This window comes from Paenibacillus sp. LPE1-1-1.1 (genome assembly GCF_040676435.1).
In the GTDB taxonomy this organism is placed as follows: Bacteria; Bacillota; Bacilli; order Paenibacillales; family Paenibacillaceae; genus Pristimantibacillus.
On record NZ_JBEGHY010000044.1, the window covers coordinates 1 to 57,671 of the forward strand.

Consider the following 57,671-nt stretch of genomic DNA (forward strand, 5'->3'; position numbering starts at 1 on the left):
CACGTGTTACTCACCCGTCCGCCGCTAACCTTGTCCCGAAGGACAAGATCCGCTCGACTTGCATGTATTAGGCACGCCGCCAGCGTTCGTCCTGAGCCAGGATCAAACTCTCCAAATTGGTGTTTGACTTGCTCATAACTTAACTAGCTATTTTAAAACATTATCGGATCGACGTGATCCATTTGTTCAGTTTTCAAAGAACTTGTTTGTCACATTTTGTCGTGACAAGAAATCATATTATCATCTTCATTCAGCGTTGTCAACCGTTTGTTTCACAAATGTTTGTGTCTCATTCAGTTGTTTTCGTGTGCCTCAGAAGCGACAAGAAATAATATATCATTTGCGTAAACGGATTACAAGTAGAAAAATTTTACAAATATTATTTGCAAATTACGAGTGACGTTGAAGTCTAATGGTCATGATTTTTTATTGCAAGATAATACCGTTGCTGCGCCAATTCATCGATTCAAGTTCAGCAAGCTAATAAAAAGAGGCTGCCCCGGGATATATGATCCTGGAACAACCTCTTTCTACTCCTGATTAATGAAGGAGAATTATTGGATAACCGTTTCTCCCAACAGACGAAGCAGCTCAGCTTCTTCTTCAATTACGGTAATGCCCAGCTCACGCGCCTTTGTCAGCTTGCTTCCGGCGCTTTCGCCAGCCACTACGAAATCTGTTTTTTTCGATACGCTTCCTGAAATTTTGGCGCCGCATGCTTCGAGAAGCTTTGCCGCCTCATCTCTGGACATGGTAGACAGCGTTCCCGTCAGGACGACGGTTTTGCCGCTAAATACGCTGTCATTCCTAGCAATCAGCTGCTGCTCGGCCTCAGCCTTCACGCCAAGCTCGCGCATTCTTGCTATGCTGGCCATGATAATCGGGTCTTGGAAAAAGCCCACGATGCTTTCTGCCACAATACCGCCGACATCAGGGAGGGTAATCAACTCCGTCGCCTCCGCTTGCATGATGGCATCTAAATTTCCGTAGTGCTCGGCAAGCATTTTTGTCGTAGCTTTACCGGTGTTCGGAATACCCAAAGCGAATAAGAAAGACGCGAGCTCCCGGTCCTTGGACTTTTCGAAGGCTGCAAGCAGCTTAAGGGCCTTTTTCTCACCGAAGCGCTCAAGCTTGATGAGATCGTCATAGGTCAGCGCATATAGATCGGCAGGATCGCGCACACCGCAATCTTTGTAAAGCTGATCTGCCGTCATGACACTGAACGTATCGATATCCATCGCATCCCGCGAGGCAAAATGCGTAATGCGCCCGATAATTTGCGGCTGACAACCAAGCTTGTTATTGCAGAACAGATGAGCCCCGCGCTGTTCAAGCTCCGTACCGCAGGATGGGCAAACGGTTGGGAACACGATTTCCATGCCGGCTTCTTCATCCGCTTTCCCTAGTATTTCCGGAATGACGTCATTCGAGCGGCGAATGGTTACAAGCGTGCCTAAAGCATGCTTCAGGTTTTTGCGCTCAATATCGCCTATATTATTAAGCGTGCAGTTTTGAACCGTTACGCCTGCGAGCTCTACTGCCTCAACGCGGGCTACCGGGGTTATTTTGCCCGTACGGCCTACCTCCCAGGAAACAGCTTCAAGCACCGTTGCCGCTTCTTCCGCTTCAAATTTAAAAGCAACCGCCCAGCGCGGAAACTTGTCTGTATAGCCAAGAGCCTCCCGCGTCCGCATATCAACCACTTTAATGACCGCACCGTCAATCAGGAAATCCAACCGCTCACGCTGCTCCGTCACGCGAACCAGCTCTTCCTGTACCTCTTCGATCGTATTCTGGTAGGTGACATACGGGTTCACTTTAAAGCGGTTATCCTTTAAAAACTGCTGCATCTCCCGATGATCCGCAAATGCAACGCCGTCTGCAAAACCGACATTATAGAAGAAGGCGTTCAGCTTCCGCTCGGCCGTCACTCTTGGATTAAGATTGCGCAGCGCGCCTGCGGCTGCATTGCGGGCATTTTTGAGCGGCTCGGCCGCGGTCTCATTATACTTCGCCAGCACCGAAAGCTGCATGATGCCTTCCCCCTGAACCTCGACGATGCCGTCGTTAAACGGTATCGTAAGCGGAACCGAACGAATGGTGCGTACCTGCTGTAAAATGCCTTCCCCCACGGTTCCGTTTCCGCGAGTCGCCGCTTGAACCAGCTGCCCGTCCTCGTAAGTCAGGTTCAGCGTCAGTCCGTCAAACTTCAGCTCAACCACATAGGTCGGCTGGGGAAGCGGCTCTTCTTCAGGATGCTTCGCGTTATAGTCCGCCACTGCTTTAAGCAATCTCGCATTCCATGCAAGCAGATCCTCGGTATCCTGTGCCTTATCCAGGCTCCATAACCGGGCGCGGTGCTTATACGGCTCAAAGCCTTTGAGCAAGTCTGCGCCTACGCGCTGGGTCGGCGATTCCGGCAATACCATGCCGAGCTCCGCTTCGAGCGCGACGAGCTCGTCATAAAGCTTGTCATAATCAGCATCGTTTACGGTCGGCTCATCCAGCGTGTAGTAGCGGTAATTATGCTCTGTAATAATCGCAACAAGCTGTTGCATCCTCTCTAATTGAGCGTTCACGGAAGGCTCCTCCTTCTAATCGTACAAATTGACCAAGCCATCTTACACTTTCGTTATTGGCGCGAAGCCCGCAAGTAAACGCTTGATGCCGATCGGTGCCGGGAAGGCGATATTGAGCTCCATGTCCTTGCCGGTCCCTTTGACGGAAACGATGACGCCGATGCCCCATTTGCCATGCGACACTCTCTCGCCGGATGCAAATTCCCCAGGTGCCGAGCCGCCTGCCGTAGCGCTGCCCTGCGCCGTTCGGGCAGCATCCTGCAGCGGAGTGCTTACCCGCACGCCGCCTCTGCCGCCCGCCGTTGCCGGACTTGCTCCTCCGAAGCCAGGGGACCGGCCGCCTGCACCGCTAGCCGGCGCGCGTCCCGGTACACCACGGCTGCCTGCTGCCGCACCAGTACCGCCCGTCACGCTTACGCCGCTGCTGCGTGCACCTGCGCGCGAGTAACCCCCGCTGCCGCTGGATGCGCCTTCTCTGACGCTCTCCGGTATTTCCTGCAAAAACCGTGAAGGGAGGTTACTGCTCGTACGGCCGAATAAAGTCCGCATGCGCGCGCAGGTCAGGTACAACCGTTTCTCCGCGCGGGTAATGCCTACATAAGCGAGCCGGCGCTCCTCCTCCAGCTCTTCGTTATCAGCGAGCGCCCGGCTGTGCGGAAACACGCTTTCCTCCATTCCGATAATGAAGACAACGGGAAACTCAAGTCCCTTGGCGCTGTGCATCGTCATCAAAGTGATGGCATCCTTGTTCTTTTCCGCTTCCTCTTCGTCCTTGTTCAAGGAATCAATATCGGCAATGAGTGCCAAATCCGTCAAGAAGGCAACGAGCGTACGGTCTTCGTTCCGTTTCTCGAAATCCATGGTCACGGACAGGAACTCATCGATATTTTCGAGGCGCGCCTTCGATTCCAGCGTGTTCTCCTGATGCAGCTCAAGGCGGTACTGCGACAGCTCGAGCACCTTCTCTGTCAGCTCCGTCACCGATAAGTAATCAACCATACGGGTGAGATTATCAATAATCTCATAAAACTCGCGCAGCAGCGTTCGCGTACGGCCGTTGACCTCTACTTCGCCTAAATCATTCAATACGCGGTAGATCGAGGTGCCTCTGCGCGCCGCTTCATCCGCGAGCTTGCCGACTGTGGTATCGCCGATCCCCCGCTTTGGCACATTAATGATACGCACCAGGCTGATATCGTCATCCGGATTCGAAACAAGCTTCAAATAACCGAGAATGTCTTTGATCTCTTTGCGGTCGTAGAACTTGATACCCCCGACGATCTGGTAAGGGATATCCGATTTTATGAGTATTTCCTCTATAACCCGCGACTGCGCATTCGTACGATACAAAATGGCATGATCGGCAAATTTATGGCCTTTATTTATGTTTTTGCGAATTTCGCCCGTTACGAAGTAACCTTCATCATGCTCTGTATCCGCTTGATAAAGAGCGATTAGATCGCCGGCGCCTTGATCCGTCCAGAGTTTCTTCGGCTTCCGGCCGGTATTCAACTTTATGACCGCATTCGCGGCATCCAGGATATTGGCGGTCGAGCGGTAATTCTGCTCCAGCATGATCGTCCGGGCTTCGGGATAATCGCCCTCAAAATTCAAAATGTTCGTAATATCCGCGCCCCGCCAGCGGTAAATGGATTGATCGCTGTCGCCGACTACGCAAATGTTGTGATGCTTATCCGCAAGCATCCGCGTCAGCATATATTGCGCCCTATTCGTATCCTGATACTCATCGACGTGAATGTAGCGGAACTTGTTCTGGTAAAACTCAAGCACCTCGGGTACATCCTTGAACAATTGAATCGTCATCATGATGAGATCGTCAAAGTCTAGAGAGTTGTTCGCTCTCAGCTTTTTCTGGTATTTCGTGAACACCTGGGCCACGATGCCGTCAAAATAATCGCCGACCTTCTGCTCGAATTGCTCCGGCGAAATCAGTTCGTTTTTTGAACTGCTGATTGCGGCTTGTACCGCCTTCGGCTCAAATTTCTTCGTATCGATATTCATATCCTTCATGCAGCCGCGAATGACCGACAGCTGATCCGAGGAATCGAGTATCGAAAAGCTGGATGTAAAGCCGATCCGATCGATATCTCTGCGCAGGATGCGCACGCACATCGAGTGAAAGGTGGATACCCATATGTCCCGACCCGATGGTCCAACGAGCGCGCTTACCCGATCCTGCATTTCGCGCGATGCTTTATTCGTAAAGGTGATAGCGAGAATACTCCATGGCGCTACACGCTTTTTTTCTATTAAGTAAGCAATTCGATGCGTCAGTACGCGCGTCTTGCCGCTGCCCGCTCCGGCCATGATCAATAGCGGCCCGTCAGTCGCTTGAACAGCTTCACGCTGCGGCGGATTCAGCTTCTGTACCGCTTGCTCGATGCTAATATAATTCAACATGCTCCGACTCCTTTGTTCGCATATGTTCGCCTCTCTTCAGTGTAGACAACGACCCTCCGCGTGTCAATTTGCAAACCCAAAAAAATACCGTCCAATTTCCGTCATAAACGGCCTGAAATGGAGTGCTTTTCGTCCGTCTTTGCAAAGGATGCGCTCATACAGAAAAATAGCGCCGCACTTCATAAGAACCGTTTCTCCTTATGCCGTGCAGCACCATTTTAAACTCGCTGAATTTCTGAATTACACTCTGTTGTTCCGAAAACCTACTTCGCCTGAAGGCTGCTGCTAACCGTCTCTTGTACGGCAGCGACCGTGGATAAAGCAGCCGCCAAATCGTTGTATATGACATTTCCAACGACGACGGTGTGAGCGACCTCGGCGGCTTGACGCGCTCTCTCCGCGTTATCAATGCCGCCGCCGTAAAAAATTCGCGCTTGAACCGCGGCCATTCTTGCCCGCTTCACCAGCTTCATATCGCCAAATTTACCGCTATACTCCAAATAAATAACCGGCAGCCTCATTAAGCGGTCGGCCATGCGCACATGCGCAATCAGCTCCGTTTCATCCAGATCCGTCTTCGCTTCGGTCAGCTTCGCCGCGGTGGCTTCCGCATTCAGAATAACGTATCCCTGCGCCGCCGTTTCTTCCCAAGGAACAAAATTGCCGTATTCCTTCAGCCCTTCGGTTTGCCAGCCCGTTATCCATTCCGCCCTGCCCGTGTTGAGAACGAGCGGTATAAAGTATCCGTCAAAGCCGGGAACCGCGCCATCCAAGGTAGAAACCTCAAGAACGCAGTCTACCTCATACCTGCGGATACGCGCCATAAGATCAACTATATTTTCAAATGTAACGCCGCTGGAGCCGCCGACGATTACCGCATCGGTACCCGATGTACAGATGGCATCCAGCGTTTCATCGGATATTTCTCGATCAGGGTCGAGTTTAAATACATGCCTCCAGCCGGAAAACCAAGCACCATTCATGGATGATCACGCCTCGCTTTTTCACAAAAATCGAATGCCTCATAATTGCGTTATCCTACTATGCTATGCCAGGGCGAATATCGTGTCAAATCATAACGCTTAACCGCCTCAATCTAACTTCAAATAAAAAACCGTCCTCCCGAGAAAAAGAGAAGACGGTTGAAACTTACATCCATGCGCTCGTTATTTAACGAGCTGTCCGCGCGTAACGCCAAGCTGGTTGATCGCCTTGAGGCTCCGCCATACTTGCGTACCGCTGATGCGGCCATCAAGCGCATCGCGATAGAGTCCGAGCACCTCAAGCACCTTCTCCGGCGTTTCTTCCAAAAACTCAACGCGGAAGTTGGAAACGCCCATGCTTACGAAATTACGGATATATTCGGCGCCCGATTGCTCGATCGCATTGTAAACGGTATTGCGGCAGCCTTCGTCAACGCGCACGGGATGCGCCATTCCGATGCGGTCCTGCAAGGATGCACGCTTCTCCTCGCATGGCCGGCCGCAGTTCGTGAAGTCGGTCCCTTCGCTCATAAAGGTGCAATACACGCAGTGCTCCGTGTGGAACATCGGCAAATGCTGATGGATGACCATTTCCAGCATCGATGTATCCGAGCTTTCAAGCAGATCGACCATCTGCTGGATGTTCAAATCATAGGACGGGGTAATGAGATCAAGCCCGACCTCCGTGAACAGGTTAACCGCCTTATGGTTAGCCACATTCAGCGAGAAATCGCCGATCAGCTTAGGAAAAGGCTTATCCGGATTAGCTGCGCGGGCACGGAGGTAATAATAAAGAGCTCCCGTGTTCCGCACGAGCACCGCATCAGGCTGCAGCTTCAAAATATTCGCATGGTAGCCGTTCTCGCCCGGCATATGAATGCGCGGGGTTGCCAGCGCGATCGGTTTGCCCGCTTCGCGCGCGGCAGCGATGGCTGCCGGAAATTGCTTAATAAATTCAAAATCGGCATAAACGTATGCGACATCGGTTTTGACGGCTGCTTGCACCTGCTCCAAGGTACGGCACAACGCGATTAAATTCGCATCCTTGCCATTTTGCGGAGCCAGAATATCCTTCTTCGGCACGTCGGCATGCGCATCAACCTGATTTTTCACATAGACCGGCGGCTTCGGCCTTTCGCCTGAAAGCAGCTCAACCGCTTCGCGGCGCAGCCGGTTCAGCTCGCGGATCGGTACGATCAAATCGCCTTGCAGATCCACTTCTAGCTTATCCAACTGATAAACGGTACCGCCTAGACGGCCCAATTGATCCTCGAGCAGCGCAGCATCCATGGGACGCTTCTGCGCCTGCTCCAGCTCCAGCTCCGTAACCACCTCGACGGTCGTTCCTTTTTGAACATCCGTCCACCAGGTTCGCATAGGCTGACCCAGCGCGCCGGTGACTCTTATATGAAGCGGAAATACGCGGTAAGGCTTTTCGGTTTCAAATGAAGCTCTCAGACGCTTGTCCAGCGCCGGATCGTTGGTTTTCCATACGCGGTCGCCGACATGCACCTTTCGCAGATCCACGTCATTACGGCCCGCTACCAGTTCGATCATCGTGCCTTCCTGCGCTTCGCCTTCGATTTTCACGCCTTGCCGGCGAATATCATAAACGCGGCCGCCCTCTTCCTTCTTCGTCGGGTCGCCTGCGTCAAACACAATGCCATCGCCGCGCTTCAAAGGCGCATCGATCCGCAGCGTAACCGCATCGCGCATAATGCGCTCTACGCGGCCGAGGTAGACGCCCCGGCTTTTCGGGAACGTGCCCTCAACAAGCATCTTGTTGTTCGTTCCCGACAGGAAACCATGCGTGAAGCCGCGTGAGAAGCTTTGCTGCAGCTCACGCACGTCCTCCACCGACGGCTTCGACAAATCGCCGTCGAAATATTTATCGATCGCGCGCCGATACTTGCTCACGACATTCGCGACATACTCCGGACTTTTTAGACGTCCTTCTATTTTAAACGACTTAACGCCTGCTTGGATAAGCTCAGGCACGATATCGATGGCCGCCAAATCCTTCGGCGACAGCAAATAAGCGATGTCTCCCATCGGCTGAATCTCTCCGTCGACCATCAAATCATACGGCAGCCGGCAAGCCTGCGCGCATTCGCCGCGGTTAGCCGAACGTCCTCCCCACATCTCGGACGTTAAACACTGACCCGAATATGATACGCATAACGCGCCGTGTACGAATACTTCCATCGGAAGCTTCGCCTGCTCGCCGATCGTGCGAATCTGCTTCAGGTTATTCTCCCGTCCAAGTACGACCCGTTCAATACCAAAGGGCTTCGTAAACTCGACAGCCTCAGGCGAGGTTATCGTCATTTGCGTGGAGCCATGAATCGGAAAGTCCGGCGAGAGCTCGCGAATCAGCTTCACAAGGCCCAAATCCTGTACGATAACGGCATCCACGCCCGCATCGATACACATTTCTATCAGCTTCTGCGCATCTCTCAGCTCATCTTCAAACACAAGAATGTTGAACGTCAGAAAACCTTTTACCCCATACGTATGAAGAAAAGCCATAATTTCCGGCAGTTCCTCGCTGCGGAAGTTATTCGCGCGTGCGCGCGCATTAAACTTCTCCACGCCAAAAAATATCGCATCCGCGCCATTGGCGACAGCCGCTCTCATACAATCCCAATCGCCGGCCGGAGCCAGCAGCTCTATGTCCGATCTTACTATAGTATCTGTCATTTTAACGATCCATTCCTCTCATCCTTAACACCTGCTGTTATTATCTTAACAAACCGCGGACATCTATACCACTACACATTACTGGCACTAGCAGTGGGATAAGCGGCAGCAGCACCGTTTCCGCACCGCTCAGAGCCGCTCGCAATAGAAAAAAAGACCGGTCACCCCCTCAGGGAGACCAGTCTTTCCATTAGCATTCCTTAATTAAAGCGAATCGTTTGGGCTGTATCATTGACGATCTTAAGGTTGCTTTCCGTAGCGTGAACATCATAAACCGCAAAGATAAACACCATTGATCCATTGTCCGTATTAAATATGTAATACGTCAGCGTATGCGGAATATCTCTCTCCGGCTTTGCAGCATGCAGAACCACTTTCTGTGCTGTTTTTCCGTTAATCGTCACTGTGGAGGACTCTTTAATGGTCACCCCTTGCGCAATGCTATCCGATGAATTCGCGTACTGTGCTAAGCCGGAAGCATAGGAAGAAGCGTCAAGCTCAGACTCGAAGATGACCATATCTCCCGCACTGTAATTATAGTACACTTCGTCCTTGTTAAAATTGTTTTGCACGCCGTACCAATACGTCGGAATATCGATCGAATAGCCGTACGTCGCACTGCGCTTCGTTACTCTTTTGCTCCGATCCACAAGATCGGATTCATCCTCTACCAAACCGAAATTCTTCTCGATGAAAGCCGTATCAATGTCAACGGTAGCAATCACCTGCTTGAATGCCGCGCTGCTCTTTGCGCTGGTTGAAGACAGGTAACCATAATCGAGCGAATACCGGTAGTTGCCCGAAATAAGCAATACCTCATTAAAAGTAAGCCACACGTTATTGCCAAAGGTATATTCATAGCTCAACGATATAGCCTTACCGTCTTTAAGCTCTAGAGGCGTCGTTACGAAGTTGCGCACATTCGAGCTTATGAAGTCTTCGCGTACACGCGCTTCTCTCCGGAAAGCCCAGTTTTCAAGCGTGTCGCCTGCTGCCAGCGAGGACAAGTTAAACGAGAAAACATCGGTTTCGTTGACATACGTCGGAGTTGTGCTGTCTCTGTCGCTGTACCAATCGGCAGGAAGCTTAACGGTAAATCCGTAATCGGCATCCTTAAAGGTTATAAATCCATCCTTCACCTTTGTAATATTTTTGATTGACTTATCTGCTTGATTAAAAGAAGGCGTGAAGCTGTTGAGGAGACCGGCATAGCTGTTCAACACCGACTTGTCCGTGCCTTTCAAACCGACAATGACGATAAAATAGATATCGTCTTTTTGAATGCCGCGGTACTCATAATACATTTTTGTTTCTTTTGTGTAGGTGATCTGTTTTTCGAAGGCAAGGCCGTTCACGGTAATCGTCCGCTTGTCTACCGTAATTTCATCCTCATCATAATAGCTGTTAAGAAGATCGCGTTGTTCTTCGCTTGTCAGCGTATCGTCTCCGACATGCTCCGTAATCACGTTCACTTGAGCAGCTACTTTAGACGAATCCGCGGTATCCGCCCATTTTACGTAATCGCCGTTATCGCTTTGTAAAACCTGTACTAAACCGGCCGGGTAGTTCAATGACCAGCCATAGTAGCTGTCGCCGATTTTTGTTTTTCCGTAGTCGGAATCGATGGATGTGCCGCCCGTTCCAGCCGATTGTGCGCGTACGCCGATAATAACGGTTTCTTTTGTTACGCTGTCCGCTGAAATTTTTGCGCCGAATGCTTCAACAATGACGCGAAGCGGAACCATTGTGGAGCCTTTTACAACGACTGGGGCTACGGCAACGGCTTTCGCTGCGCCGTTTACTTTAACCGTTTTGCTGCCAAACGTTAAAACGACCTTGCGGTCATTATAGGTAAGAGTGATGACATTGCCGTTTTCTAATTTAAGCTCCGCGCCAAATGCATTCGTTATGACTTTCAAAGGGACCATCGTTGTGCCGCTGCTTACAAAAGGAGCTTCAACCGTAGAGGATGCGCCGTTTATTTTGACCGTTTTGCTGCCCGCCTTCAAACGAACCTCGACCTGCGTGCCCGCATCCGCCGCGAACGCCGCTGCCGGCAGCAGCGATAGAACCAGCAATGCCGGCAATAGCAGCATAATCATTCTTCGGATCACATTTAATTTCATCTTTTAATTTCTCCCTATCATCGTATAAGTGCGGTTAACCTAATCTTGCTTTTTTGATATTAACCCTCAACCAACGTCAGCTTCCTTGTCACGAGATCGCCGTCGATTTGCAGCATGACTTCCACCTGCTGGCCAGGCAAATAGCTTTTTAAAAGTTCATTCAGCTCAACGATAGTCGAGACTTGCTTACCTGCAACCTTATAAAGCAAATCGCCGTTTTGAATGCCTGCTTTTTGGGCCGCAGCCGAGGTTACGGTTTTGACGGTCAACGGATCAGAGGTTGGAATACCGATAAGCGCAGACCAGCTTTCCTCCAGCTCAAGCCCGAGCGAGGCGCGTTTGACATGGCCATATTTGAAGAAATGATTGGTCACGTATTGAACCGTATCCGCCGGAATGGAGAAGCCGAGATTATCGACGCCTATTTCCACGAACTTCAGCGAGTTAATGCCGATGACCTCGCCTTTCATATTAACGAGCGGCCCGCCGCTGTTCCCGGGGTTAATCGCCGCATCCGTTTGAAGCAGATTGTAGGCAGACGACACACTGCGGTTCATGCCGCTCAAAATTCCGCTTGTTGCGGTGTTCCGGAGCGAGAATGATACCGGTGTTCCAATCGCCACAACCGTTTCGCCAGCCTGCACCTTAAGCGGGGATGCCGCAAGTTTCGCTATGGGAAGCTTTGAAGCTTTGATCTTCACCAATGCCAGGTCGCTCGCCTCATCGTGATGCGTCCTTACGGCATCGTACTTCTTGCCGTCCGCCGTAACGACGACCAAATTGGTCATATCCTCCACGACATGCGCATTGGTTACGATCCAGCCATCCGCACGTATAATAACGCCCGTTCCATGAGCCAGCGCGTATCTTGGATCCGCGGATCCGATATCTGTCGGCTTACCAATAATCGCAACGACTGACGGAGACACTTTCTTTACGACTGACGGAATATCGGTCGGAGTGTATGCGTAGGTGTTGGTCTTGGAATCAAAGGTTCCGGTTCCGCCAAGCGCGCTCGTGAGCGAGCTTGCCTTGACATAAACCTCGCCATTGATTTTTTTAGCATTCAATACATGGGTCGACGCCGTGTTCGTGCTTGCTGCCCAAGCCGTACCGGCAGTGACCATCGCTCCCAGCATAATGATACTTCCTATGCGGAGCATTCTGCTCTTCATGAATTCCCTCTCCTCTTAACGCTACTCTTATGCGTTGAATCTATTTCTAGTAAATTGTCAGCATTCCAAATATAGTAATCAGCCTGTAATATAGCATATATTCCCAATAATCACAATGAAAATCAGTAGATTTTATAGTTCATAAGCAACAAGAAAATATATCTCAAGTCCCGCAATATGCTGGTTTTGCTTTGTTATTATGCGATTTTGTCAAATGTGGTTTCGGTTATGTGTTCTCATTACAGAAGTGGTATACTATGTGGGACTACTAAATCAATCCATTTGATGGATTCGGGAGGTAAAGGAATAAATGAAATTAGGAGTATTTAGCGTTCTTTTTGCACAAAAGCCGTTCGAGGAAGCGCTCGATTATATCGCCTCCAAAGGGCTCGACGCCATCGAAATCGGAACGGGCGGTTACCCGGGAGACGCACATTGCGATCTTGACGGATTGCTTGCTGACGAGGGAAAACTGAAAGCGTTTAAGCATGCGGTAGAATCGCGTGGATTGATGATTAGCGCACTTAGCTGCCATGCCAATCCGCTGCATCCGCAAAAGGCGATTTCGACGGAGCATGACGAAGTTATTCGTAAAACGATCGAGCTTGCTAACCGTCTTGAAGTATCGGTCGTCAATACTTTCTCTGGTTGCCCTGGCGATCATGAGGATGCTAAATATCCAAACTGGCCGGTTGCTCCATGGCCGAACGATTTCCAAGATATTTTGAAATGGCAATGGGAAGCAAAAGTTATTCCTTATTGGTCTGAGATCGGCAAGCTCGCTACGGCAAGCGGCATAAAAATCGGTCTTGAGCTGCATGGCGGCTTCTCCGTACACAGTCCGGCTACCCTTCTTCGTCTACGCGAAGCGGCTGGAAATGCAATCGGAGCTAACCTGGATCCGAGCCACATGTGGTGGCAGGGTATTGATCCGGTACAAGCCGTACATATCCTCGGACGCGCAGGAGCCATTCACCATTTCCACGCGAAAGATACAACGATTGACCCAATCAACGTCAACCATCACGGCGTGACGGATATGCAATCCTACGCATTGATGCTGGACCGCGCTTGGCAGTTCCGCACTGTCGGTTATGGCCATGACTTAAAAACATGGGCAGACATCCTTAGCGCTCTTCGTCTTGTCGGCTACGACTATGTCGTCAGCATCGAGCATGAGGACGGCTTGATGTCGGTTGACGAAGGCTTCACGAAAGCTGTTCAAAATCTGCAACAAATCCTTATCCGCGAGCCGCTTGGCGAGATGTGGTGGGTTTAATCTCTCTCCTATTTTTGACATAGAAAAAAGGTCTGCCAGACTTGTCCGGCAGACCTTTTTTCTATGCGAAATGCTAAGCTAACCAAACCTTAGTGATCATGATGAAATCGATCAACAAGAACAATGCGAGTGATACGGCCGTAAATCCAATCGCGAAAATGTTTTTCTTTGGACGTGTGTTCAAAAGACGAAACAAACCGATTGCGATCAATACGGTAAATGCAAGCATAAACCAATCGAAAGTACCAATTTTACTTGCAGTATGAGCTGCTTCTGCTGCTAAAAACATGAAGGGGCCTCCTTTTTTTCGCACGTAACCTATATTACTATATGTTAGCTTTTTGTGGCTTCTGATGCAAGTCTGAATCGGGATTCGTAACAACTTTGTCACGAATTCAAAAAATATTTTCCCCTTCTCAATGCCCGGCTTCTCTGCGTTATGCCGCACTTATAAATTGTCCATCTCTTCCATAATCTATAACTGCGTGTATTCACGAAATGCAATTGCCCCCGGCGGGTTCAGTTATAGGCTCATTGCATTACGAATGACTGCATAACTTCCTGTGTGCAATTATATCTAAACGATTCCCTCCCGCTCCATTCATTTAACTATTTCACCACAATTATTTTCCAGAAATACGCTTATATTAAAGGAATTCGCACACTTTACATTTTATTTTTTGTTCATTTACAACCTGATCCACCATACATTTTCATAGTGCTTACAGATACAAAAAAACAGCAGACCGAGGATTTCCAGTCTGCTGTTTCCGTATTATTCTGCCGAAGCAGCAACCTTCTGCTTCTCTTTATGTTGAGCAGCCGTGCGTGCACGGTCGCGCTCCAGAATTGGCTTCAAATACTTGCCTGTATACGACTGTTCTACCTTAATCACCTGCTCCGGTGTGCCGGTTGCCACGATCAAACCGCCGCCGCTGCCGCCCTCCGGCCCTAGGTCAATGAGGTAGTCCGCTGTTTTGATGACATCCAGGTTATGTTCGATAACGAGCACCGACTCTCCTGAATCAACCAAACGATGCAGAACCGTCAACAGTCTGTCGATATCATGTACATGCAAACCTGTAGTCGGCTCATCCAAAATGTAGAGCGTTTTGCCCGTTGAACGACGATAGAGCTCTGCGGCTAATTTCACCCGCTGCGCCTCGCCTCCGGATAACGTCGTTGCAGGTTGACCGAGCTTCATGTAGCCCAGGCCAACATCCAGCAAGGTTTGTACCTTGCGGTGAATACGTGGAATGTTCTCAAAGAAGGCGCAGCCGTCCTCGATCGTCATTTCCAGCACTTCCGCAATGTTCTTGCCTTTGTATTTCACTTCAAGCGTCTCGCGGTTGTAGCGCTTGCCTTTGCAAATTTCACAAGGGACATACACATCGGGCAGGAAATGCATCTCGATCTTGATGATTCCATCGCCGCGGCATGCTTCACAGCGTCCGCCCTTAACGTTAAAGCTAAACCGGCCTTTCTTGTAACCGCGAACCTTTGATTCCGTCGTAGTCGCGTACAAATCACGGATGTCATCAAACACGCCGGTATAGGTAGCGGGGTTCGATCTTGGCGTTCTGCCAATTGGAGATTGGTCAATGTCGATAACCTTCTCCAAATGCTCAATGCCGCGCATCTCTTTGTATTGACCTGGTCGTGTCTTTGCTTTGTTTAGGTCGCGGGCCAGTGTCTTATATAAAATTTCGTTTACGAAGGTTGATTTTCCTGAGCCTGAAACACCCGTGACCGCCGAGAATACGCCGAGTGGAATTTTCACGTTGACGTTTCTAAGGTTATTTTCCTTCGCCCCACGAACCTCTAACCATTTTTCGTTCGTCTTCCGCCGCTCAGCAGGCACTTCAATGAACTTGCGTCCGCTCAAGTATTGTCCGGTTAACGAGTTTTCATTCGCCATCACTTCCTCAGGCGTCCCTTCGGCAATGACCATACCGCCATGAATACCTGCTCCGGGCCCGATATCAATAATATAGTCGGCTGCGAGCATCGTATCCTCGTCATGCTCGACGACTATGAGCGTATTGCCTAAGTTGCGCATATGCTCAAGCGTCTCGATCAATCGGTCGTTATCACGCTGATGAAGGCCGATACTCGGCTCGTCCAAGATATAGAGAACCCCCATCAAGCTGGAACCGATTTGTGTCGCCAACCGGATCCGCTGCGCTTCGCCGCCTGACAGCGTCCCCGCCGCACGGCTTAACGATAAATATTCAAGCCCGACATTAACAAGAAACCCTAAACGGCTGTTGATCTCCTTCAAAATAAGACTCGCGATCGCCAGCTCCTTCTGCGAAAGCTTCAGCGAATCGAAATAACGCTGCGCATCCCCGATGGAGAAAGAGGTAACTTCAGATATATTTCGGGTATGGATCGTAACGGCCAAGCTCTCCTTGCGAAGCCGCTGTCCCTTACAGCCTGCACACGGCTTGGCGCTCATGTAGTTCTCAATATGCTCGCGCATCATATCCGATGCGGTATCCCTATAGCGGCGCTCCAAATTATGAACGATACCTTCGAATGGCACATACGCTTCTTTCCGATGGCCAAAATCGTTTTCGTATAGGAAGCGCACACGCTCTCCGCCGGTTCCGTAAAGCAGCTTCTTCATTTGCTCAGGCTCAAGCTCGGATACCGGTACATCCTGCCGGATGCCGTAATGCACGCAAACCGCGCTCAGAAACTGCGGATAATAGTTCGAGGTGCTGCCCGCCCATGCCAGGAAAGCGGCATCTTCGATCGATTTGCTGCTATCCGGCACGAGCAAATCCGGATCCACGATCATTTTGACGCCTAAACCGTCGCAATCCGGGCATGCGCCGTAAGGACTGTTAAAGGAGAACATGCGCGGCTCCAGCTCATCGATGCTAAAACCGCACTCCGGACAAGCGAGATTGGAGCTGAAGAGCAGCTCCTCTTGCTCCATTATGTCGACGAGTACGCGTCCTTCGGACAATTTAAGCGCCGTTTCCAGAGAATCGGCCAGCCTCGTTTGAATATCCGACTTCACTACAATGCGGTCAACAACGACCTCAATGCTATGTTTTTTATTTTTCTCTAGCTCAATTTTCTCGCTAAGCTCACGGAGCTCGCCATTCACGCGTACCCGAACGAAGCCTTGCTTCTGAATATCAGCCAGCAGCTTCGTATGCTCACCCTTGCGCCCTGAAATAAGAGGGGCCAAAATTTGAAGCTTCGTCTTCTCAGGATACTCCATGATCCGGTCGACCATCTGTTCAACGGTCTGCGATGTAATTTCTATTCCATGCTCCGGGCAATGCGGTTTGCCGATACGCGCAAACAGCAGCCGCAAATAGTCGTAAATTTCCGTTACCGTTCCGACAGTGGAACGCGGATTCCGGCTCGTCGTCTTCTGGTCAATGGAAATGGCCGGGGAAAGTCCTTCGATCGAATCAACATCCGGCTTTTCCATTTGTCCGAGGAATTGACGCGCGTAGGCGGATAAGGATTCCACGTAGCGGCGCTGTCCTTCCGCATAGATCGTATCGAATGCGAGCGAGGACTTCCCCGAACCGCTTAAACCCGTCAATACCACAAACTTATCGCGAGGTATCGTAACGTCAATATTTTTGAGATTGTGGGCACGTGCGCCCTTTATAACTATTTTATCGCTAGCCAATCGTTTCTCCTCCTACTTAGCCCATCTCGGCTCGCAGCTCAAGCAGCGCATCCCGAAGCTCCGCCGCACGTTCGAACTGCAGATTTTTCGCTGCATCCTTCATTTCCGCCTCCAGCCTTTGTAGAAGCGCCAGACGTTCCTTCTTGTTCATCTTGCCCGCACCGGCTCCAGTCAAGTAGTCGGCCTTCTGCTCCGCAACCTTCGTCGCTTCAATGACGTCATGCACTTTCTTGCGTATCGTTTGCGGCGTAACGCCATGCTTCTCGTTATAGGCAAGCTGTATCGTGCGGCGGCGTTCCGTTTCTTTTATCGCGCGGTCCATGGAATCGGTTATTTTATCGCCGTACATAATGACCCGGCCCTCGCTGTTCCTCGCCGCGCGGCCGATCGTTTGAATAAGCGCGCGGTCGGACCGCAGAAACCCTTCTTTGTCCGCATCGAGGATCGTAACCAGCGACACCTCCGGCAAATCCAAGCCTTCGCGGAGCAAGTTGATTCCAATGAGCACATGGAATACGCCAAGCCTGAGATCCCGCAAAATAGCCAATCGCTCCAGCGTCTTTATATCGGAATGGAGATATCTTACCTTAATGCCTATCTCCTTCATATAATCGGTCAAATCCTCCGACATCTTCTTGGTCAGTGTCGTGACCAGCACCCGCTCATCCTTCGCAATCCGGTCACGGATTTCGTTCAGGAGGTCATCGATCTGTCCTTTTGTCGGGCGAACGTCTATGATCGGATCAATCAGACCCGTGGGCCGTATGATTTGCTCGATCATTTTGTCAGTATGTTCAATCTCGTATGGGCCCGGCGTTGCAGATACATAAACCAGCTGCTTCGCCTTCGCCTCAAATTCCTCGAAACGGAGAGGCCGGTTATCCATCGCTGACGGAAGCCTGAAGCCATGATTGACAAGCATCTCTTTCCTGGCGCGGTCACCGTTGTACATGGCGCGGATTTGCGGCAGGGAGACATGCGATTCATCGATGACGATAACCATGTCGTCCGGAAAATAATCCAGCAGCGTATAAGGCGTCGCTCCCCGCTCCCTAAACGTAAGCGGTCCGGAATAGTTCTCGATACCCGAGCAAAAGCCCATTTCCGCCATCATTTCCAAATCGTATCGCGTCCGCTGCTCCAGCCTTTGCGCTTCCAGCAGCTTGCCTGCTTCGCGCAGCTCGGTTAAACGCTCCTCAAGCTCTCTCTCAATGTTAACGAGCGCTACCTTCATTGTTTCTTCTTTCGTAACGAAGTGAGACGCCGGAAAGATCGCAATATGTTCGCGTTCGCCTACAATTTCACCCGTCAGCACATCAATCTCCGATATCCGTTCGATTTCGTCTCCGAACAGTTCCACGCGGATGGCCCGTTCATTATTGGACACGGGGAAAATCTCGACGATATCGCCGCGGACGCGAAACGTTCCCCGCGTAAAGCTGATATCGTTGCGTTGGTACTGGATATCGACCAGTTTGTGCAAAATGACATCGCGCGGCTTCTCCATCCCGACACGGAGCGAGAACACCAGGCCTCCGTATTCCGTCGGCGATCCGAGACCGTAAATACAGGACACGCTGGCTACAATGATAACGTCGCGGCGTTCGAACAGAGAGCTCGTCGCTGAATGGCGCAGCTTATCGATTTCATCGTTGATGCTTGAATCCTTCTCGATGAAGGTATCGGTTGAAGGGATGTAAGCTTCCGGCTGATAGTAATCATAATAGCTCACGAAATATTCTACCGCGTTATCCGGAAAAAAAGTTTTGAACTCGCTGCACAGCTGAGCAGCAAGCGTCTTATTATGCGCGATGACGAGCGTTGGCCGATTTAGCTTCTCGATCATGTTTGCAACCGTGTATGTCTTTCCTGTACCCGTTGCGCCGAGCAGTGTCTGGTGCCTCTTGCCGGCCTTTATTCCTTCCAAAAGCTGCTCGATCGCTTTCGGCTGGTCCCCTTGCGGCGTATAATCCGACTTTAGTTCAAACAGCTTCGTTTCCTTAGTAAGCTCACTCACGCCTAACCTCCACCCCCGTCGTTCAAATATTATTATCTTAACAGTATAGTCAATTATAGGAATTTCATTTCATATGACAATTCAAAATAGGAATGTTTGTTCCCGTATATTATACCGTTATCTGTCAAGCGGCGCAATGTTCAAAATTCAAAAAAAATACGCTCAGCTGCAAATCGTAATTGGTTAATCAACAAACTGGATCAATCATACGATCCATTTGGGTCTGGTTGCTAAGGGGAAAATCGGTAATTACGTTTGGTATGACAGCAATGTGAACGGAAAGCAGGACGAGTCGGCTGTACGCGGGTTTAACGATGTCATCGTTAAGCTGTTCGATAAGGATAGAAACTTCCTTGAACAAACCAAAACAGCTAACGATCTAGATGGAAATCCAGGCTATTATCTGTTTGAGCATCTTTTAAAAGGTGAATACACCAAAGAGATAATCATTGGCGAGAATGCTCCTCTGGGCTGGGAGGATCTAACCATTGATCTGGGCTTATATACAGCTCCTAATCCACCGGTATTGCCACCAGTACTGCCGCCTGTTTTACCGCCAGTTACACCAGGAGTTCCTAATCCTGAAGTTCCAGGCGAACCAAGCGTACCAAGCGAACCCTCAAAGCCAGATGAAGGCAAACCTCCTGTAGAGCTTGAAACGACAGAACAGGATAAACCTATTGACGGCCATGTCGAGGTTCCAATAGACAGCAAGCCAAGCGTCGGCGACAAACCGGAGAACGGTACTGTCACCATCGACGACAAAGGCAATTGGGTTTATACGCCTAACCCTGGTTACTCCGGAAAGGATAAGTTCTCGATTATTGTGAATGATCAAGACGGAAATGAAGAAGAAATTTTCTTCGAGATTGACGTTGAGGTTCCACAAGGCGGTATTAACATTACCCCTTCGATTCCTACTCTTCCAAAAACGGGGGAGCCAAGCTACCTGCTCATGCAGCTTTTAGGCCTAAGCTTGCTCTTACTAGGAGTTGCACTTCGTTTCAAACGCAAGAAAACTTAAAAAAAAACAGACTGTATACGGCCGATCCGGGTCCGTGTACAGTCTGTTTTTCTATTCGTCTTTATAAAATCAACGGTCCGCTCTCTCCACCTGCGACTCGCGCCGGTTAGAGGCATGGTAGCTCCGAAGAAGCTCCAGCAAGGAAGCGGGCCCAGCCGAGGCATAATAGTTAGCCTGTTCATCCGGGGCGAGAATCACGCCCAGCTGATGATGTTCACCTGCAAACCGCGCCCGCTGCGCAAACTTCAGCTCGCCATCCAGATTCAGTACCTCTAGCTTGCAAAATGCGGAGTTTTGAACAAGCGCCTCGTACAGATCCTCTTTTGTCCTTACACGCATTCCGTTCACCTTATGCAAAATCTCGCCCGGAACGAGCCCCATTGCCGAAGCAGGCGTGCCGGGCACGATGCCGAGTATCCGCAAGCCGCGCGAATCATTGACATACAAGGGAGAGCGGGCAGCTTCCCTGATACGGCTTCGCCAAATAATCGCCTCGTGCAGAAGCAGCGATGCCAATGCCGCAAGCGGCAGCAGCATGGGCTGCCACCAAGCCAAAATAGCCGCACCCGCTAAGCATATGCTGTACAGTAGAAGCCCTTTGGCTGCATGTTTTGCTTTTTCGCCGGGCAATAACGATCTTGTCATTTCCGTAAAACCGATGATCATGGGCAAAGCTACGAAAGACCATCCCTGCGACCAATCTGCCCCAAATAGCGGCGTCCATGGCAGCGCCGATGTAGAAGCTTCGATTCCATTAGCAGGAACTAACATGAGAAGCGGGACTGGCCAAAAGCCCTGCAGCATATAACCGCCAACCAGCTTGCCTCGTTTTCCTTCAAGAAATAACGGCGTTGCCAGCCGGTCGCCCTGCATCCGAACAAGCACGGCTTCCGCCAAATGAAGCAGCGCTACCAAAACAAGCAGCCCTGCCGCATCAATGCTTGCAAGCGACGAAGCCATGGATCCGAGCCAATCTGTCCTCTCGTCCAGCGACGTCCATCCTGCCAGCCACTGAAGAAGGGTAATGATTCCCGCGCTGTACGCAAAACACAAATATCGAATCCGTATGATCATGAGGATGGCCGCAACCGCCCACAGCCAAAGCACCGCTGTTCCGGTTAATGTGACGCCAACGAACGCTCCTGCCACGGAAACGGCTAAGCCAATCAACAAACCCGCCAACATGGCTTTCAAAACCAAACCGGGCCAATTATGCAGCTTAACCGCAAACAATTGCCGTTCCATCCGTATTTGCCTCGAATATTGTAAAACGATAAATAACACCGCAATATAATAAAATGGCTGTGCAACTAATTGGACAGCCGCTTTGCCGAGCATTTCCAGTAACTCGATCGCCGTTTCCAAAGCTAACACCCCTTCGCTCGTTCCACATTACCTTTTTAGGCATAAAAAAATAAAAGGCCGACTCCGTTAAACAGAGTCAACCTCTTATTCATTCGACAAAGCTTTATTATTTCCTGCTTACTGCTTTAATTGCTTCATGCAGCTGCGTGTCATTCTTCTCATCCTGAATCCATTTTACAACGGCTTTCTCAAGAACCTCTCCGGTTTGCTTATCGACTTGTCCCGTAGCCGGCAAGCTGTGCTCCGATTGGAATTTCTTAACGGCTGCTGCCGTTTCCGCTCCGAAATAACCGTCATCCCGCTTCGGATCGTAACCAAGCCCGCGCAGCATGATTTGTACGCTTCGCACCTGCTCGCCCAGTGTATCCTGCTTCAGCGTCTCGGCAAGCGCAAGTCTGGCTACCGTATATAAACCTGGCGGCTGAACGGTAATATCAGGCTTAATTCCATTCTCATGGATCCAATTGCCTTTTGGCGTTAACCATTTAGCAATGGTCATCTTCAATAGGCTTCCGTCTCCAAGCGCTTTATTATAACTCACCTGTACGGTACCCTTGCCGAATGAAGTCTCGCCGACCAGCTTCGCTCCCGCGCCTTCCTGCAAAGCGCCCGCTAAAATCTCAGATGCGCTTGCGCTGCCATTGTTCATGAGTACCGCAATCGGATACGCTTTGCTTTGTCCCTCAGACAGCGTCTTCTCCCGATTCCCTTCCCGGTCCTCCACCTGCACAACCGTCGCGCCCTTGGGCAAAAAGGTTTGTGCGATCTCGACGACAACCGGCAGCACGCCGCCCGGATTGTTTCGCACATCCAATACAAGGCCCTTCATTCCTTGCTCCTCCAGCTTAGCTAGCTCCTGCTTGAATCGCTCAGCCGTATGCAAAGAAAACTGCCTAATTTCAATGATGCCTGTCCCGTCGGGACGCAGACTGCCGTACACAGTTTCCACATCGATATCATCGCGGATGAGTACGAGCTGTATCGGCTCCGAGAAGCCTGCCCGCTGCACCTGGATTTTTGCTTTCGTCCCTTTTGGACCACGGATTTTGGATACGGCATCCTGTAAGTTCAAGCCGTCAAGCTTGTCGCCGTTCACCGACAGCAGCACGTCCTTTGCCAATAAACCGGAACGTTCCGCCGGCGAACCCTTGATCGGGGACACGACAACGATGCGTCCGTTTTCAAGTGTTACCTCAGCCCCGATACCCGTGAATGAGCCCTCAATCGATTCCGAGAAATGCTGCGCGACGTCTTTCTCCATATAGACGGAGTAAGGATCATCGAGAGAAGACATCATTCCGCTCACGGCGCCGTCAAGCAGCTCATGGCGATCAACCTTTTGATAATATTTTGTTTCGATTAATTCTAATACCGCGTTAAGCTTTGTCAGCTCTTCTTCTTTCAGCCTGAATCGCTCGCCCTCTTCGGCTGCCGCTGCCGAGAGTGCAGGCACCGAGTGATTATCGGGCTTAATCATTTGATCCGCTATCGTCAGCGTAACGAGTACGGACGCTATCATCGTTAGCATAACGAACGCGAATACAGTGCGTCCTTTGAAATGCACCTGTCTACACCACCTTCTCATCTTCCACGGTCTTAGATTTAAGACCACCCTAGTATATGACAACCCGCTTACAATTATTTGTCTCAACCGGTAAAGATGATCATTTCGTGTTTATGGATTGTTAGATTTCAAACAAGGCAGCCACATGGGCTGCCTCTGGAAGTAGGTTATGAATGATTGCCTATTTTAGATAGCTGCTTGGATTAACCGGCGTTTGGTTTTTGCGCACTTCAAAATGCAAATGCGGTCCAGTCGAGTTGCCCGTGCTGCCAACTTCGGCAATTTTTTGGCCTTTTTTGACCGTCTCGCCCTTCTCGACTTTAATGCCGCCATTGCGGATATGTCCGTAAAGCGTCCAGATGCCGTTACCATGGTCGATAATGACGCAATTGCCATAGCTGCTCCATGTTTGCGCGACTAGCACGACGCCATCCTCCGCCGCAAAAATATCAGTACCCTGCGGAGCGGCAAAATCCATCCCCGTATGCGTATGCCTTTTGCCGGTAATCGGATGAACCCTCGTGCCAAAGTTCGAGCTGATCCGATAATTATCCTTAATCGGCATGCCAAGCTTGCCGCCGGAATAAGGATTTGAAATTCTATTTTTCTCGGCGTTCAGCTTAGATACTTTCGCAGCGAGCTCCATAAGCAGAGCTTCCTGCTCCTCGCTTATTCCTTCAAGCTCTTCCAAGGTGCTGTCGATCTGCTGCAGCTCTCTGTTAAGCTGTTTGATATTGCTGTTGTAACTAGCGATCATGATTTCTTTTTCTTGTTCCTTTTTTACCAAATGTGCTTCATACAGCTCCAGCTTCGCGTAAATCGCCTTTACTTCGGCAAACTGCTTTTCAACCTCGACCTTCTTAAGGGCGACGAGCTCCTTTTCCGCTCTCTGCTCGGCAAGGATGTCGCGGTCCTGCGACAAGATGGATTGAAGCGCATCAAAGCGATCGACAAAATCAGTAAAGCTTGTCGCGCTTAACAGCACGTCCATATAGGAAACGAATCCGTTCGTATACATAAGGCGCATACGTGACTGCAAAAGCTCGTCGCGCGTCTTAACGCGTTCTTCGGCCTGCTCGAGCTCAAGCCCGGTTTGCAGCAGTTCCTCTTCCTTTGCGTCGCTTTGCGCTTGCGTTTTTGTTTTGTTGATGACGACATTGTCGATTTCTGCCATCAGGTTAGCAATGGATGCTTCCGCTTCCGTTTTCTTGCCTTCAATATCGACCTTCTCGTTCTTTGCCGATGCTGCCTGCTGATGCACGCTGGCTGCTTCCCGCTCTGCTTTGGCGGCCCGCTGCTCCGCTGCCCGCATCTCCGCTTTCGCAGCTGCAATCTGTTTCTTGATATTGCTAAGAGAAGCTGCCTCTCCTCCAGTTGGCTGTAAAACAAATACCGTAAGCATCATCATTGCGACAAATAATAGCCATTTCCTCTTCTTCACGTACGTATCCACCTACACTTTCAAATACTTTCGTATCGAAATCGTACTTCCCCAAACACCGATAATGGTACCAAGACCGATAAGCAGCACGGCAGTCATCAGGCCGGACTCCTCTAAAGTAACCAGCTTAATCATCATGAGCGACAGTTCCATTTGCGTAATCTTTACCAGTTGCGAATACCCGATCAAAACGGCTATCGTAGTAATAACTGAACTAATGATTCCGATCAAGGCGCCTTCAATGAAAAACGGCCAGCGAATAAATGAATTCGTAGCTCCGACCAGCTTCATGATGCCGATTTCCCGTCTCCTGGCGATAATGGTCATTTTAATTGTGTTTGAGATCAGGAACATGGCCGTTACCGATAAACCAACGACAACGACGATACCTACGTAACGGACGGCGTTTGTAATTTTGAACAATGTCTCAACGGTGCCCTGCCCATATTTGACTTTGGCAATCGGCACAAGCTCATCTGCTTTATTGATTGCTTCGATCTGCTTCGCTGCAGCCTCGATCGATTGCGGATCATAAACCTCTACCGTGAACGAATCCGGCAGCGGATTTTTTTCTTTTTCGTAACCATCCAATAAATCTTTGTTATCTTCACCCAAATTTTTACGCAGCAGCTCCAGTCCCTCTGCTTTGGACACAAACGTTACTTTTTTCACTTCAGTAAGATTGCCGATTTTGTTCTGAAGCTCCGTAATCTTCGCTTTATCGACGTTTAATTGAAGGAACACCCGAATTTGCACTTGGCTTTCGATCTGCGCAGCCATATGATTCACGTTCAAAGCCATTAACAAAAAGATGCCGAGAATGAACAGCGATATAAAAATAGAGCTCATCGAAGCGAAAGACATCCATCCGTTTCGAATAATGTTTTTGGCGCCTTCCCGCAGGTGCCGGGTTACGGTTCTAAACTTCATAGCCGTACTCCCCTCTTGCCTCGTCACGCACGATATTGCCGTTCTCGATTGCAATGACGCGTTTGCGCATGGAGTTAACGATATCCCGGTTATGAGTAGCCATTACGATTGTCGCGCCGCGGAAATTAATTTCTTCGAGCAGGTTCATGATGCCGAGCGACGTCTCTGGATCCAAGTTTCCCGTAGGCTCGTCCGCCACAATGACCGAAGGATTATTTACGATCGCCCTCGCAATGGATACCCTCTGCTGTTCACCGCCCGATAACTGCGCGGGCAGACTGGCATGTTTATGCTTAAGACCGACGAGGTCGAGCACCTCCATCGTCCTTCTCTTGATCACACGGGTCGGTGCTTCTATCACTTCCATCGCGAAAGCGACGTTTTCAAACACCGTTAATTTGGGTAATAGTCTAAAGTCCTGAAAAATAACGCCTATATTTCGTCTAACAAACGGAATTTTACGCGGCTTCAGCTTGCCGATATTGAATCCATTTACTGAAATTTGGCCTTTTGTCGGTACTTCCTCGCGATAAATCAACTTCATAAATGTCGATTTACCTGCGCCTGACGGTCCTACTAAATAAACAAACTCATTGCGATCTATACGAACAGAGACGCCTCTTAAAGCATGCGTTCCGTCGGTGTACGTTTTCCATATGTCTTGCATCTCAATCACATCATCACATCCTGTTTATAGTCAGTAATACTATTTCGACAGTTTGTGCTGAATTCCTTCATAAGAAGCTGACTTTCCTCATTTTTCACAAATCTCATCTAAAACTCATTTGTCGAATCGGGCACTGACTGCGCTATAGACAAAATTACAAGGCATGCAGCATATACATGTAAGACTGCCTTGTTTTAAACGCGCAGAAAGGAGTGATTCGTATCGTCAAACGTATACACATTGGCATTATCGTCATTGCCTCCCTGCTGCTTCTAGCAGCTGTCGGTTGGGGCTTTGTCTGGAATTACGCGCTTCAAAAAACCGTTCCTGAGCAGGTGGATGCAGGAGGCATACAAATCGGCGGTCTGCCCGTACAGGAAGCCTTGGATCTGCTCGATCAATACGAGAAATCATTGCTTCAGCGCACGATAACGATTCATGCTTCGGCTGCGGCGAACGACAGCAAGCAATGGACCGTTGCCGAGCTCGGTTATACGGCGAAATTCGATGAAGCACGCGAAGCCTTAACAAAGCTTGGCGAAGGAGATATATGGGAGCGTGCTGTCTACCGGTATCAATTCCGGAAATCGTATGCGCTTTTGCAGAGCTGGAAGCCTGAGGCCTTTGATGCCGCTGTCCGCAAGCAGTGGAGCTGGATTGAAAAGAACGAAACCAAAAACGCAACACGTACCATTACCGACGACGATAAGGTGATCTACGAGCCTCATGTTGATGCCTACCGCCTGGATACGGGAGAGCTCACGGATCAGGTCGATAAATGGGTTGTTCTTGAGAAGGAACAAATCGGAGCTCCGGTAGAGAAAGCTTTTACGGCTTCGCTCCCCATTACCGCCATTCATCCCGAGCTCACGCTTGAGAAGTTGAAAGAGGAAGGAATCGAGCGCAAAATCCTTGAGTTTTCCACCGCTTTCAAGACGAGCGCGGAAGGACGCGCCTATAATGTTACCGTCACGGCGGAGGCGCTAAACGATTGGGAACTCGCTCCCAATGAAATATTCGACTACAACAAGCTGATCGAGAAGGCTGAAGAGCTTTACGACTACCGCGAAGCCCCGGTTATTTTGAATGGGAAACTCGTACCGGGCATTGGGGGCGGGATATGCCAGGTATCGAGCACCCTTTATAACGCGGCGCTGCGAGCCGGCTTAGAGATCGTGGAACGCCGCAACCACTCCCTGCCTGTAGCCTACTTGCCTATCGGGCAGGACGCTACTTACGCGGGAGGAGCGATTAATTTCCGTTTCAAAAATACGACAGGTAAACATCTCATAATCCGCACCGTCGTGGAGAACCGCACGCTTACCGTCAAGCTGTTCGGTACGATGGACGCAGATGAACGGTACGATATTGAGTCCGTTACGCTCAGGACGCTTGAACCCTCCGTTCAGGAGAGAAGCAATCCTAACTTATCTCCTGGCCAAAAGGTTACCGTCGAATCAGGCAAGCAAGGCTTTGTTGTCGAAACTTACCGTACGCATTTGCTTGACGGAAAAGTCGTGTCGAGAGACCGCGTCTCCCACGATACTTACAAGGCGCAGCCTACCGTTATCGAGGTAGGTCCGCATAAAGGCGCGAGCGGCCCGTCGGCTACGCCGACTCCTACGCCAGAAACAACGGAGCCGTTGCTGGAGGATGGCATTTAATTAGCAAGTGTTTTTCAGAGCAAAAAAAGCAGTTCAGCCATCAGCCTGCTAAGGCTGTTAACTGAACTGCTTTTCTATTGGCAACGCCAGTAAAGGCGAATTTACTTATCTGCTGCGTTCTAAATACTCGGTAACCCATGCGGCCGTTTGCTCCAGCGCAAGCTCAGCGCGCCCAATTGCATCCTGTACCTGCGTTTTTGCCGTACCGCCGTAAACGTTACGCGCATTCACGACCTGCTCCGGCTGAAGCACCGCATAGATACGATCGTCGAACAGCGACGAGAACTGCTTGAATTCCTCCAGCGTAAGATCCAGCAGGTATTTGTTTTGCTCGATGCAATACAATACCGTTTTGCCGATCACCTCATGCGCTTGGCGGAAAGGCAGGCCTTTGCCAACGAGGAAGTCGGCAATATCCGTTGCGTTCGAGAAATCCTGATTGACCGCTTGACGCATGCGTTCCTTGTTCACCTTCATTGTCGCGATCATCGGAGCGAACAACTGAAGCGCGCCTTGCAGCGTCTTCACGGTGTCGAACATGCCTTCTTTGTCTTCCTGCATATCCTTGTTATAGGCAAGAGGCAGCGATTTGAGCACCGTCAGCAAGCCGACAAGGTCCCCGTATACGCGTCCGGTTTTGCCGCGAACAAGCTCGGGCACATCCGGATTTTTCTTTTGCGGCATAATGCTGCTTCCCGTACAGAAAGCATCATCCAGCTCAACAAAATGAAATTCCGTGCTCGACCATAGAATGAGTTCTTCGCTTAAACGCGATAAATGCATCATGATGATTGAGGCGTCAGCTAGGAACTCAACAATAAAGTCGCGGTCGCTGACCGCATCCAGGCTGTTCTCATACACACGGTCGAATTTCAGTTGGCTGGCTACGAAATGGCGGTCGATCGGGAACGTTGTCCCCGCGAGAGCGCCCGCTCCAAGCGGAAGCACATTGATGCGCTTGTAGCTGTCCTGCAGACGTTCAATATCACGTCCGAACATCGATACGTACGCCATCAAATGATGAGCGAATAAAATCGGCTGCGCGCGCTGCAAATGCGTATAGCCCGGCACAATCGTGTCAATATTCGCTTTCGCTTGCCCAATAAGCGCAGACTGGAGCTTGTAAAGCATATCAACAAACTCCACCACGCGCTTGCGGAGCCACAAATGCATATCCGTCGCTACTTGGTCATTCCGGCTGCGTCCCGTGTGCAGCTTGCCGCCTACGGAGCCTACATCATCAATCAGCGTCTTCTCGATATTCATATGAATATCCTCGTCGCCGATGGAGAATTCAATATCGTCGCGTTTAATGCGTTGCAGGACGCGGTGTAAGCCGTCCTTGATCTTCTCTACGTCATCGGCTGGAAGAATTCCCTGCTTGCCCAGCATCGTTACATGCGCCAGGCTGCCTTGAATATCTTCTTCGGCCAGCTCCTTGTCAAACATGATCGAAGCTGTGTATTCCTCTACCAATTGGTCCGTTTTTTTCGTAAAACGGCCGCCCCATAATTTACTCACTGGTTCGTTACACTCCCTTGTAAACCTTATTTATTGCTGACAGCAGAGGATACCTTCAGACGCAAAGCGTTCAGACGGATGAAGCCTGTCGCATCGCCTTGGTCGTACGCTTTGGACGGATCTGCTTCCATCGTTGCAATGTCAGGATTGTATAAGCTAACAGGGCTTTGCACGCCTGCTCCGATAACGTTTCCTTTGTAAAGCTTCAAGCGAACAACGCCGCTTACGTTCTTTTGCGATTCCGATACCAATGCTTGCAGAGCAAGACGTTCTGGCGCAAACCAGAAGCCGTTATAAACAAGCTGGCTGTATTTTGCAATCAAGGAGTCGCGAAGATGCATAACCTCGCGGTCCATGGTCAAGGATTCCATTTTGCGGTGAGCGGTGAACAGGATCGTTCCGCCCGGTGTTTCATATACGCCGCGGCTCTTCATGCCGACGAAACGGTTTTCTACCATGTCAACACGTCCAATGCCGTGCTTGCCGCCAAGCTCGTTGAGCGTATCCATAACCTCAAGCGGGCTGAGCTCCTTGCCGTTAATTGCCGTACAATTGCCTTCCGCAAAAGTAAGCTCGACATATTCGGCTTTATCCGGCGCGTTCTCTGGAGATACGCTCAGCACATACATGCTCTCGTTCTCTTCGGAGCTTGGATCAAACCAAGGGTCTTCGAGCATGCCGCTCTCAAAGCTGATATGCAGCAGGTTGCGGTCGGTCGAATACGGCTTCGCAGCGGATGCGGTAACCGGAATGTTGTGTTTTTCCGCGTATGCGATCATTTCGGCACGGCCCGGGAATTCCTCGCGGAATGCTTCAAGTCTCCAAGGAGCAATAACGCCGATCTCCGGAGCAAGCGCGGCAGCAGTTAGCTCGAAACGAACTTGGTCGTTGCCTTTGCCTGTTGCGCCATGCGCGATATAAGCCGCGCCTTCCGCGCGTGCGATATCAACCATACGCTTTGCGATAAGCGGGCGGGCAATCGAGGTGCCGAGCAGGTATTGGCCTTCATACAGCGTTCCTGCTTGGAACATCGGATAGATAAAGTCCTTTGCGAACTCATCGCGAAGATCGTCAATGTACACTTTGGAAGCGCCGGTAGCGAGTGCTTTGGCTTCCAAGCCGTCAAGCTCGTCCTTTTGGCCGATATCAGCCGTGAATGCGATAATTTCAGCGTCATATGTTTCTTTCAACCATTTGAGGATAACCGATGTATCCAGGCCGCCTGAATAGGCGAGCACGATTTTTTCTTTTGCCATAGTAGTATTTTACTTCCCTTCGAATGAATTCATATCGTTAAGCGGTTAAGCTAGGACATAATTGCAGCCATGATCGCTTTTTGCGCATGGAGACGGTTTTCCGCCTGGTCAAAAATAATGGAGCTGTCGCCGTCGATTACGCCTTCGCTCACTTCTTCGCCGCGGTGAGCCGGCAAGCAGTGCATAAAGAGGTAATCCTTTTTCGCGTATTTCGTTAACGCCTCGTTCACCTGATAAGCGGCAAAAGCAACCTCGCGTTCCTTCTGCTCCGCTTCCTGCCCCATACTCGCCCACACGTCAGTGTATACGATATCCGCATCGGAAATCGCTTCCTTCGGATCGCGGCAAATATGAATTTTCGAGCCCGTCTCAGCGGCATGATCCTTCGTTTGCTGAATGATATCCGCATCCGGCTCATAGCCTTCAGGCGTCGCAACCGACATATGAAGACCAAGCTTAGCAGCACCCATGAGCAGGGAATGCGTCATGTTATTGCCATCGCCGATGTATGCGATTTTCAAGCCTTCCAGACGGCCCTTTTGCTCAAGAATGGTTTGGTAATCCGCTAGGGCTTGGCAAGGATGCGAAAGATCCGTCAAACCGTTAATAACCGGAATCGTCGCCCCGCGGGCAAGCTCAACTACTTTACGGTGCGCGAATGTACGAATCATAATACCGTCGAGGTAGCGGGACAGCGTCTGAGCTGTATCCCAGATCGTCTCGCCGCGGCCGATTTGAAGGTCATTTCCGCTAAGGAATAGACCTTGTCCGCCAAGCTGGTACATGCCCACTTCAAAAGAAACACGCGTACGCGTCGACGATTTCTCAAAAATCATCCCGAGCGTTTTTCCTTTGAGCACATGATGGGTTTCGCCTGCTTTTTGTTTTTGCTTCAGGTCAATGGCGAGGTCGATCAAGTAACGGATTTCCTCCGGCTTGAAATCAACCAGCATTAGAAAGTCGCGCCCCTTCAAGCTTTGCGCCAATTCCTCGTTTACAGTTCCTTGCATGGTAAGCCCTCCTTCAGGTTCAAACAATCTGCATGCTTATCTTATTAAACGACGGGCCGCTTCTCTTCCAACAGTTCTGCCAAAAGCGAAACTGCCGTATCGATTTCTTCATCCGTAACTAACAAATTAGGCAGCAGGCGAATGACATTCGGTCCTGCCGAAATGACGATCAGTCCGCGCTCCTGCGCTTGGTTCAAAATTTCGGCAATCGGCTCCGCGCATTCGATACCTACGAGCAGGCCAAGGCCGCGCACCTCTTTCACAAAAGCATTGCCTGCCAGCTTCTCGCGAAGCTGCGAAATCAAGTAGCTCCCCTTTTGCGCAGCACGCTCAGAGAGACCTTCTCCCACAATCGTCTCAAGCGTCGCCTTCACAACGGCTGTCGCGATTGGAGTTCCTCCGAACGTCGATCCATGACTGCCTGCGGTAAAGCCTTCGCGAAGCTTCTCCTTCGCTGCCATAGCGCCGACCGGGAAGCCGCTTCCGAGACCTTTGGCCATGGTGAAAATGTCAGGCTCAATGCCGTAATGCTCATATGCGAACAGCTTGCCTGTGCGTCCCATTCCGGTTTGGATCTCATCCGCGATAAGCAGAATGCCGTGCTTCTCGCACAAAGCGACAAGCCCCTTCAGGTATTCGGGATCGACGGGATTAATACCGCCTTCCGCTTGAACCATCTCCAGCATAATCGCTGCGGTCTGATCAGAGATCGCAGCTTCCAGTGCAGCCAGGTCGTTCAATGGGATGGTCTTAAAGCCTTCAGGCAGCGGCGCAAAGCCTTCCTTTACCTTGGCTTGGCCCGTTGCCGTCAGCGTCGCAAGCGTCCGGCCATGAAAGGATTGCTCGAAGGTAATGATTTCAAAACGGCCGTTATTCAGCACCTTCTGATTATAACGACGTGCTAGCTTTATTGCCGCTTCGTTCGCCTCGGCGCCCGAATTGCAGAAAAAAACGGCATCCGCGCAGCTGTTATCGGTAATAAGCTTGCCTGCATCCGCTTGGTTCGGAATATGAAACAAATTAGATACATGCCACAGCTCATCCAGCTGCTTGATTAAAGCCGCTTTGATTTGTTTAGGAGCATGCCCGAGATTCGTAACGGCAATACCGCTCATGAAATCTAGGTATTTATTTCCTTTGTCATCCCACAGCCAGCTTCCTTCGCCCTTCACCAGCGCGATTGGATACCTTGCATAGGTAGGAAATAAAGATTGGTCAACAGCAGCCGCTGTATTTGTCTCACTCATCGACCCTACACCCGCCCTTCGTTCGTCTGAACAATCCGAGTACCGACGCCGCCCTCGCGGACTGCCCTGGTCAATACTCCCGGCTCTTCGCCGCTTACAATGACAACCTCACGCACGCGCCCTTGAATGCACTGTATCGCAGCGCGCACTTTCGGAATCATGCCGCCGTAAATTTCACCGCTCGCGATCATCTCTTCGATTTCGGCCACGGAAACGACAGGAAGCACCCGTTTCTCTCCATCGGCCGTTTTCAAAATACCCGGAACATCCGTCACGACAATCATGCGCTCTACGCCAAGATGGGATGCGACAGCGCCTGCCGCCGTATCCGCATTGATATTGTAGCGCTGGCCTTGATCGTCAATCCCGATTGGGGCAATGACCGGAATATAACCCATTCCCATGACGCCCTCTATAATCGCCGCGTTCACGTCTGTGACGTCACCAACGAAACCGATCTCTGCCGCATTCGAAACCGGCCGGGCTTGAATGAGCATGCCGTCAACGCCGGATAAACCAAGTGCTTTCGCGCCATTGATTTGAATCTTACGTACGATTTCTTTGTTGATACGTCCCGCAAGCACCATCTCAACCACATCAAGAACAGCATCATTCGTAATACGCAAGCCATTCACGAATCCGGTCTCGATGCCCAGCTTGCCGAGCGTCTCCGATATAGCAGGTCCGCCGCCATGCACGATAACCGGAAGAATGCCCGCAAGCTGCAGTTCGCGCAGCTCATCAAAGAAGCTGTTCGGAAGCGCCGCAAGCGTGCTGCCTCCGCATTTCATCACAAATCGTTGCTCCGTCACTGAATCATACCCTCCAAGCGTCACTTTGCTTATGTGCGATATGCCGCATTAATGCGGACATAGTCATAGGTTAAATCGCAGCCCCATGCCGTTGCCTGCCCATCACCGTTATGTAGGTCAACACGAATGACGACCGTATCGCCTTTTAAATATTCCAAGGCAGCCTCTTCATCAAATCCAACGGGACGAGATTGCTCTAACGTTAAAATATCACCCAACCGGATATCTACCGTCTCCGGATTAACCGGCTGGCCTGCACGGCCTACCGCCGCAATAATACGGCCCCAGTTCGCGTCGGCTCCGAATACGGCAGACTTCACGAGCGACGATCCGATAACCGTCTTCGCAATCGCTTGCGCGGAATCATCGCTGACCGCTCCGTTTACCTGTACCTCAACAAGCTTGGTTGCGCCTTCTCCGTCGCGTGCTATCGCCTTCGCCAGCACCTCGCACACATGGCGGATCGCAGCCGCATAAGCTGCCCAGCCCTCATGCTCCGGCGTCAGCTCTTTATTGCCCGCAAGTCCGCTCGCCATAGCAACGAGCATATCGTTCGTGCTCGTATCGCCGTCAACCGTTATCATATTGAACGTCAAATCCGTCGATTGGCGAAGCAATTGCTGTAGCGCGTCGCTGCCGATAGCCGCATCCGTCGTTACAAAGCCAAGCATGGTCGCCATATTCGGATGAATCATGCCCGAGCCTTTGGCCGCACCGGCTACGTATACGCGTTTGCCGTCCAGCTCAAGCTCTACGCATACCATTTTTTGAACTAAATCCGTTGTCAGTATCGCTTGGCAAAAATCATCCGCGCCCGTGCGATCGCCGCCCAGCTTAGCCGGAAGACCATCGATGCCGTTTCTTACTTTGTCCATCTTGAGCAGCTCGCCGATAACGCCCGTTGACGCAACCGCAACATGATCCGCCGACACCCCGATGGATTCCGCGAATCTGGACCTCATCTCGTAAGCGTCCGCTTCGCCTTGCTTGCCCGTGCATGCATTGGCATTGCCGCTGTTTACAAGCACGGCGCGCAGCACGCCGCCTGAGGCGATACTCTCGCGCGTAACTTGAAGCGGAGCGGCTTGAAAAACATTCGTCGTATAAACGCCTGCTGCCGAGGCCGGAACCTCGCATACAATTGCGCCAAGGTCATGGCGCGTCGTTTTCTTGAGACCGCAGTGCAGTCCGCCTGCCGTAAAGCCCTGAGGCGTTGTGATCGAGCCGTCCTCGACGACCGAGAACAAAGCTGTTGTATGATCCTGTCCCATCGTAAAATCGTTTCTCCTTCACCTGTATGAGTATGGATATAAGATCAAAAGATATATTTCGCTTTATGGATAAACAGGTACGAACTGCAAACCAAGCGTCTCGTCCCAGCCCATCATCAGATTCAAGTTTTGAATCGCTTGACCCGCAGCGCCTTTAACCAGGTTGTCGATAACCGAAACGATGGTTACGCGTCCCGTGCGCTCATCGACGGCAAAGCCGATGTCGCAATAGTTGGAGCCCCATACTTCTTTCGTGGAAGGCCACTGGCCTTCGGGGCGGATACGAACAAACTTACGCCCTTCGTAATAGGAACGGTACAGCTCAACAAAATCATTCGTGCTGTGCTCGCCTTGAACCGCAGCATACATCGTGGACATAATGCCGCGCGTCATCGGCACGAGATGTGTCGTGAAAGTGGTCACGACGGGCTTATTCGCCGCATCGGACAGCACCATTTCAATTTCCGGAATATGTTGATGCTTATTTAGTTTATAAGCTCTTAAATTTTCATTCAGCTCGGAGTAGTGAGTGCCCAGCGAAGCGCCGCGCCCCGCACCGGAAACCCCGGATTTGGCATCGATAATTACGGTAGAAGGATCAATCCAGCCCGCTTTGACCGCGGGTATGAGCCCCAGCAGCGTAGCGGTCGGGTAGCAGCCCGGATTTGAGATAAAGGAAGCGTCCAGCACCTGATCCCCGTATATTTCTGCCAGACCGAATACGGCCTGCTTCAAATACGCCTCATCCGCAGCAGGTTTTTTATACCACTGTTCGTATAGGCCGGGCGCTTTCAATCGGAAATCACCCGACAAATCAATAATCTTCAAGCCAGCCTCGAGTAACGAAGGCACCAGCTTGGCAGCCACACCGGCAGGCGTAGCAAGAAACACGACATCCGCCTTCGCTTTAATCGCTGCAGGCTCAACATCATCGAGCAGCTCCTCGCGAATGCTCGTCAAATGCGGATAGCCTTCCGTAATCGGCGTCCCCGCGCTAGATGAAGAAATGACCGATGTCACCTCTGCAAGCGGATGGGATGCGAGCAATCGAATGAGCTCTACGCCGCCGTAGCCGGTTGATCCGATAATTGCAATTTTCACCTTTGTGCTCATGTTCATCTCTCCCCGAAACAAAATGCTGCAAACGTAAAATTAATGGTGCTGCAGCTGCATCTATTGCTCTTTCCGAAGACGGAAAGGTTGTCTTCTTCCTCAACTTATAATTGTACAACATTCGGCAGTTGATGGAAATACGCTCATTACTTCGTATTATTATACATTCGAATTAATATTAATACAACGAACATTTGTTGACTATTTATGCGGTTTAACCGGTTTACTCAGACGATAAAATACATCACATAGAACATATGTTCCCAATTTATCCTATCATATAACCATCGAAAATGATATAAAATGGCTGCCAGAAATATAGGCAAGGTCATTTAGCCTTCTCTTGTGCCTTATTACCGCTCCGCTAACCTGCCTATATCCCTCTTTGATCAGCTCTCCAGCTTAAATCCTTGCCCTAAAACCTCTGCCGTATTGCTAATAATCACAAAAGCTCCCGGATCGATAGCGCGTACGAGCTGCTTCAGCTTCGGCACCTCATTTTGCCCCACGACAACCATCAAGACCGTGCGTCCTGCTCCTGTATAACCCCCATGACCATCAAGACGCGTCAAGCCTCTGTCTAAATCATTCAATATCGCTCCCGAGACCTCCTCCGAGCGCTCGCTAATAATAAATGCGACTTTGGACAACTGCAATCCGCTCTGAACAAAATCAATCGTCTTGCTTGTCACGAACAACCCGATCAAAGCGTAAAGCGCAACCTCAGGCGAAATGATAACGCCGGCAGCCACGATCACGCATCCGTCAAAGCAAACAATGGCCAGACTGAGCGGAAGCCCCGTATAGCGATGTAAAATTTGCGCCGCTAAGTCCAAACCTCCCGTGGACGCGCCTCCTCGAAAAACAAGCCCAAGGCCAAGGCCGACCCCGATGCCTCCGTAAATCGCCGCAAGCAGGGGATTGTCGGTCGGGGATTGCAAACCGTCCGTCAATAATACGAACAACGGCAGAATCACCGAGCCCAGCGCCGTTTTCACCGCAAATCGTTTACCAAGCAGCCACAAACCCGCGATGAACAGCGGGATATTGATTGCCCACTGCGTAAGCGCAGGCGTTACGCCTGCCATTCTCTGCACTAGAATAGATACCCCCGATACGCCCCCTGATGCTATCCCATTCGGCACCATGAACATATTGAAGCTGATCGCGACAATAACCGAGCCGATCAGCAGTTGGACAATGCTCCACGCCGACTGGGCACGCGGACTTAAAGTGCGCCCTCCTTTTCTTCGTTTCACCGTGCTCTCACTCATGCCATTTATCTCCTCGCAAGCTGATTTTCGCAAAAAGAAGAGCTCCGCACGCATACCGTGTCGGAACTCTTCCCCAAAGCCGTTTATTTAATCATGTCGAATCTGATGACGCAAATACCCGTCAATAAACGCATCGATATCGCCATCCATAACTGCGCCTACATTTCCCGTCTCCACCGAAGTACGGTGATCCTTCACCATGCTGTACGGGTGGAATACATAAGAACGAATTTGGCTGCCCCATGCAATCTCGGACTGCTCGCCGCGAATTTCAGCGAGATGCTTGATTTGCTCTTCTATTTTCCGTTCATACAGCTTGGAACGAAGCATCTTCATCGCGCGTTCCCGGTTCTGGATTTGTGAACGTTCCTGTTGACAGGCTACCACAATCCCTGAAGGAATATGCGTGATCCGGATCGCTGATTCCGTCTTATTGACGTGCTGGCCGCCCGCACCGCTTGCACGGTACGTGTCCACCTTCAAGTCCTCCGTACGAATCTCAATCTCGATGCTGTCATCGATTTCGGGAACGACATCGCAAGAAGCAAACGACGTATGACGACGGCCCGCGGAATCAAAGGGAGAAATACGGACAAGCCTGTGTACGCCCTTCTCGGCCTTCAGGTAACCGTAAGCGTTGAAGCCTTTGACCAAAATCGTGACGCTTTTGATACCCGCTTCATCGCCAGGCAGGTAATCAAGAAGCTCTACCTTGAAGCCGCTCTTCTCCGCCCAGCGCGTATACATCCTGTAAAGCATTAATCCCCAGTCCTGCGACTCCGTACCGCCTGCGCCGGGATGCAATTCAAGAATGGCATTAAGCTTATCGTACGGCTGGTTGAGCAGCAGCTGCAGCTCAAAATCGCTTACTTTGCGCATAAGCTTCTCTACGCCGCTCACAACGTCTGCCGCAAGCGACTCGTCGCTCTCCTCATCAGCCAGCTCCAGCATCATCTGAAGGTCTTCCTGCTCGCTGTTCAGCCCATCGTAATGATCAACGACCGATTTCACCGCATTCATTTCGGAAATAACGCTTTGCGCTTTTTCATTATCATCCCAGAAATCCGGCATCGTCATTTTCTCTTCGAAGTTGGCAATGATCTCCTGCTTAAGATCTAAGTCAAAGAGACCCCCTAAGTTCTTGGAGACGCTTGGCCATTTCACGCAGGTCTTGTTTAACCGTTATGTCTATCATAGCTTCCGCTTCACCTCAAAATAATTGTTCGTTCTTTATTTTATGCCAGGCTAACTATGGCTGTTCCTTACTTGCCGTGGCAAAGTTTATACTTCTTGCCGCTTCCGCAAGGACAAACATCGTTACGTCCTACGCGTTCCTCGCGTTTAGCCGGACGTTTCTCGACCGCTTCCCCGCCGCCGCTAGTCGTCGTCGTTTGGCCTTGAGCTACCTCTTGACGCTCCAGGTTGCTTTCCACGCGCGCCTTCATGATATATCTAGCGACTTCCTCTTGAATGCTCTCGATCATTTCCTTGAACATTTCGAAGCCTTCGAATTGATATTCGCGAAGCGGATCCGTACCGCCATATGCACGCAAATGGATACCTTGACGCAGCTGGTCCATCGCATCGATGTGATCCATCCATTTGCTGTCTACTGCACGCAGCACGACAACTTTCTCGAATTCACGCATCGTTTCAGGTCCAAGCTCTTCCTCGCGCTCATCGTAAGAAGCAACGACTTCTTCATAAATATAGTCGACAATCTCTTCTTTCTCTTTGCCCCAGATTTCTTCCTTGGACAAAGATCCTTCCTGAAGGAAGGTAGCGTGCGCGTAATCCACAATGGCCTGAAGATCCCACTCCTCTGGAATATCTTCTGCGCAGTGCGCTTCAACAATGCGGTCGATAACAGGCTTGATCATATCCATTACTTCCTGGCGGATGTTCTTCGAGCCAAGAATGTCACGGCGCTGCTTATAAATAACCTCACGCTGTTGGTTCATTACATCATCGTATTGCAAGACGACCTTCCGGATGTCGAAGTTATTGCCCTCAACACGCTTCTGTGCGGATTCGATCGCTCTCGAGATCATACGGCTCTCAATCGGCTGATCCTCATCGAGTCCAAGCTTGTCCATCATGCCCATAATATTTTCCGAACCGAAGCGGCGCATCAGTTCATCTTCAAGCGACAAATAAAACTGCGAAGAACCCGGATCGCCTTGACGTCCCGCACGACCGCGCAGTTGATTATCGATACGACGGCTTTCATGACGCTCTGTACCGATAATATGCAAACCACCAAGGTCAGCAACGGATTCGCCCAGCAAAATATCCGTACCGCGTCCAGCCATATTTGTTGCGATCGTAACCGAGCCTGCTTGTCCCGCGCGTGAAATGATTTCCGCTTCCTCCGCATGGAACTTCGCATTAAGGACCTTATGCGTCACGCCGCGGCGTTTCAGCATTTCCGACAGTTTCTCAGAGTTCTCAATCGAAATCGTACCTACCAGCACCGGTTGGTTTTTGCTGTGGCGCTCGACGATTTCTTCTACGACCGCTTTGAATTTGCCGATCTCGGATTTATAGACGACATCCGCGATATCCTTACGGATCATGGAGCGGTTCGTAGGCACTTGAATAACGTCAAGACCGTAAATGCGCTTGAACTCTTCTTCCTCTGTCTTCGCCGTACCCGTCATCCCGGCTAGCTTGCGATACATACGGAAGTAGTTCTGGAAGGTAATCGTCGCAAGCGTCATGCTCTCGTTCTGAACCTTCAATTGCTCCTTCGCCTCGATCGCTTGGTGCAAGCCGTCGCTGTAACGGCGTCCAGACATCAGACGGCCCGTGAACTCATCGACAATGACAACCTCTTCTTCTTCCACGACATAATCCACATCGCGCTTCATAATGAAATTGGCTTTCAGCGCTTGTTGAATATGGTGGTTCAGCGTCACGTTCGCATGGTCGAACAGGTTCTCAATTTGGAAAGCCTTCTCTGTCTTCTCAACGCCTGATTCCGTCAGCATTACGCTGCGCAGCTTAATGTCAATTGTAAAGTCCTCATCAGGCTTCAAACGGCTAATAAAGCGGTCAGCGGCAAAATATAGCTCTGTCGATTTCGCAGCTTGTCCCGAAATAATAAGCGGCGTCCGCGCTTCATCGACTAGGATGGAATCCACTTCATCGATAATGGCAAAATATAGCGGGCGCTGAACCATTTGTTCCTTGTATAGAACCATGTTATCACGCAAATAATCGAATCCGAATTCGTTATTCGTACCGTAAGTAATATCGCATGCATAAGCCTCTTGCTTCTCGTCATGCGATAAGCCGTGAAGGTTACAGCCAACGGTCATGCCGAGGAAACCGTAAAGCTCACCCATTAGCTCGCTGTCACGCTGTGCCAAGTAGTTATTGACCGTAATAACGTGAACGCCCTTGCCGAGCAAAGCATTCAAATAAACCGGAAGCGTCGCAACAAGCGTCTTACCTTCACCTGTTCTCATCTCCGCGATTTTGCCTTCATGCAGAACCATACCGCCGAGTAGCTGCACATCAAAATGACGCATGCCAAGCGTACGCTTGGAAGCTTCTCTTACCGTTGCAAAAGCCTCCGGCAAAATTTTGTCCAGCGTTTCGCCTTTTTCAATTCTCGCTTTGAATTCCTCTGTCTTCGCGCGCAGCGCTTCATCGGATAAAGACGTAAACTTCGACTCTATCGCATTTATTTCATCTACCGTCCGCTGGAGCCGTTTTACCTCGCGCTCGTTATGGTCACCAAATATCTTCTTCACTAATCCGAGCATGGAATTCCCCTTTCGTAATGACGCCTCTTTGCATTAAATTGTATCAGTTTGTCGACACCGCCGCAACGAGGATGCATGTAAAAGAAAAAGCCTTTCTCCATTATGGAGAAAAGGCCCTTTGATTTAAGTATAATGACGGTTAGCCTTGCTCAATTAATCCGTATTTTCCGTCGCTGCGTTTGTAAACAACGCTTACTTCTTTGTTGTCTACATTCGAGAAAACGAAGAAATTATGTCCTACCATATTCATTTGCAAAATCGCTTCTTCCACATCCATAGGTTTGAGCGCAAAACGTTTGGTACGCACGAGCTCCAAATCGTCTTCTTCTTCCAGGATGCCCACTGCTGAGCCTTCCTCCTTGAATAAGGCGCGTACGCCGCTGCCTTGGCGGAACTTGCGATTCACTTTTGTTTTATGTTTGCGTATTTGTCGTTCGAGTTTGTCCGCGACCAAATCAATGGATGCGTACATATCCTCGCTTTTCTCCTCGGCTCTTAGCATGACACCGGTGAGCGGAATGGTCACCTCAACTGCATGTTTACCTTTGGTGACGGATAATGTTGCGTTAATATCGGAGGTGATTGGTGCTTCGAAATATTTATCCAATCGGCTGAGTTTTTTTTCGACGTAGTCTCTCAATGCGTCTGTCACTTGAAAGTGTTGACCTCGAATGTTGTAGTTCATGGGGAACTCCTCCTTTACATGGGATTATTATATCATATGTAAACGCTCAAATCAAAATAGTTTTTGTTTTATTTAGAATTTTCAGATAAATGATGCTGCGGTACTACTAGATATATTATTCCTACAATCAAAGCCTTATCCTAACCCCAATCAGTGTATTAGGCACAAAAAAAAGCCCCGGTTTCCCGGAGCTTATGTTGGTTTCTTGTTTAATGATCCAAAATATAGGTTGGCTGGATCAGCCGAATGATTACAATTTAACTACGTTAGCTGCTTGTGGACCACGAGCGCCTTCAACGATATCGAATTCGACGGATTGGCCTTCTTCAAGTGTTTTGAAACCTTCGGTTTGGATTGCGGAGAAATGAACAAATACGTCGCCGCCTTGCTCAGTCTCGATAAATCCATAACCTTTTTCTGCGTTAAACCATTTAACTTTACCTTGCATGTGCAAACATTCCCTTCATCTTCAAATACTGTGAGGCATCTCATTGTATAACCCACAATTTGACTATAACACCCACTTCACGGAATTGTCAAACAATTTGTTGTAAGCGAATTCATTTGAGGTTTTACGGGGGATTCCGGTTGACGATTCATGTCGAAAAAGGAACATTTTTCTCCATCTCCCCTCGATAAATAGTCTTTAAGTCACCCTTACCATATCCGTACTTGAACTATAAAAAAAAGCCGCCAAAGGGCGGCTCGCGTCAACAATTAGATAACCGTGGATTGCGTCTGTTTGAAGTTAGTCCCGCTAACTTGTCCTGCTATCTGATTGTATTGCTTAGAAGCTTGGATCCAAGTTTCCTTCAGATCAATCAGATAGCCGAGCACCTCTTCTACAGGCTCAATATTTTTCTTCACGTTTGCTTCAATAAGACGAGAATTGAAATATTCGTATAATTTGATCAAATTCTCGGATACAGGGTTCGCTCGATCAATCGTGATTACGAACTCACTGATAATGTCCTGTACTTTTATTAGATTTGTATTTGCATCGGAATAACGTTGCTCTTTAATCGCTTCAATTCCTTGACGGCAAAAACGGATCGCGCCATCGTAGAGCATAATAAGTAATTGTCCTGGGGTAGCCGATTGAATTGTATTTTGAATATACTTATTACGTTGTTGAAGTTGCATTTTTTATCCTCCTATGAACTAAATTGCTGTTTTAGCCTAGCACTTTTTGAGTTCATCTTATTTAAGGCTTGTCTTTATCAGTACGCTTAACGGCATGCCCCATTATCCTTTTTCATCTATTAATATCCCAGCCATCTCCCATAGCTTAGCAACGAAATCCAAGTTTTTCTCTGGAGGAATCTCGCGTATAACTTCTCCCGATACACTATCAAGTACTTTCACTGAAATAATATTGGTTTGCTTATGGACAGAAAATTCTAAGTTCGTGCTCTTTCCTTCCATAGCTTTAATAGCCCTATCGATTGCTTTAACGAGCTGCTCATCGCTAATTGCGAAATGCTCGCCGCGAAGCTCTGCTTTTTTCAAATCCTCTTGGCTGGTGATTCTCGAGAGTTGCTGAGCATCACTTGCCCCAACAGAGCTTGCTTTCTCTACTCCGGAATTCCCCAAATCGTTACCAATCGCACTTCGGTTCAGCGAGCTCATTGCTCCTGTTGCCGGCACATTAGTGTTCATTGCCTATCATTCCTTCCGCATCAATAGTTCTAGGATTTATATCGGCTAATCATCTCTTTTCTATTAGATGGAAAGCTATATTTTGGAATGAAACTTTTATAATAACCTTTTCATAATCAGTAAATCTTTGTCTTCCATTTTGGTGCTCTCCATAGATGCGTATAAAACAAAAATAAGGCCTCTTCTAAGAGAAGCCCTATTTTGTTCATTATTTCTTTTTATCAAAAAAAGCACCGTACGGAGAATAAGATTGCCCGAACTCACCGTACTGCTGATTAACCGCTTTGCTTTTATTCATGTTCATCATTTCGGATTCCAGCAACTTTTTTTTCCGATCCATAATGGGATGAATCTTTAAATCCATATCATTAACTGGTTGAAGATAGCTTTTTTTCTGATCTTCTGTTAATTGGATACCTTGCGAGAAAATACTGCTCAGACTGTCCATTACCTCTTGTCTTTTATCCAGCAGCTCTATCCAATCTTCCGGTTCGCTTTCTTCGTCTGCTACACTCTGCTCTAACGATTGCGTATAGATTAAGAGCTTGTTAAGCAAGGAATCTAGAGAGGCACTAATCGTCATTATCCCCTCTCCTTCTAAACCGATTGTGCTGCCAACCAGCTGCTTTGGGAGCTTGCCTTGCTCATCGCGGTTTCCATTGCGGTAAATTTACTCCAGTAACGGTTCTCGATGCTCTCGAGCCGGGTTCCCCATTTGCTGATATCCGTATTGAGCCTGCTCAGACCTTTGCCAATCGTACTGTTGTCAATGAGTGAAGCACTGCTTCCCGCTTTATCCGTAAGTTTGCTCATCGTGCTGTTAAGCTGATCATACATCCGCTGAGCTAGCCCGCTCTCATTAAATTTCGTTGAGGCATCCGTGGATGAGCTGGTTTTGGTGAACAACTCCATTACGCCGCTTCCATCATTGGAAATCGCTTCGCGCAGCTTCGCTTCATTAATATACAGCTTTCCTTTTTCCGCGTAGGTGCCGGTTGTAATCCCAATATCGCTTAGGTTATCATTTTTCGCGCTAATGCCTGTGCCTTGCACGTTCGTTGATAAGGATTGACGCATTTGGGTCAGTACATTTGAGAGGAGTGAATCTTGGCGTAATAATCCGCTCTTTGCCTTCTCTTCCCATTGCTCAATTTGTTTTTCGGATAGCGATTCTTTTTCCTCCGTTAATAAAGGCTTGTAATCTTTATAAGAAGCTTCGGTAATTTTTTTATTAATTTTATCCGTTATTTCATTATATTTATCAACATACTCTTTGATTGATTTAAAAATAGCATCCTCATCTGGCTTTAGATTAACCTGCGTTGTTCCTGCAGTTTTAATAGAAAATTCAACGCCATCAAATGTGAATGACGAGCTATTGACTTGATATGCTATACCATTAATCTCAATGTTTCCCGGTGTAGCGTCTTTGGAGGACTGGAAACCCTTATTAGTAGAAAAATCCGTGATCGTTGCAGAACTATCCACTGTACCCGTTGATAATCCGAGCTTGTTGCCCGCGCCAAAGCCACCCGTGTTGCTAATCGAAATCGCTGCGCTTGCACCGCTTGTTGTCGTTGTAAACGTTATGGATTTATCGTCTTGCAAATAGCTTGCCGTAACTCCTGTTGTAGAAGAACTACTATTCACTTTAGCTATTACACTGCTGATCGTATCCGTTGCGGTCACATTTATGGTCGTTGCTCCAATTTTAAAATCGAACGCTTCACCAATGACAGCAGCTCCATCCGTCAATCCCGTCGTCGTAAATTTCACGGAAGCTGCTTTTGCCGCCTCAGGGAGATCTGTGACCTTCACATTATAAGTAGATGAGCTTGGGCTTCCTTTTTGTTTAGCAGACACGATTTTATCATCATCTGATGCCAATACCTTTTTCTGATAGGTCCCCTGGAGCCTCATATCAAAGGTTTTGTTCTTTAGATCCAATAAAAGAGAATTCATCTCTCTGAATTGATCCCTTTTCCACTCTTCGGTCTGTTTTTTCTGAAGAAGTTTATTTAGCGGCGCGCTCTCAGCCTTCATTAAATTCTTTACAATCGAATCCGTATCAAGACCTGAGACTAATCCTCCCATGCGAATGGAGTTTATCATGTTATTCCTCCTGCCTATTCTCATCTATTTGATAATAAATCTCTTGTAAGCCCGGTTTACGTTCACGTTAATATCTTCTACTAGTAGTATCGGATAGAAATAGAATATAGTTTAGGAAATTTTATTAAAAAGGATAAAATCATAGAGAGTATCTCCGTTTAAGCTTATCGTTGAATATCTTTTATCCTTCTGAATATTTAACGTTTATTTAAATACTCGGAATGAGAAAAGAATAAAAAAAGCCTTAGGTATAGACCTAAGGCTTTCCTTAAAGAGCGGATTAACGAAGCAATTGAAGAACGCCTTGCGGTTGTTGGTTAGCTTGTGCAAGCATAGCTTGTGCAGCTTGTGCAAGGATGTTGTTTTTCGTTTGTTCCATCATTTCTTTCGCCATATCAACATCACGGATACGGGATTCAGCAGCTGTTAGGTTCTCAGAAGCAGTTCCCAAGTTGTTGATTGTGTGCTCAAGACGGTTTTGTACAGCACCTAGTTTAGAACGCTCGCTGGAAACGGAAGCAACAGCTTTATCCAAAACTGCGATTGCTGCAGAAGCGCCTTCTTTAGTGGAGATATTAAGAGCAGCTTCGCCTTTAACATCGTTAGTACCATCAGTTACAGCGTTAGCTGCTGTGAAGCCAGCATCGCCAGCTTTACCAGTGATACCAAGGGCTTTAGCGCGCATGTCGTTAACTTCAAGGCTCATGGATTGGCCCGTGTTAGCACCGATTTGGAATGAAGTTTTGAATTCTTTTTGAATTCCACCGTCTTTGTACTCTATATCGTTACCAGCTACGCCACCAGTTGTAGCAGTAATTACCATATTACTTGTAGCGCTAGTTAGTACTACGCCAGCAATTTTGCTTCCAACAGTATCAGCGATAGATTTTGCAAGTACATCGGCTTTATTAGTATATACTGCTTCAGCTAATGCATTACTAATGTTCACACCAATTCCTTGACCTGTGTACGCTCCATCAGTAGCGTTATAAAACTCAATTTGCTGACCATTGATAGTCATACCAGTTCCAACAAGTGCTTTAAGGTTGGCATCTGTTGTAGCTACATTAGTAACTTCTAGGGCAGCAAAGTCAAGGCTTTTTGTTGCTTTAACGTGTGTTGTGGTACCTACATCTTCGGCACCTGCAGTAAATACAATTGCTCCTGTTTCAGTTGCAGTAGCAATATTGCCTTCTGCACCGTCAAACTTCCCACCTGCTACAGCTGTGATAGTCACAGCGCCTGCTGCTCCGGTGACTGTGTATTGGCCTTTTAATGATTCGTTTGATTCAATCATTTTGGTCAATGCGTCTCGCAAACCAGTACCTGTAGTAGTTGCAGTCGATAAAGTGGTATCGATAGCTACTGTAGCAGAGTTACTTGTTACGTTGTAACCTTTGTTATCTCCCGTAGCTCCACCATTGGAACCTGCAGCTGAAAAAGTAACCGAAAGTTTTTGACCATTAAGAGTAAACTCAACAGTATCACCAGCACCTGCAGCCGTTGTAATAGTATTAGTTTGAGTAGCTTGGGTTTTGTTTGTTGCACCACCAGCCAGTACTCCATCGGTAATCACATTACCTTCTTTAAGGCTAACTTTCCCATCACCTTGAAGCAATTTTTGAGTATTGAACTCAGTAGTGTTACCTACGCGGTTGATTTCAGAAGTCAATTGGTTCATTTCGTCTTGAAGCGCGCCACGGTCAGCATCAGTGTTCGTGCCGTTTGCCGATTGGTTAGCAAGCTCACGCATACGTTGAAGAATGCTGTGAGTTTCGTTCAATGCACCCTCAGCCGTTTGGATCAAAGAGATACCATCTTGCGAGTTCTTAGCAGCCATGTCCAAACCACGGATTTGGCCACGCATTTTTTCGGAGATTGCTAGACCAGCTGCATCGTCACCTGCACGGTTGATACGAAGACCGGAAGACAATTTCTCGATGTTTTTGGAAGTTGCTGCACTGTTAGCACCTAGTTGACGGTGAGTGTTCATTGCTGTGATATTGTGATTAATACGCATTGTTATTTCCTCCTTGAAATTTTCGAGTATCCGCATCCTTGCGGAAGCTTACGGTTACAGGTCGGCCGCCCTGTCTTCCGTGCTACTATATATATCGACATTCCAATTTTTTATTTAATAGCATTTATGCATAAATTAATAATTATTTTTTGAACAATTTTGACACTTCATCCAGTCCTAATGAATGTTTGGAAGCCGCAAGATTTTGTGCTTGAATCGTTAAGTAAATTTCTTTGCGGTATATATCTACTTCCTTCGGAGCCCGTATGCCCAATTTGACATTATCGCCTTCCACGCCTAAAACTACGATCTCTATATTGCCTCCAATAATAATGGACTCATTGCTTTTGCGAGATAAAACGAGCATGGACGTTCCTCCTTATATTCGATTAAGCGGGGCCCGCGAGCTGTAATTGCTATCATGAAGGATAAGCTGCTTTCCCGTCTTTTGGTTCGGATTCATTACCAAAGGAGCCATTAAGTTTATTGTCGCCTCTGTAGGTTCGGCAGGAATCGTAAGGATCGACCATATTTCGACATCTTGCTCAGACTGGATCTGCAGTTCCTGCTTTGCCGATTCGGATAGCTCCCATTCATATTCCGGATAAAAGAAAAAGGGGCTCACGATCAGCAAGGAAACCTCTTGATCGTCTACCGCCTGCATCAGCTTAATTGGCAGCTCCGCCTCTAAATCAGAAATCATAAACTGATGGATATGCTCAAATCCAGGTATGCCTTGTTCAAAAAAAATCACTGATGTATTCTCGCTCAATTTATTAACCTCCTCCATATGATTGCCTATATTTATAAATAAAACTATAGACCCCGCAACTGCTTGCAGTTACGCTGCTGGTCTATAGTTTCGAATGAGTAAACGCTTAGGTTATATCAACTGGTCAATCTGGGGAGGAATGATCTCCACCTTGGAATATTGGCTCATATAAATGTCTAACTTGCCTCGCTCATATTGATGAATAGGCCGATTTACTTGAACATTCAACTCAACTCTTCCCGGTGTTGTCTCAATGGATACCTCAGCAGGTGTGTAAGAAACATCAACGTTATCGTAAGAAGCTTCTCCACTGAAATCAAATTCTGGGAATGTACGCTGCCAATCTCGAGCCATCTCCGCGATCGGGTTTCCACCCAAATGAATGTCTGCCATTCGATTTCCTTGCTCTACAATGCGAGCAAGTCCCCGAAGAGCCATGTCCGATGCCATAGAATATATTTTGCTCATCGTTTCCAAATTCCCGCCAAGCCCTAAAGCATCCCAAGCACGGTCCTGATTGATTTCAAGTCGGCTTCTAGTAGTCGTAAAATGTTGTTCCGGCCGAACCTGTTCCATCTCCACAGTAGCTTGAGGTTGCTCCAATGACTGCATACCGTTGTCAGCGTCAATTGACAATATTGCTGGCGTTTGACGAATTTGGATTTGAGGAATTTGCATTTAAGCACATCCTTATCTTAAGAAGTCAACCAGACTTGGACGGATGAGCTGCGCTCCGACGGATAACGAAGCTTGATACACGTTTTCCTCCGCCTTTAGGTTAGTAATGACCTCGGCGATATCCGCATCCTCTACCTTTGACTTTACAGTCTGCAAGTTGATGTCTGCATCCTTTAGTCTGTTTTCAATAATTTCAACACGATTTATCCTTGCGCCGATTTCAGCGCGTTTGGTTAACATCGTATTCATTCTTGTATCAACTTGTCCAATGAGCTTAGTAAGGCCTTCCTGATCTGCGGTTGCTAACATATCATAAGCACGGTGCAGAAGCTGGAATACATTATCGCTGCCCGTATCCGAATTCGATGAAACGGGATCTCCGAATACTTCATTCCCCGTTATATTTGTAGCAAGCGTCATTCCCGGTGCCAATTCAAACTTGATTGCGCCTGTATCCGAAGCATTGTTGTAGGCTTTCAACTGGGGAGGATCGGCAAGCGGATCTACTGCTTCTTCAAGCGTCATCGCTGAATAGGGTTTAGTTCCCGTCATCTCACCGTTAAAAACCTGCTTGCCGTTAAACTGGCTGTTGCCGATCTCAATCATCTGATTGTATAACTGTGATACCTCGGTTTTAATGGAATTCAAGCTGGTTTGCTCATTCGTACCGTTAGAGCCCAGAACCAGCAATTCCCGAAAGCGCTGCACGATATCTCCGGCTTGGCCGATTGTCGTATCCGTATATTGAAGCATCGATAACGCAGAGTCTACGTTTTCCGTGTATTGATCGTTGGAATCGATCTCGCTGCGGTAACGCAAAGAGAACGTAATGCCTACTGGATCATCGGAGGGCTTATTGATTTTCATACCCGTCGAGAGCTGGTTTTGCAGGTTATTCATCCGGCCCATATTGTTGGATACATTACGCAATAGCTGTGAATTCATCATTGATTGTGTAACGCGCAGCGACATAACATATCACCTCCAAGTTGTTAATGATTAAAGGCCTACCCGGCCCATTCCGTTAATGACTTTATCTAAAATTTCATCAATCATCGTCATATTCCGCGCCGCTGCGTTATAAGCATGCTGATACTTAATCATATTCGACATTTCCTCATCAAGCGAAACCCCGCTTACCGATTGTCTGCGTGATTCTACTTGCTCGACGATAATTTGCTGATTGGATTGCATTCTCGTAGCTTCGGCAGCTTGAACACCGATTTGTCCTACGACAGAACGGAAATAAGCATCCGCCGTATTTTTGTTCTCTCCCATGCCTGCATCAAAATCAAAGCGGGTATCTCTCATTTGCGAAAAAAGCACCGCCAAGGAGTTATTTCCGCTAATCACGGACTCCGAACCGTCTGCATTCGTAACCACTCGCATCGAAGATGCGATCAAATTACTATTTGCAATAATAGCCGGGTTGAGAGTAATACTCCCTGCAGTCAAACCGGTAATTCCGCCCGCGCTATCTGTAAAAAACGGCACGCCTGCATCTTCTCCTGCCAATGAATAACCAAGCTGATGCAAACCATTCAGACCTTTTACCGAAACCGTCGTATCTTCCGCCAGCGTACGGCTCGTTCCTGTATAAGTGACATTATTCAACACCGTGCCTTCCGGTAAAACAGAGCCCTTGGGAAGCGTGACTTCAAACTCGCCATTGGCCATCGTTTCTACGAGCTTATTCAGCTCGCCAATGTAGCCCTCGACGAATTGGTCTCTCGAATGAATGGTACCGTATATAGTGCCGCTATTGAGATCCCCGGAAGTAACCGCTTGATTGATTGCCGTCATATCTAATGCAGTTGTCGCGGTTCCTTGGACAAGCTCGGTACCGCCCATTGTGATTCTATAGCCGTTGGCTTGGTCTTCTACACGGATATTGACTAATCCCGAAAGCTGATCCGTGAGCAAATCCCGTTGATCTCGCAAATCATTCGCGTTATCGCCTAAACCTTCGATTCGTCGAATCTCTCCGTTTAGCTGCGCTATGCTTGTTGTAATGGAATTCAAAGTATTTATATTGGTTTCAACATTCTCTGTTAAGTCCGTCTTTAAATCGCCTAACTGTCTTGCCGTATAGTTAAATGCATCAACCATCGCCAACGTTTGTTCCATTACAACTTTCCGTCCGTCGGCGTTTTCAGGGTTTTTGCTTAAGTCAGACCAAGAGTTCCAAAAGTTCGAGATAACCGTCCTTAAACCCGTATCGCTTGGCTCATTTACGATTCCCTCCAACTTTTCAAGAGTATCTAGTTGGACAGAAAAATTACCGTATGATTTATTTTCATTACGAAATTGATTATCTAGGAACTTTTCTCTTACCCGTGTGATGGAGCTTGCTTCAACGCCCGTTCCGAGCTGGCCGGCTGCAGTAGATTTGGAGAAGCCTACCGCGTCTATCGGCCTGGAGGCCGTCATATTCACAATTTGGCGAGAGTAGCCTACCGTATTGGCATTCGCAATGTTATGTCCGGTCGTATTTAAAGCCGATTGCGTCGTAAACAAACTCCGCCTTGCCGTCTCTAAGCCATGAAAAGTCGATGCCATCGTCTGTTGTCCTCTCTTCTTACGTTCTCATATTAAAGCGGCCATTACGATTGTATGCCATACCTTGAACAGCGCGATGGTAGGTCGCTTCTTCCTCCGTCGGTCCGAGCAGCAAATCCTGCGTGAAATGCAAATGCTCCAGATTCATTCTGACGAGCTGCTGATTGAATTCGTTGATGTCCTGAAGCTTCTTTAGCGCCGCCGACAGCTCCAGCCATAAGGCTTGAAGCTGCTGCTTTTCATTCGCATGGTATACAGCTTGAATCAGCTTCTCCATTTTGAACGAGCGATGAGCCGTCAGCTTCTGATCCAGCATATATTTTCCGATCAAGAAGATCCGCTGCTGCTCCAGCTCCAATATGCGCTGAAGACTTTTCTTCTCTTTGTTAGAAATGTAGGACAGCGTCTCCACATTGTTGACGGTAATCGCTGTTGTTTTCGCATTTCCGTATTCAATCAACTGCCGATGCTCGTCTAGTACTTCTTGCAATATCACAAGAATTTGCTCGATATACTCATTCATTTAGAGCACTACTCCTTTAGGTAAGGAAGCAGCTTCTCAGCGATCTTGCCCGCTTCCACGTGATATGTGCCCGATGCAACCGCGTTCTTAAGCTCTTCGATGTGTTTTGTTCTGTCCGCTCCGCTTGCCTTGCTTGTCGTCAGCAGCTCCTTGGCAGCCGCAGAAATCTGGACCTCGTCCTTCTGCTTTGCCTTTTCTGCCCCGGCTACCCGCGCATCCTTTTGCTTCTGATAGGGATTAACCGCACCGATTCGATTCGTCTCGTTTATTTTCATTTTATCCACCTCATTATCTACTGGAACTAAAAAAGCCGATTACCTTTACAAGTATTATCGGCTTCAGTCAAGTGAAATTTTATAGTCAAGAAAATATTAGAAAAAACTCATTTATCTTTGTATCTGTCTAATCCTTTGTAAACGCCAGTTGGATTATAGGCGCGTTTCGCTTCTTCCTTCTTCGCCATATCCTGGAACATCTGCTTCTTGTCCTTCTCAATCCGTTGACGGCAGGTGTCGCAAAGATGAGACTCGCGAATAAGCGTGCCGCAGGATTCACAAGGGTAGGACATATTTGGAGCATTCATGATGGAGATGCGGCCCTCGCGTATGAATTTCGTAATTTGCTTGATCGAAACGCCTGTAGCATCTGCTACCTCTGTAATAATCGAGCCCTTGAATTCACGCAAATAGTTTGCGCAAAGTTCGTATTCTTTATCAATATCTCGCATGCACGTCTGGCATACGTCTCGAAAGTTTTTGGCAAAAAGCTTACCGCAGCGAGGACAATTATCCAAGTTCATCGCTCTGAGCCCTCCTTTTTTTGTGTAAACGGTTCATCTATTCCTTTCATTCTAATCGAAAGCGTTAACTTTTTCACTATGAATCTATTTGCATGCCTTCGGGCAGCGAAGAGATTAAGAGCGGGCCCAAGTTAAAAGGTAGATCTCTAGCGGACGCTCCGCATGCTTCTGCAAGACTTGCGAGCAGGCTTCCGCCGTGCTGCCGGTCGTATAGATATCGTCGATCAAAAGAATACGAACGCTCTCGCGTTTTGGCTTTGCTTTACCGGCAGCGTTAACCGTATGGGCGGCATAGAGCCGCCGGAGCTCACTGGCGTTAACGTCAAAAAGAGTCCTCGTATCTCGAAACCGCTCGGAGCGTGTTTTAAAGCTTTGTTTCTCGGAATGCCGGGAACGGACGAGCAGTTGCCTGACCGGCAAACGGTAGCACTGCGCTATCCGGCCTGCGAGCTGCTCCGCCTGATTGAACCCCCGATCCGCCTCGCGTTCCGCGCTGACAGGCACATAGGTTACGGCATCCCAGTAATCAGCCATCGTTATTTTCGAGCTGGAATCCCGGTTGCCAGGCACGTTAGTCCGCTGAACAACTTCCGCTGTCAATGCCTCGAAAGCGGGGAACAACATGTCGCCGAGCAATGGCGCAAGCTGCTCGTTGCCGCGGTATTTGTACAAAGCGAGCATCGCCCGCATCGTTTGATTATAGTGAACCGCGCTGCGGTTGCATACAAATGCGCGATGAGGACTGCGTATGCAGTCCTCGCAGGCGATGCCGCGCCCGCATCCGGAACAGGCGATGCGGGTAAGCCATGGTATTGCGGAGAGGCACGCTCCGCAAAGGGATTGCCGAAGCTGGGGCGTCAGCTTCGCGGGGCTTCGGCTGTCCGCGCTGCGGGCGCCGGTTTGCGGTTTGCCGCATAGCAGGCATGCGGCAGTCCGCGGCGTGAGCAGCTGCGCGGCTCCGGCGAAGGCGGATTGCAGCCGCCGGAGCCATTCTTGGGGCGAGACGGTCATAGGGGCGAGCCTCCTTCGGTGGCGGGGAGCAGGTAGCCCTGCTTGCGAGCCATGTGGTTCATGGTTTGGATGTGATGGACGGCTTGCAGCTGCGCCCGATTGCGTTCCCGGCTGCAGAAATAGACCTGACCGAACGGATCCTCCGCCGATCTGCCCGCCCTTCCTGCCATCTGCACCAGTGAGGCCTCGTCGAAGAGCCGTCCATCCGCATCCAGGATGTAAACATCGCTTTTCGGGATCGTCACCCCTCTCTCCAAAATGGTGGTCGTGACAAGCACCCGTATCTCCCTCGCTCGAAAACGCTGTACCTTGTCCGATCGTTCCGCATCCTGCGAGGAGGTTGCAGCAACAGCTGCATGAGATAGAGCGATGCGGAGCAGGGCTGCCATGGGCTCCGTGAACGCAATCTGCTGCACGAACACAAACAGCTGGGCGCCGCGATCAAGCGAGGCTCTCATGGCCGCCAGCAACTTTGAAGGCAGCTTCCGCTGCTGCAGCATTTGCTTCACCGCCGGCGTTTGAATAAGCCTCGGAACCGGAAGCGGATGACGGTGATAGCGCACGGGCACCCTTGCATGCGGAAGCCGGCCGCGTTTGGCCGCCCGCTGCAGATCGCTTGGCGGCGTAGCTGACAATAACAGGCGAGCTGCGCCCGGCGCACAGCTTTTGTCGGCGGCGAAATGAAGCAGCGGATCGCCAGCGAAAGGAAACGCATCAAGCTCATCAACCACAACGAGATCAAAGCCTTGATAGAAGCGCAGCAGCTGATGCGTGGTAGCCAGCGTGATGTCGCCGTTCTCCCAGCGCTGCTCGCTCCCTCCGTATAAAGTAACGACAGAAGCTCCCGGAAACGCTTTGCGGATCCGTGGGTCAAGCTCGATGACGACATCGCGCCGCGGCGTGGCAATGAGTGCTTTTCCGCCCCGCAGCAGAACGGATTCCACCAGCGGAAAAATCATTTCCGTCTTGCCTGCTCCCGTAACCGCCCATAGGAGAAACTCTCTCGCCCCTCCGGTCTTGCCCTTTGTCAGGCGTATTTGCTCCGTATGCGGCTCCTCCAGAAACCGCAGCGCTTTTGCCGCGGCTGCCGTCTGGGCAGGACTAAGCTGCCACCTTTCAAGCCGCAGCTCGCCGGCAGGCAAAACAACCCCCTTCGCCGCTCCCGCTCCTGCGCCGGCGAGACCAGAACGCTGCCCTGTAACAAGCAGCTCGCATTCCCGGCTCCGCCCCATTCCAATGCACGCCGTGCAGTAGGCGCAGAGCCGCCCGCACGCAGCGCATGCCGTGCGGTGCATAAACGCCTCGCCGCTCCCGCAGCGCAGACAGCTGCGCTCCCGCTCCCGGCGCCCCCGTGCGTCCGCCCGCCCGCCGTCTCCGGCGGCGATCGATCCGCTCAGGCGCACCCGCCCGAGCAGCGCGGCAAGCTGCAGCATTTCGCTCCAGCCAGCCCCGGCGCCGGGCATGCCTGCGCCGAAGAGCAGGGCGTGCGCCTCGCTTCGCAATAGCGCACGTCCCTGCAGCATATCCGCGGCACGCTGCGCCCCTTCCGCGATTTCTCCCAGCTCCGCAGCTCGTTCAACCCGCCCCTTAGTCCTCACCCACGGCTCGGCCAAGCGCATCAATCCCTCTATCCTCCGCGAAGTTTGCCGTTCCTTCCTGCTTCCCAGCCGCCACCATGGGCCGGAACCCGTTGTCCTTGCTTCATTTTGCGCAATACGCTTTGCCTCATTCGCACATGCGGCAAGCACCTCCAATGCCTCAAGCCCGCTGTCTGGTTTTTCCTCATCGTTTATGTATCGTTCGACACGTACTTTTTTCCCGCGTTTTCGCCCCATCGCCGCTTCCCAAAGCTCTACCGTAAGGCAAGCATCGCCAAGCGGAAGCGCTTCGTTCAGCAGCCAGCCTGTATCCGCAGATTCCGCATTCAGAAAGCCCGCTTCTCCGAAATCGCCGTTCATCCAAAAGTGCTTATCCACTGCTGCTTGAATAGTCGCGCGTGCCTGCCAGAATCCGAGTACTCGTACAACATATACCTGAGCCTTCATCCTTCTTCCCCCCTCTATTTTTTTCATCATCCGAAGCTGATTCATTTTTAAGCAAAACGTTTATTCTTTTGTATGAACAAAAAAAAGCACACCCAACCACGCAGAATGCGTCATTGAGTGTGCTTCACTCGGAATATCCAATTACGGCAAAGTATATACTAAAATGGCATTTTCGACAAATCCGACGGGTTTTGCAAATCAATCAGCACCGCATGGTCTGCGTTCGAAACGACTCCTTCTGCCTGAAGCAGCCACAGCAGCTGAGTCCCGTCCACACCCTTCGCTTGTGAACGCTTACTATCGTCGTTTTCAGTATTGGGTGCCGTTCCTTTGGTGTGCACCCTGACTTCCTTGCCGTCTCTCGCTAATCGCTCCACGATAGCAAGCGTTTCATCCGTCACCCCGCGGTCGACAATCGTCAGCCGGACATCCTTGCCCATCCGCCGCGAAAAATAAAACAACGAGCGCACATACCATTCCATATTTTTTTGCCGATCGCCCGCAACAAGCACGTAATGCTTGCTGGATTGCTGCCTTCTTCGCCAGATCCGGTAAGCCAGATGCACCGACAATGCAGCCAAGGCATAACAGCCAATAACCAAAAGTAGAAGCTCAAACATGGCGGCCACCTCCTCTTTGTGACACTATATGCTAGGAAGAGCCCACTGGTTCCGCCAAAGCGGGACAAGGCAAAAAATTGTGTTCGGCATCGAATATAGGCCTAACTACCGATACTTAATAGTCAAATTCCGACAAAGAAACACCCTTGAGCAATTTACAATATATGTTATCATTTTAATACGTATCCTTGCATATATAACTATGCATGTGTATAGAAAGGAAGCGGTGGATTACACAATTTCAGAATAGCTAGGGAAGCGATGAAGTATAATCTGCATGTGGACACTTGGATTATATGGAGCCAGTAGTGTAACCGGCCCTCTTAGAACCCCACTACCTATCTAAGAGGAGAGTGAATGATGCGTTATTTTAAAAAGCAAATTTCATTAAGCTTGGCATTGATCTTGATTTTTTCTTTGTCACTTGGTTCCCTTGTCATGGCTGAAGGCCAGAGCAATGGAGACGCGGCCTTAACCAGCCCCTTAGTCGAGAACGCCTGCCCGGACTACTCATCCAATAGGGATCATATCTTAGCAAACCAAACCAATATCGTAGACAACGGCAATGGCACGGCGACGGCAACCTTTGAGACAACACAGGATTGCGTAAGAGTAAGTTTCTCCTCTTATGCAGGACCTGCCGATTGGACGCCTGGTCCAGGCGATACGACAATACCATACAACAAACAAGTGCATTATGAAGGGCAATCCATTGTATATCCTACGGCTGGCAGTTATTCCATTACCATCAACATTCCGGTATGTCTTCCTTACCAGCTGGATATTTATAGCGGTGTGCTGCAAACCCAGCTTGGCGTGGGCGCTCATGGCGACAAAATTAAAGCATGGAAGCTGAAGCTGCAAAACACATGCACGGAGCCTACACCGACGCCTACATCTACACCTGAAACCACACCATCGCCTACGCCTACTTCTACACCTGAAACTACGCCAACGTCTACGCCTACTTCTACACCTGAAACCACACCATCGCCTACGCCTACTTCTACACCTGAAACCACACCATCGTCTACGCCCACTTCTACACCTGAAACCACACCATCGTCTACACCTACTTCTACACCTGAAACCACACCATCGTCTACACCTACTTCTACACCTGAAACCACACCATCGTCTACGCCTACATCTACACCTACATCTACACCTGAAACTACGCCTAACGTAACGCCGACGACGCCTACTACACCTGTGACCACGCCGACCGTGACGCCAACGACGCCTGCTACACCTGAGATCACGCCGAGCGTGACGCCAACGCCCGAAGTAACAACCATTATCGATATCGACGATGAGGAAC

46 protein-coding genes, 1 rRNA gene and 1 riboswitch (1 of these 48 running past the window's edge) are annotated in these 57,671 nt (G+C 49.4%); of the genes, 4 read left to right on the forward strand and 43 right to left on the reverse strand.

Annotated features, from left to right (window positions below):
- From MRBLPE1_RS26775 to MRBLPE1_RS26805, 7 genes are all read right to left on the reverse strand, one after another.
- Positions 1–118: ribosomal RNA gene (locus MRBLPE1_RS26775) — 16S ribosomal RNA — on the reverse strand; the annotation flags it as partial.
- A 436-nt stretch (positions 119–554) separates the two neighbouring features.
- Positions 555–2,558 (reverse strand): NAD-dependent DNA ligase LigA, encoded by a 2,004-nt coding sequence (gene ligA / locus MRBLPE1_RS26780; protein WP_364152714.1) that lies wholly within the window; start codon positions 2,556–2,558, stop codon positions 555–557.
- A 63-nt stretch (positions 2,559–2,621) separates the two neighbouring features.
- Positions 2,622–5,000 (reverse strand): DNA helicase PcrA, encoded by a 2,379-nt coding sequence (gene pcrA / locus MRBLPE1_RS26785; protein ID WP_414698928.1) that lies wholly within the window; start codon positions 4,998–5,000, stop codon positions 2,622–2,624.
- Between the two features lie 263 nt (positions 5,001–5,263).
- Positions 5,264–5,983: a heptaprenylglyceryl phosphate synthase gene (locus tag MRBLPE1_RS26790; protein ID WP_364151579.1), complete on the reverse strand. Its 720-nt coding sequence runs from the start codon at positions 5,981–5,983 to the stop codon at positions 5,264–5,266.
- A 183-nt stretch (positions 5,984–6,166) separates the two neighbouring features.
- Positions 6,167–8,683: a U32 family peptidase gene (locus MRBLPE1_RS26795; protein WP_364151581.1), complete on the reverse strand. Its 2,517-nt coding sequence runs from the start codon at positions 8,681–8,683 to the stop codon at positions 6,167–6,169.
- Between the two features lie 200 nt (positions 8,684–8,883).
- Positions 8,884–10,809: a stalk domain-containing protein gene (locus MRBLPE1_RS26800; protein WP_364151584.1), complete on the reverse strand. Its 1,926-nt coding sequence runs from the start codon at positions 10,807–10,809 to the stop codon at positions 8,884–8,886.
- A gap of 59 nt (positions 10,810–10,868) precedes the next feature.
- The gene (locus tag MRBLPE1_RS26805) at positions 10,869–11,984 is read right to left on the reverse strand and encodes a S1C family serine protease (protein ID WP_364151587.1); all 1,116 of its coding nucleotides are present in this window, start codon (positions 11,982–11,984) and stop codon (positions 10,869–10,871) included.
- Between the two features lie 310 nt (positions 11,985–12,294).
- Here MRBLPE1_RS26805 and MRBLPE1_RS26810 point away from each other — a divergent pair, with 310 nt between their 5' ends.
- Positions 12,295–13,263 (forward strand): sugar phosphate isomerase/epimerase family protein, encoded by a 969-nt coding sequence (locus MRBLPE1_RS26810; protein ID WP_364151590.1) that lies wholly within the window; start codon positions 12,295–12,297, stop codon positions 13,261–13,263.
- A 73-nt stretch (positions 13,264–13,336) separates the two neighbouring features.
- Here MRBLPE1_RS26810 and MRBLPE1_RS26815 read toward each other — a convergent pair whose 3' ends face one another.
- The 3 genes from MRBLPE1_RS26815 to uvrB all read right to left on the reverse strand — a co-directional run bounded on the left by MRBLPE1_RS26815 (position 13,337) and on the right by uvrB (position 18,938).
- On the reverse strand, positions 13,337–13,552 hold the full coding sequence (locus MRBLPE1_RS26815) for a hypothetical protein (RefSeq protein WP_364151592.1): 216 nt from the start codon (positions 13,550–13,552) through the stop codon (positions 13,337–13,339).
- 486 nt (positions 13,553–14,038) lie between these two features.
- A complete protein-coding gene (gene uvrA, locus MRBLPE1_RS26820; RefSeq protein ID WP_364151594.1) occupies positions 14,039–16,921 on the reverse strand; it encodes an excinuclease ABC subunit UvrA in 2,883 nt (960 codons plus the stop codon).
- Positions 16,922–16,937: 16 nt separating this feature from the next.
- Complete coding sequence (gene uvrB / locus MRBLPE1_RS26825) at positions 16,938–18,938, reverse strand: excinuclease ABC subunit UvrB (protein WP_364151596.1); 2,001 nt, start codon at positions 18,936–18,938, stop codon at positions 16,938–16,940.
- Positions 18,939–19,155: 217 nt separating this feature from the next.
- Here uvrB and MRBLPE1_RS26830 point away from each other — a divergent pair, with 217 nt between their 5' ends.
- Entirely contained in the window at positions 19,156–19,962 is an 807-nt protein-coding gene (locus tag MRBLPE1_RS26830; protein ID WP_364151599.1) for an SdrD B-like domain-containing protein, read from the forward strand.
- A gap of 69 nt (positions 19,963–20,031) precedes the next feature.
- On the opposite strand, the gene MRBLPE1_RS26835 is transcribed toward MRBLPE1_RS26830, so the two are convergent.
- From MRBLPE1_RS26835 to ftsE, 5 genes are all read right to left on the reverse strand, one after another.
- Positions 20,032–21,327 (reverse strand): PDZ domain-containing protein, encoded by a 1,296-nt coding sequence (locus MRBLPE1_RS26835; protein WP_364151602.1) that lies wholly within the window; start codon positions 21,325–21,327, stop codon positions 20,032–20,034.
- A gap of 106 nt (positions 21,328–21,433) precedes the next feature.
- The gene (locus MRBLPE1_RS26840) at positions 21,434–22,891 is read right to left on the reverse strand and encodes a S41 family peptidase (RefSeq protein WP_364151605.1); all 1,458 of its coding nucleotides are present in this window, start codon (positions 22,889–22,891) and stop codon (positions 21,434–21,436) included.
- A 181-nt stretch (positions 22,892–23,072) separates the two neighbouring features.
- Positions 23,073–24,332: a murein hydrolase activator EnvC family protein gene (locus tag MRBLPE1_RS26845; RefSeq protein WP_364151608.1), complete on the reverse strand. Its 1,260-nt coding sequence runs from the start codon at positions 24,330–24,332 to the stop codon at positions 23,073–23,075.
- A gap of 12 nt (positions 24,333–24,344) precedes the next feature.
- Positions 24,345–25,262 carry a permease-like cell division protein FtsX gene (gene ftsX / locus MRBLPE1_RS26850; RefSeq protein ID WP_364151611.1) on the reverse strand — a complete coding sequence of 306 codons (918 nt, stop codon included), beginning with the start codon at positions 25,260–25,262 and terminating at the stop codon, positions 24,345–24,347.
- Entirely contained in the window at positions 25,252–25,938 is a 687-nt protein-coding gene (ftsE, locus tag MRBLPE1_RS26855; protein ID WP_364151614.1) for a cell division ATP-binding protein FtsE, read from the reverse strand. The genes ftsX and ftsE overlap by 11 nt, the downstream gene beginning before the upstream one ends.
- Positions 25,939–26,141: 203 nt before the next feature.
- Between ftsE and MRBLPE1_RS26860 the strand changes: the two genes are divergently transcribed.
- Positions 26,142–27,593 carry a VanW family protein gene (locus MRBLPE1_RS26860; RefSeq protein ID WP_364151616.1) on the forward strand — a complete coding sequence of 484 codons (1,452 nt, stop codon included), beginning with the start codon at positions 26,142–26,144 and terminating at the stop codon, positions 27,591–27,593.
- A gap of 105 nt (positions 27,594–27,698) precedes the next feature.
- On the opposite strand, the gene argH is transcribed toward MRBLPE1_RS26860, so the two are convergent.
- From argH to MRBLPE1_RS27000, 28 genes are all read right to left on the reverse strand, one after another.
- Positions 27,699–29,114: an argininosuccinate lyase gene (gene argH, locus MRBLPE1_RS26865; protein WP_364151619.1), complete on the reverse strand. Its 1,416-nt coding sequence runs from the start codon at positions 29,112–29,114 to the stop codon at positions 27,699–27,701.
- Between the two features lie 26 nt (positions 29,115–29,140).
- Positions 29,141–30,370, reverse strand: coding sequence for an argininosuccinate synthase (locus tag MRBLPE1_RS26870; protein ID WP_364151622.1), 1,230 nt, complete (start codon positions 30,368–30,370; stop codon positions 29,141–29,143).
- Between the two features lie 50 nt (positions 30,371–30,420).
- Positions 30,421–31,380, reverse strand: coding sequence for an ornithine carbamoyltransferase (argF, locus tag MRBLPE1_RS26875; protein WP_364151626.1), 960 nt, complete (start codon positions 31,378–31,380; stop codon positions 30,421–30,423).
- Between the two features lie 44 nt (positions 31,381–31,424).
- Complete coding sequence (locus tag MRBLPE1_RS26880; protein WP_364151628.1) at positions 31,425–32,627, reverse strand: acetylornithine transaminase; 1,203 nt, start codon at positions 32,625–32,627, stop codon at positions 31,425–31,427.
- Positions 32,628–32,632: 5 nt separating this feature from the next.
- Positions 32,633–33,418, reverse strand: coding sequence for an acetylglutamate kinase (argB, locus tag MRBLPE1_RS26885; protein ID WP_364152720.1), 786 nt, complete (start codon positions 33,416–33,418; stop codon positions 32,633–32,635).
- Between the two features lie 50 nt (positions 33,419–33,468).
- A complete protein-coding gene (argJ, locus tag MRBLPE1_RS26890; protein WP_364151630.1) occupies positions 33,469–34,710 on the reverse strand; it encodes a bifunctional ornithine acetyltransferase/N-acetylglutamate synthase in 1,242 nt (413 codons plus the stop codon).
- A gap of 63 nt (positions 34,711–34,773) precedes the next feature.
- The gene (gene argC, locus MRBLPE1_RS26895; RefSeq protein ID WP_364151633.1) at positions 34,774–35,823 is read right to left on the reverse strand and encodes an N-acetyl-gamma-glutamyl-phosphate reductase; all 1,050 of its coding nucleotides are present in this window, start codon (positions 35,821–35,823) and stop codon (positions 34,774–34,776) included.
- 389 nt (positions 35,824–36,212) lie between these two features.
- Entirely contained in the window at positions 36,213–37,097 is an 885-nt protein-coding gene (locus MRBLPE1_RS26900) for a YitT family protein (protein ID WP_364151636.1), read from the reverse strand.
- Between the two features lie 87 nt (positions 37,098–37,184).
- Positions 37,185–38,292 (reverse strand): peptide chain release factor 2 gene (prfB, locus tag MRBLPE1_RS26905; protein WP_364151639.1). Its coding sequence is split into 2 segments (ribosomal slippage): positions 37,185–38,219 and positions 38,221–38,292, totalling 1,107 coding nucleotides; the frame shifts between segments, so codons are not numbered across the junction.
- A 67-nt stretch (positions 38,293–38,359) separates the two neighbouring features.
- Entirely contained in the window at positions 38,360–40,867 is a 2,508-nt protein-coding gene (secA, locus tag MRBLPE1_RS26910; RefSeq protein WP_364151641.1) for a preprotein translocase subunit SecA, read from the reverse strand.
- Positions 40,868–41,006: 139 nt separating this feature from the next.
- Positions 41,007–41,552 (reverse strand): ribosome hibernation-promoting factor, HPF/YfiA family, encoded by a 546-nt coding sequence (gene hpf / locus MRBLPE1_RS26915; protein ID WP_364151643.1) that lies wholly within the window; start codon positions 41,550–41,552, stop codon positions 41,007–41,009.
- A gap of 250 nt (positions 41,553–41,802) precedes the next feature.
- On the reverse strand, positions 41,803–42,000 hold the full coding sequence (locus tag MRBLPE1_RS26920) for a cold-shock protein (protein ID WP_028608231.1): 198 nt from the start codon (positions 41,998–42,000) through the stop codon (positions 41,803–41,805).
- A 269-nt stretch (positions 42,001–42,269) separates the two neighbouring features.
- A complete protein-coding gene (gene fliS, locus MRBLPE1_RS26925) occupies positions 42,270–42,695 on the reverse strand; it encodes a flagellar export chaperone FliS (RefSeq protein WP_364151645.1) in 426 nt (141 codons plus the stop codon).
- A 102-nt stretch (positions 42,696–42,797) separates the two neighbouring features.
- Positions 42,798–43,211, reverse strand: a complete 414-nt coding sequence (locus tag MRBLPE1_RS26930; protein WP_364151648.1) for a flagellar protein FlaG — start codon at positions 43,209–43,211, stop codon at positions 42,798–42,800.
- 208 nt (positions 43,212–43,419) lie between these two features.
- Positions 43,420–43,794: a hypothetical protein gene (locus MRBLPE1_RS26935; RefSeq protein WP_364151650.1), complete on the reverse strand. Its 375-nt coding sequence runs from the start codon at positions 43,792–43,794 to the stop codon at positions 43,420–43,422.
- Positions 43,795–43,808: 14 nt separating this feature from the next.
- Complete coding sequence (gene fliD, locus MRBLPE1_RS26940) at positions 43,809–45,323, reverse strand: flagellar filament capping protein FliD (RefSeq protein ID WP_364151653.1); 1,515 nt, start codon at positions 45,321–45,323, stop codon at positions 43,809–43,811.
- A 280-nt stretch (positions 45,324–45,603) separates the two neighbouring features.
- Positions 45,604–47,343 carry a flagellin gene (locus MRBLPE1_RS26945; RefSeq protein ID WP_364151656.1) on the reverse strand — a complete coding sequence of 580 codons (1,740 nt, stop codon included), beginning with the start codon at positions 47,341–47,343 and terminating at the stop codon, positions 45,604–45,606.
- Positions 47,344–47,485: 142 nt separating this feature from the next.
- Positions 47,486–47,710, reverse strand: a complete 225-nt coding sequence (gene csrA, locus MRBLPE1_RS26950) for a carbon storage regulator CsrA (protein ID WP_364151659.1) — start codon at positions 47,708–47,710, stop codon at positions 47,486–47,488.
- 12 nt (positions 47,711–47,722) lie between these two features.
- The gene (fliW, locus tag MRBLPE1_RS26955; protein ID WP_364151662.1) at positions 47,723–48,115 is read right to left on the reverse strand and encodes a flagellar assembly protein FliW; all 393 of its coding nucleotides are present in this window, start codon (positions 48,113–48,115) and stop codon (positions 47,723–47,725) included.
- Positions 48,116–48,226: 111 nt separating this feature from the next.
- A complete protein-coding gene (locus MRBLPE1_RS26960; RefSeq protein ID WP_364151665.1) occupies positions 48,227–48,793 on the reverse strand; it encodes a DUF6470 family protein in 567 nt (188 codons plus the stop codon).
- 12 nt (positions 48,794–48,805) lie between these two features.
- On the reverse strand, positions 48,806–49,765 hold the full coding sequence (gene flgL, locus MRBLPE1_RS26965) for a flagellar hook-associated protein FlgL (RefSeq protein WP_364151667.1): 960 nt from the start codon (positions 49,763–49,765) through the stop codon (positions 48,806–48,808).
- Positions 49,766–49,792: 27 nt separating this feature from the next.
- Positions 49,793–51,352 (reverse strand): flagellar hook-associated protein FlgK, encoded by a 1,560-nt coding sequence (gene flgK / locus MRBLPE1_RS26970; RefSeq protein ID WP_364151670.1) that lies wholly within the window; start codon positions 51,350–51,352, stop codon positions 49,793–49,795.
- Between the two features lie 19 nt (positions 51,353–51,371).
- On the reverse strand, positions 51,372–51,875 hold the full coding sequence (locus MRBLPE1_RS26975) for a flagellar protein FlgN (protein WP_364151673.1): 504 nt from the start codon (positions 51,873–51,875) through the stop codon (positions 51,372–51,374).
- A gap of 8 nt (positions 51,876–51,883) precedes the next feature.
- Positions 51,884–52,150 (reverse strand): flagellar biosynthesis anti-sigma factor FlgM, encoded by a 267-nt coding sequence (gene flgM, locus MRBLPE1_RS26980; RefSeq protein ID WP_364151677.1) that lies wholly within the window; start codon positions 52,148–52,150, stop codon positions 51,884–51,886.
- Between the two features lie 107 nt (positions 52,151–52,257).
- Positions 52,258–52,674 carry a TIGR03826 family flagellar region protein gene (locus MRBLPE1_RS26985; protein ID WP_364151680.1) on the reverse strand — a complete coding sequence of 139 codons (417 nt, stop codon included), beginning with the start codon at positions 52,672–52,674 and terminating at the stop codon, positions 52,258–52,260.
- A gap of 114 nt (positions 52,675–52,788) precedes the next feature.
- Entirely contained in the window at positions 52,789–53,685 is an 897-nt protein-coding gene (locus MRBLPE1_RS26990) for a ComF family protein (protein WP_364151683.1), read from the reverse strand.
- The gene (locus tag MRBLPE1_RS26995) at positions 53,682–55,730 is read right to left on the reverse strand and encodes a DEAD/DEAH box helicase (RefSeq protein WP_364151686.1); all 2,049 of its coding nucleotides are present in this window, start codon (positions 55,728–55,730) and stop codon (positions 53,682–53,684) included. The genes MRBLPE1_RS26990 and MRBLPE1_RS26995 overlap by 4 nt, the downstream gene beginning before the upstream one ends.
- Before the next feature lie 158 nt (positions 55,731–55,888).
- Positions 55,889–56,350, reverse strand: a complete 462-nt coding sequence (locus MRBLPE1_RS27000; protein ID WP_364151689.1) for a hypothetical protein — start codon at positions 56,348–56,350, stop codon at positions 55,889–55,891.
- 245 nt (positions 56,351–56,595) lie between these two features.
- Positions 56,596–56,679: riboswitch (cyclic di-GMP riboswitch) on the forward strand.
- A 31-nt stretch (positions 56,680–56,710) separates the two neighbouring features.
- On the opposite strand from MRBLPE1_RS27000, the gene MRBLPE1_RS27005 reads away from it, so the two are divergent.
- Positions 56,711–57,671 carry the 5' portion of an LPXTG cell wall anchor domain-containing protein gene (locus MRBLPE1_RS27005; RefSeq protein ID WP_364151692.1) on the forward strand. 200 nt of this gene lie beyond the right edge of the window, so the window shows 961 of its 1,161 coding nt (coding positions 1–961); its start codon is at positions 56,711–56,713; its stop codon lies off the right edge, out of view.

Coding starts and splice junctions, on each gene's coding strand:
- MRBLPE1_RS26880 (WP_364151628.1), bottom strand. CDS start 32,627: ATGAGTGAGACAAATACAGCGGCTGCTGTTGACCAATCTTTATTTCCT.
- MRBLPE1_RS26975 (WP_364151673.1), bottom strand. CDS start 51,875: ATGAATGAGTATATCGAGCAAATTCTTGTGATATTGCAAGAAGTACTA.
- argF (WP_364151626.1), bottom strand. CDS start 31,380: ATGCAAGGAACTGTAAACGAGGAATTGGCGCAAAGCTTGAAGGGGCGC.
- csrA (WP_364151659.1), bottom strand. CDS start 47,710: ATGCTCGTTTTATCTCGCAAAAGCAATGAGTCCATTATTATTGGAGGC.
- MRBLPE1_RS26990 (WP_364151683.1), bottom strand. CDS start 53,685: ATGACCGTCTCGCCCCAAGAATGGCTCCGGCGGCTGCAATCCGCCTTC.
- MRBLPE1_RS26920 (WP_028608231.1), bottom strand. CDS start 42,000: ATGCAAGGTAAAGTTAAATGGTTTAACGCAGAAAAAGGTTATGGATTT.
- hpf (WP_364151643.1), bottom strand. CDS start 41,552: ATGAACTACAACATTCGAGGTCAACACTTTCAAGTGACAGACGCATTG.
- MRBLPE1_RS26900 (WP_364151636.1), bottom strand. CDS start 37,097: ATGAGTGAGAGCACGGTGAAACGAAGAAAAGGAGGGCGCACTTTAAGT.
- MRBLPE1_RS26945 (WP_364151656.1), bottom strand. CDS start 47,343: ATGCGTATTAATCACAATATCACAGCAATGAACACTCACCGTCAACTA.
- ftsX (WP_364151611.1), bottom strand. CDS start 25,262: ATGAAGTTTAGAACCGTAACCCGGCACCTGCGGGAAGGCGCCAAAAAC.
- MRBLPE1_RS26985 (WP_364151680.1), bottom strand. CDS start 52,674: ATGAACTTGGATAATTGTCCTCGCTGCGGTAAGCTTTTTGCCAAAAAC.
- argC (WP_364151633.1), bottom strand. CDS start 35,823: ATGAGCACAAAGGTGAAAATTGCAATTATCGGATCAACCGGCTACGGC.
- MRBLPE1_RS26930 (WP_364151648.1), bottom strand. CDS start 43,211: ATGAACACTAATGTGCCGGCAACAGGAGCAATGAGCTCGCTGAACCGA.
- MRBLPE1_RS26995 (WP_364151686.1), bottom strand. CDS start 55,730: ATGAAGGCTCAGGTATATGTTGTACGAGTACTCGGATTCTGGCAGGCA.
- MRBLPE1_RS26805 (WP_364151587.1), bottom strand. CDS start 11,984: ATGAAGAGCAGAATGCTCCGCATAGGAAGTATCATTATGCTGGGAGCG.
- argB (WP_364152720.1), bottom strand. CDS start 33,418: ATGAAATGCGGAGGCAGCACGCTTGCGGCGCTTCCGAACAGCTTCTTT.
- MRBLPE1_RS26790 (WP_364151579.1), bottom strand. CDS start 5,983: ATGAATGGTGCTTGGTTTTCCGGCTGGAGGCATGTATTTAAACTCGAC.
- flgL (WP_364151667.1), bottom strand. CDS start 49,765: ATGTCGCTGCGCGTTACACAATCAATGATGAATTCACAGCTATTGCGT.
- MRBLPE1_RS26870 (WP_364151622.1), bottom strand. CDS start 30,370: ATGGCAAAAGAAAAAATCGTGCTCGCCTATTCAGGCGGCCTGGATACA.
- ligA (WP_364152714.1), bottom strand. CDS start 2,558: ATGCAACAGCTTGTTGCGATTATTACAGAGCATAATTACCGCTACTAC.
- MRBLPE1_RS26935 (WP_364151650.1), bottom strand. CDS start 43,794: ATGACGATTAGTGCCTCTCTAGATTCCTTGCTTAACAAGCTCTTAATC.
- MRBLPE1_RS26800 (WP_364151584.1), bottom strand. CDS start 10,809: ATGAAATTAAATGTGATCCGAAGAATGATTATGCTGCTATTGCCGGCA.
- secA (WP_364151641.1), bottom strand. CDS start 40,867: ATGCTCGGATTAGTGAAGAAGATATTTGGTGACCATAACGAGCGCGAG.
- MRBLPE1_RS26960 (WP_364151665.1), bottom strand. CDS start 48,793: ATGCAAATTCCTCAAATCCAAATTCGTCAAACGCCAGCAATATTGTCA.
- flgK (WP_364151670.1), bottom strand. CDS start 51,352: ATGGCATCGACTTTTCATGGCTTAGAGACGGCAAGGCGGAGTTTGTTT.
- flgM (WP_364151677.1), bottom strand. CDS start 52,150: ATGAAAATAAACGAGACGAATCGAATCGGTGCGGTTAATCCCTATCAG.
- pcrA (WP_414698928.1), bottom strand. CDS start 5,000: ATGTTGAATTATATTAGCATCGAGCAAGCGGTACAGAAGCTGAATCCG.
- MRBLPE1_RS26815 (WP_364151592.1), bottom strand. CDS start 13,552: ATGTTTTTAGCAGCAGAAGCAGCTCATACTGCAAGTAAAATTGGTACT.
- argJ (WP_364151630.1), bottom strand. CDS start 34,710: ATGGGACAGGATCATACAACAGCTTTGTTCTCGGTCGTCGAGGACGGC.
- fliD (WP_364151653.1), bottom strand. CDS start 45,323: ATGATAAACTCCATTCGCATGGGAGGATTAGTCTCAGGTCTTGATACG.
- MRBLPE1_RS26795 (WP_364151581.1), bottom strand. CDS start 8,683: ATGACAGATACTATAGTAAGATCGGACATAGAGCTGCTGGCTCCGGCC.
- fliS (WP_364151645.1), bottom strand. CDS start 42,695: ATGCAACTTCAACAACGTAATAAGTATATTCAAAATACAATTCAATCG.
- MRBLPE1_RS27000 (WP_364151689.1), bottom strand. CDS start 56,350: ATGTTTGAGCTTCTACTTTTGGTTATTGGCTGTTATGCCTTGGCTGCA.
- MRBLPE1_RS26810 (WP_364151590.1), top strand. CDS start 12,295: ATGAAATTAGGAGTATTTAGCGTTCTTTTTGCACAAAAGCCGTTCGAG.